This window comes from Arthrobacter sp. P1_D4, from assembly GCF_056406115.1.
On the sequence record NZ_JBFUAU010000008.1, the window covers coordinates 170,872 to 226,476 of the forward strand.

The following is a 55,605-nucleotide window of genomic DNA, read 5'->3' on the forward strand; positions in this document are numbered from 1 at the left end:
GCGACGAGGTCCAGGGCGTGGTGGAACGGGCCGACGAGGTGGTGGAGATCGCCCTGCACGCCCTGCGCAGCGGCCGCTGGTATGTCGGGATCGGGGTGGGGGAGGTGGACCTGCCGCTGCCGGCCAGCCCGCGCGAAGGCTCCGGTCCCGCCTTCGTGGCGGCCCGGTCCGCCGTCGACCGGGCCAAGGGGGCGGCCGCCCATGTTCCCCTCGCCGTGGTTGCCGGCCGCGACCGCCGTCGGGCAAATGCAAATGCAGCAAACACGGCCGCGGACGGCGCCAGCGGGTCCCAGGGGGCCAGGGCCTGCGCCAATGCGGAGGCGGTGCTCCGACTGATTGGCCGCCTGGTCCAGGACCGGACCGCGGCGCAATGGAAGGTGGTGGACGTGCTGCGCTCGGTGCGGAACGACACCCACGGAACCCACGGCAGCCAAAAAATAGCGGCACAGAAACTCGGAATCACGGAGCAGTCGGTGAGCCGCGCAGTCCTCCGCTCGGGCTGGCAGGAAGAATGGGCCGCGAGGCCGGCCGCAGAACTGCTGCTGACCCTCGCCCACGACAGCACCGAAGGAGAGAAGTGAACGCGCTCTGGATCACGCTGGCCCTGCTCACCGCAGGATTCGTCGGCTGGCCGGTCACTGCCTGGGTGTTCCGCCTCGCCCGCACCATTGATGACCGGGCCGACGCCGGAAGCGGCGCCGGCGCCGGCGGGGACGCAGCCGAGGACCCCGCCGCCGACTCCACCACGGACTCCGACCTCCAGGCGGCCCCGGAACCGGCCGGCCCGGACGCAGCAGCGCCTACCCCGGCAGCGGCGGCCGCCGCGCCGCCCACCGAGACCGTCAGCAGCGTGCGCATCCTGCGCGGCGGTGCCATTATCGGCATCCTGGAACGGTTCGCCGTGTGCCTGGCGATCCTGGCCGGCCAGCCCGTCGCCATCGCCTACGTCGTGGCCATCAAGGGCCTCGGCCGGTTTGCCGAGTTGAAAGCCACCCCGGTGGCCGCCGAGCGGTTCATCATCGGAACCCTCACCTCCATGCTCTGGGCAGCCGGTGTCGCCGCCCTGGCCAAGGTCCTCTTCCTCGGCTGACCGCGTGCCCCGGAGCCTCCGGATGGGAACCGGGCAAACAGGGCGATAGTGTATCCATATGACTGTTTTTGCTGTGGAGTACGTGTACGACGCCGAATCATCCGAGGTCCGCGATGCCAGCCGCCCGGCGCACCGCGAATGGACCGCGGATCTTGCCCGTGAAGGCGCCCTGCTGGCCAGCGGCCCCTACGGCGACGGCGCAGGCGCGCTGCTCATCTTCAAGGCCGCCGATGAGGCGGCCTTGAATGACCTTCTGCGGCAGGACCCCTTCGCAGCCGCCGGTGCCATCTCGGGCACCCGCACCACCGTGTGGGCGCCGCTGACCGGTCTTCTGGCCGAGCACGCCTAGCCCGTCCAGCCCGCACCTTCGCAACTTCGAATTCTAAAAGGGAGTCCATGTGACCTCGGTCAGCCTGGGAATGCCGTCAGCACCGCCCCCCGTTCTTGCCCCCCGCCGCAAGACGCGCCAGATCAAGGTGGGATCAGTCGGCGTTGGCTCCGATTCGCCCATCAGCGTCCAGTCCATGACCACGACGCCGACGACCGACATCAACGCCACCCTGCAGCAGATCGCGGAACTCACGGCCTCCGGCTGCGACATTGTGCGCGTCGCCTGCCCGTCCGCCGATGACGCCGAGGCGCTGCCGATCATCGCCAAGAAGTCCCAGATCCCGGTGATCGCGGACATCCACTTCCAGCCGAAGTACGTCTTCGCCGCGATCGAGGCAGGCTGTGCCGCCGTGCGCGTGAACCCGGGCAACATCCGCAAGTTCGATGACCAGGTCAAGGAGATCGCCCGCGCCGCCAAGGACCACGGCACCTCCATCCGGATCGGCGTCAACGCCGGATCCCTGGAACCGGGCATCATGAAGAAATACGGCAAGGCCACCCCGGAAGCCCTCGTGGAATCCGCCGTCTGGGAGGCCTCGCTCTTCGAGGAGCACGGTTTCCACGACTTCAAGATCTCCGTGAAGCACAACGACCCGGTCATCATGGTTGCCGCCTACGAGATGCTGGCCGAGAAGGGCGACTGGCCCCTGCACCTCGGCGTCACCGAGGCCGGACCGGCCTTCCAGGGCACCATTAAGTCCGCCACGGCGTTTGGCGCCCTGCTCTCCCGCGGGATCGGCGACACCATCCGCGTCTCCCTCTCGGCCCCGCCGGTCGAGGAAATCAAGGTGGGCAACCAGATCCTGCAGTCCCTCAACCTGCGCCCCCGCAAGCTGGAAATCGTCTCCTGCCCGTCCTGCGGCCGCGCCCAGGTGGACGTCTACACGCTCGCCGAGCAGGTCACCGCTGGCCTGGAAGGCATGGAGGTCCCGCTGCGCGTGGCAGTTATGGGCTGCGTGGTCAATGGTCCCGGCGAGGCCCGAGAGGCCGATCTCGGCGTTGCCTCCGGCAACGGCAAGGGCCAGATCTTTGTCAGGGGCGAGGTCATCAAGACTGTCCCGGAGGATCAGATTGTTGAGACACTGATCGAAGAAGCCATGCGTATCGCAGAAGAGATGGGGGACGCCGATGGCGAAGATGCTGTCAAGGGTAGCCCCGTGGTTAGCGTCTCGTAAGGACGACGCCGCTCCCGGCGTCGTCGTCCGGGTGCATGGCGGCGCGGCCACCGGACAAAGGCAGGCGACCGCCGGTACGGCGTCTCCCACGGCCGGGGGCGCCAGCATTCTTGGCGTGTTCGACGGCGGCACCCTCCTCGGCGCCTGCTGGGCCGGCGCCAACCTGGTGCCGATCGAACTGGCGCCCGAGCTCGCCGGTCTCATTGCGATGGCCGCGCACCGCTCCGGGCGCCGCTACGCCTCGATCTTTGGCCCCGCCGAAACTGTCCTGGCTCTCTACGCGGCGCTGGAGCAGCTCGGCCAGACCGCCCACGAAGTCCGGGACCACCAGCCCCTGCTGACGATCGCGGGGCCGCCCGCCGTCCGGCCCGAGCCCGCACTCGGCTTTGGCCAGCTGGCTGACTTCGACAAGATCCTGCCCGCATGCGCCGCAATGTTTGAGGAAGAAGTGGGCTATTCGCCCTACCTCGGCGGCAGGGAGTATTACAGCCGGCGCGTCAAGAGCCTCATCCGTCAGGGGCATTCCCTCGTGCACGTGAACGCCGCCGGCGATGTGGTCTTCAAGGCCGAACTCGGCGCCGTCACGCCGGAAGTGACCCAGGTCCAGGGTGTCTGGATGAATCCCGACTTCCGCGGACTGGGACTGAGCGCGGGCTACATGGCCGCCGTCGTCGTCCTCGCCCAGACCCTCGCGCCGGTGACCAGCCTGTACGTCAACGGGTTCAACGCCAAGGCGCGCGCCACCTACGATCGGGTGGGCTTTCGCCAGGTGGGCACGTTCGCTACAGTGCTCTTCTAGCGGGCAAATGCCGGCTGGCCGGTCTAGTTTTTTGGGGGAAACATGAAGACATCAGTGCTGCGCATTTTCGGGGCCTCGGCGCTCCTCGCCTGGGGCGCCGTGGGATTGGCCGCATGTGGCACCCCCACTGGCTCGCCGGATACAGCCCAGAGTGCGCAAGCCCAGGCCGCAACGACGGTTCCCAGCGCGGCCGCGACGCCTACTCCCACCCAGACGCAAGTCAAGGCTTACACGAGCGATGAACTGACGGCCCTCGTGGCACAGTTGAAGGATGCGCACGGCAAGCCGCTCACCGTGATGCCGCTTGCCGATCTCAAGAAGTCGGTCGAACAGGCAAAGTCCTTGCTGGCGTCGATCTCGGTAGAACCCGCGGAGTGCGCGGCTCTGGCCCTTGGCGGCCAGGCAGCCTCGACCGAGGGCACGGCGGTCGCGGCGGGGGTGGCCCAAGATGCCGGGACGGGCGCTTCCACGGGTGTCTCCCTGGCGTTCCGGGCTGACGCCAAGCTGCTCGAGAAGGGACTCGCCCAGGGCGAGGACTTCAATAAGTGCTCAGCCCTTTCATTCACGACCAATGGCACCAAAGTGGACCTCAAACTGACCAAGCTGGCCGGATTCGGCTCAACCGCGGGCACCGTCGCGTACCGGACAGACAGCACACTGCCGGGCGGCCGGAAGCAATCGGCGATTACCGGACAGGTGATCCAGGACGGCGTTCTCATCACCGTCAGCGCGGCAGGTGGCGGCAGCGAGGCCGACGCCATCTTCCGGGCCGGAAAATTACTGGATCAGGCCGCCGTGCTCGTCGGGAAGTAGCCCGATTACCGCCCCGCATGGACCCGCATGGACCCGCAACGACATGCCGAAAATATCCGGTTGCAGACTATTGCTTCCCGGCCGCATGTCACATAGGTTCTACCTAGCCGTGTCGCATAGGCGCACACACTCCCCAACGCATTTTCCGGGGAAGACAACGCCTGGAGAGGACACCAAGTAGCTCGCAGCCTGAGATCTGGGGGGTGCTGGGGCCACGGAGCCACGCCATGACGGGATGACCAGCCGGAAACGGCCAGGGGCTTCCACCAGTTATGGCGTGGCTCTTCCATGCGCCCGGCCCCGCAGAAGCGGGCGAGAAGCGGGGCAGTAGCGGGGGCGCAGCGGGGCCGGCGCGGCAAAGCGGTGCGCTCTGGACGGTAGATTAGTACCTAGATGCTTTTCTTAGGCTTTGCCCGCACTTCCCCAGAAACGGATACCCCACCTGTGGTCCTTCGACTCTCCAAGCTGTTCCTGCGCACCCTGCGCGAAGATCCCGCCGACGCCGAGGTGGCCAGCCACCGGCTCCTGGTCCGCGCCGGCTACATCCGGCGGGCCGCGCCCGGCATTTACACCTGGCTCCCGCTGGGGCTGAGTGTGCTGCGCAAGGTGGAGCAGGTCATCCGCGAGGAAATGACCGCCATCGGAGCCCAGGAAGTCCACTTCCCGGCGCTGCTGCCCAAGGAACCCTACGAGGCCACGAACCGCTGGACCGAATACGGCGAGGGCATCTTCCGGCTCAAGGACCGCAAGGGTAACGACTACCTTCTGGCCCCCACGCACGAGGAGATGTTCACCCTGCTGGTCAAGGACCTGTACTCCTCGTACAAGGACCTGCCGCTGAGCATCTACCAGATCCAGAACAAGTACCGCGATGAGGCACGTCCCCGCGCAGGCCTGCTGCGCGGCCGCGAATTCATCATGAAGGACTCCTACTCCTTCGACGTCGACGACGCCGGCCTGGACGACAGCTACGCCGCCCACCGCGGCGCGTACCTGAAGATCTTCGAGCGCCTCGGCCTCGAAGTGATTCCGGTTGCTGCCACTGCCGGTGCCATGGGCGGGTCCAAGAGCGAGGAATTCCTGCACCCCACCGAGATCGGTGAGGACACCTTCGTGCGCTCGGCCGGCGGCTACGCGGCCAACGTCGAGGCCGTCACCACCGTGGTCCCCGCGGACATCGACTTCAGCAACGCCCCGGCCGCCGAAGTCCGCGACACCCCGGACACCCCCACCATCGAAACCCTCGTCGACGCCGCCAACGTCCTGGTTCCGCGCACAGAGGCCGACGGCAGTCCCTGGACCGCCGCCGACACGCTCAAGAACGTCGTCCTCGCCGTGACGCTGCCCACCGGCGAACGCCAGATCGTCGTCATCGGCCTCCCCGGAGACCGCGGCGTTGACCTCAAGCGCGTCGAGGCGAACATCGGGTCCTTCCTGCCGATTGCCGGCGAGATCACGCTCGAGGCCGCCAACGAAGACGATCTCAAGAAGCAGCCCCTGATCGTCAAGGGCTACCTCGGCCCCGGCATGTCCCTGGATGCGCCGCTGCTGGGCAGCGAGGGCGCCGCAAAGCTGCTCTACCTTGTGGATCCCCGCGTCGTCAGCGGCTCTGCCTGGGTCACCGGCGCCAACGAGGCCGGCAAGCACGTCTTTGGCCTCGTCGCCGGACGCGACTTCGGCTGGGACGGAGTCATCGAGTGCACCGAGGTGCGCGCCGGCGACGAGGCGCCCGACGGTTCCGGTCCCCTCGAAACCGCCCGCGGCATCGAAATGGGCCACATCTTCCAACTCGGCCGGAAGTACGCCGCCGCCCTGGACCTGAAAGTCCTGGACCAGAACGGCAAGCAGGTGGTGGTGACCATGGGCTCCTACGGCGTCGGCGTCACCCGCGCCGTGGCGGCCCTGGCAGAGTCCAACCACGATGACCGGGGCCTGGTCTGGCCGCGCGCCGTCGCCCCCGCCGACGTCCACGTTGTGGCCGTGGGCCGCGGTGAGGAAATCTTCGCCGCCGCCGAAAAACTGTCCCTGGAGCTCGAGGCTGCCGGCCTGGACGTCATCTATGACGACCGCCCCAAAGTTTCCCCCGGCGTGAAGTTCGGCGATGCCGAACTCGTCGGCGTCCCCACCATCCTCGCCGTCGGGCGCGGACTCGTGGACGGCGTCGTGGAGATCAAGGACCGCCGCAGCGGCAATGCCGAGAATGTAGCCGTTGACAAGGCTGTTGACTACGTGGTCAACGCCGTGCGCAACAGCTGATGCCGCGCCGTCCCGGGCCGCACTAGGCAATGGTCTCCGGACTCGAATCGATCCAGCTCGGAACTGTCATCCTGATCGTCGTGGCCGGCCTGGCGGCCGGATGGGTCGACGCCGTCGTCGGTGGCGGCGGGCTCATCCAGCTCCCGGCGATGCTCCTGGTGCCGGGCATCAGCCCGGTCCAGGCGCTGGCGACCAACAAGATGGGCTCCATCTTCGGCACCAGCACCAGCGCGGCCACGTACTACCGCCGCGTCCGGCCCGACCTGCGCACCGCCCTGCCCATGGCAGCGATCGCGCTGGCAGGCAGCTACGGCGGTGCGGCGCTTGCTGCCAACCTGCCGGCCAGCGTGTTCAAGCCGATCATCGTGCTGGCGCTGATCGCCGTCGCGCTCTTCACCGCCTTCCAGCCCGGCATCGGTGAGCTGACCAAGCTGCGCCACGAGGGGCACCGGCACTACGTGGTGGCCTGCCTGATCGGCGGCGTGATCGGCTTCTACGACGGCCTGATCGGTCCCGGCACCGGATCGTTCCTGATCATCGCCCTCGTCTCGGCCATGGGCTACGCCTTCCTGGAGGCCAGCGCCAAGGCCAAGATCGTGAACGTGGCCACTAACGCCGGCGCCCTGCTGTTCTTTGTTCCGCACGGCGCCGTGCTGTGGGGGCTCGGGCTGCTGCTGGGCATGGCGAACATGGCCGGCGGCTACCTCGGTGCCCGGACTGCGGTCCGGCAGGGGAGCAAGTTCATCCGGATCGTGTTCCTGGTGGTGGTGGGCGCGCTGATCATCAAGCTCGGTTCCGACGTCTGGCAGGACAACCGGTCCTAGAATGGCGCGGCCCAAACATGGCCCTTCACGGACAACCGAAGCGGCCTCTGGTAAACCGCGACCCTATTAGGCATCGAGGCGGTAGCGCGCTTCGTACACCGGGTTCAGCTCGATCCATCGGCTGCGCCACTCGCTGGATTCCAGGCCCGCCTCGTAGCTGATCAGATCCTCGATGTGCACCTGCCAGCCCGCTCCATAGGCCGCGATTTCGCCGAGCGGGAGACCGCGTTCCTCAACAATCAGCCGCGTGCCAGGTGCCTCGGGAGTCAGTACCGCCTCAATGACCGTTTCCTCCTCGCTGCCGGGCGACATCGTCACGGTCAGCCGGCGCGGTGCCTCGCACAACTCGACCCGTCCGGCGCCTTCCCATCCGCTCGTAAAGACTGCCGTGAACGCCCCACCGGGATGTAGGTCGCCATCGACCCGGGCGACCCACCGGGCGAGGCGCGTCGGGTCGGTCAGCGCCGTCCACAGATCTGTGGCCGGCGTCCCGAAAAGCGAGTCCATCCGTACAGCGCCCTTCCCGTCACCGAGCGAGCGAATGCTTCCTATCACGCTGTTTGGCTGTGCCATTGTGTCGTGCTCCTCTCCTCGCGGTGACCCCGCGAGATCTCGGTATGCAAAGCGTTTAAGCGGCCTTCCCACAATGTGCGGTACGGGCCGAGCCAAGTATCCAACTCTGCGAGTGGCTCCGGCCGAAGGCTGTAGATGCGCTGCTGTGCCTGTGAGTGCACTTCAACGAGCCCGGCCTCGCGCAACACGCGGAGGTGGCGTGAGACCCCCGGGCGAGCGATCGGCAGTGCGGCCGCGAGTTCGGAGACCGACGCCGGCTGTCGGCGCAGGTGCTCGAGAATTTTGCGGCGATTCTCGTCTGACAAGGCGTGCATAACGGCTTCCACGCCTTGAAGGTACCCGTCCGGTTACGTACCCGTCAAGGTACATTGAGGAAATTGCGGCCTCCATCGCGGGTGGCACCCGAGCTGCATTCTCTTTCATCACTCGTTCCACCATCCCCTTAAAAAGCCCAGGGCCGCACTGGTGCACGCGCCAACTAGGTCCGCGGCACCCGCATGGGACTCCCGGTCCGTTGGCGCCGGGCGTAGCATGCAGCTATGTCGGCAAGTGAGGAACGCTACCGGGATGCCCTCGACGCCGCGGCCGGGCACGCACGCCGGTGGCTTGAGAGCCAGGAGACACGCCGGATCGGACCGAAGGCGACGGCGGCCGAGCTCGCGGCCGACTTCGGCGGCCCGTTGCCCCCACACGGGATGCCGGCCGCGGATGTGGTGGACTATCTCGCGGCCAAGGCCGAACCCGGGCTGATGGCCATGCCGTCCGGGCGGTTCTTCGGTTGGGTCATCGGCGGCACACTGCCGGCCGCCCTGGCCGCGGACTGGTTGCTCAGCGCCTGGGACCAAAATACGGGGCTGCGTTTCGCCACGCCCGCCACCGCCGCCATCGAGGAAGCCGCCGGCAAATGGATCCTCGAGCTGCTGGGTCTTCCCGAGGAGTCCGACGTCGGCTTTGCCACCGGTGCCACCATGGCCAACTTCACCGGGCTCGCCGCCGCCCGCTGGCGGCTCATGGCCGATGCCGGCTGGGACCTTGACGGCGACGGCCTCGCCGGTGCGCCCCGGATCCGCTGCTTCGCGGGCCAGGAGCGCCACGAAACGATCGACCTCGGCCTGCGCTATCTGGGCCTCGGGCACCCCACCGTGGTGCCCTCCGACCATCAGGGGCGCATCATCCCGGCCGAGCTGGACTGCGCCCTGGACCTTGCGCTCAGCACCGGGGAGGGCGGCCGCCCCGGCCCGGCCCTCGTGTGCCTGCAGGCCGGCAACCTGCATTCGGGTGCCTTCGACCCCTTCGCCGAGGCCATCGCCGTCGCGAAGGCGCACGGCGCCTGGGTCCACGTGGACGGGGCGTTCGGGCTCTGGGCGGCCGCCGTGCCCGAACTGTCCGCCCTGACCGCGGGACTCGGCCTGGCCGATTCGTGGGGCACAGATGCGCACAAGACCCTCAATGTCCCCTACGACTGCGGGATCGTGATCGTGCGCGACGCCCAGGCGCTGCGGTCGGCGATGGGGCTGCACGCCAGCTACCTGATCCAGGCCGCCGACGGGGCCGGAGACCCGTCCCAAAGAGTGCCCGAGCTCTCCCGCCGGGCCCGCGGCGTGCCGGTGTGGGCAGCGCTCAAATCCCTGGGCCGTGACGGTGTCGCCAGCCAGGTCCGCACGCTCGTGCACCGGGCCGCGCAGCTGGCCGAACAGCTCGGGGCGTTGGACGGCGTGGAGGTGCTCAACGACGTCGACTACACCCAGGTGTCCCTGGCGTTTGGCGACGACGCCGTGACCCGGTCCGTGACGGAGAGGGTCATGGCTGATGGCCGGGTCTGGATGTCCGGGTCACGCTGGCAGGACCGCGATATCCTGCGGATTTCGGTGAGCAACTGGAGCACGGACGACGCCGATGTCAGAGTCGCCGTCGACGCCGTCCGCGACGCGCTGGCGGCCGTGCGGGGCTAGCCGCCAGCTATCCCGCCAGCTTCCCCGGGCGTCGGGAGTGACTGCGGGGCGGGCAGGCCGGGAAGCGTCCGGCCGGCCAGCGTGCTCGCCACCCACAGCGATCGGGCCAGATCGCCTTCGTGATGGCGCTGCGAGGCATACCAGAGGGCGTTCTCCGCCTCGCGCGCCAGACTCCACTGCCGGGCGGCCTCGGCGTCCAGACCGGCGGCCGCACTGAAATCCGCGCACCGCGCGAGCAGCGCCCGCCCGGGATCCTGCTGGGGCAACTCCCGGATCCTGTTCCACAGCACCGGGGCCACGGCGAACTCCGCCTCGCCGACCATTGGCTGGGGATCGATCGCAGCGTACTGTTCCGGCCCCGCCGGTGGGTTCCGGGTTGCCGGCTCCGGGACGCCGGGCCGGGCCAGGACGTTCAAATAGTGCAGGTCCGCATGGACCAGGACGTCCTTGCCGGACCGCCGGCCGACGGCGCCACGGGTCTGGCAGACCTCCAGCGCCGCCTCGAGCAGCCAGCGTGGGAACGGCCGCCCGAGGTGTTCCCACGCCTCCGGGAATTCATCGCTCCACTGCTCGGCCCGTGCCGCCACGTGGTCGATTTCCCGCCACTCCGGCCGGCTGTCCGGGACCACGCTGAGCTGGCGGACCACGCCGCCCCACACCGTCACCGCTGTGTCCAACGGGACATCCAGGAGGGAGCGGCAGGCGTCCAGGCGCTCCAGGAGCAGGGCGCAGGAACCGGCGTCGGCGGCCAGCAGCCTGACGGCGCCGTGGCCTCCCCACAGGGCGAGGGCGTGGTGTTCGCGAGTGGCCTCCTCGTGCGGAAAAGCCAGCTTCAGCACGGCTGCCTCGCCCTTGCCTTGGGACCCCTGCCCGTCCCGGCGCCGCACAGGAATGACGACGCCGCCGTGCCCGTTCCAGGGAAGGGCCCCCGGTTCCAGATCCGGCTCCAGGTCCCACTGGTCGAGGAATCGCCCGATCAGGTCAGGAAGTGTCGCCAGCCAGGTGCGTCCCGCAGGGGTACGGGCGTACCGGCGGGAAAGATCAGGCGGGATGGGGACATCTGGGATCGCGTTCACGGGACCTATCGTAGGGCCGGAGGGGTCGCCGCCGCGTTGGCCTGCCCCAGGCGGACCTCGGATGGTTCCTCTGGGACCGGGGGCCTTTAGACGATGCCGCTCGCGCCGAGCGCGTTGCCGATCGCGAACGTTGCCACCAGGGCAACGGCGCCGCCAATCACCACGCGGATCGCTGCTTTGAGCTTTGAGCCACCGCCAATCCACGCGCCCACGGCGCCGGTGGCGGCCAACGCCACGAGCACGGCCACGAAGGTCAGCGGAATCCTGATGCTTTCCGGCGGCAGCAGGATGGCCATCATGGGCAGGATTGCACCGGCGAGGAACGCGATGGCAGAAGCGAACGCCGCGTGCCACGGGCTCACGATGTCGGTTTCGTCAATATGGAGTTCGGCTGAGAGGTGCGCGCCGAGCGCATCGTGCGCCGTCAGTTCCTTGGCCACGGTCCGTGCGGTCGCGGGGCTGAGGCCCTTGCCCTGGTAGATCGCCGCGAGCTCCTCGAGCTCTTCCTCCGGCTGTTCCTCCAGCTCCCGGCGCTCCTTTTCGATCAAGGCGTGCTGGCTGTCCTTCTGGCTGCTGACGGAGACATATTCCCCGAGCGCCATCGAGATAGCGCCGCCCACCACGCCCGCGGCGCCCGCGAGCAGGATTGCTCCGGTATCGGTGGTGGCGCCGGCGACGCCGACGACGATCGCTGCGACGGAGACGATGCCGTCATTGGCCCCCAGGACGCCCGCGCGGAGCCAATTGAGGCGGTGTGCGATGTCATTGTGGTGCGGCTCGTTCTCGTGCTGGGTTGCGGCGCCGGTCGTTTCCATGCCTACAGCAAATCACCCGGGGCCGGGGCATGCCAGTATTCCAAGGCTTACCAAAATAAGCCGAGGCTTGCTCCGGCGTTCAGCCCGCGGGCTGCGACGGCGTTTCGCCCGCCGGCCGCGTCGGCATCGACGCCCTGTCCAGGCCCGGCAGGGCGCCGGAATCCGCACCCCACTGCACCGCCCGCTTCGCAGACCCGAACAGTGCAGCGATGGCCCACTGCCGGGTCCCGCCCTCACTCAGCGCCACGAGGTCGCCATAGACCGGCAGGGTGGCGGCTTCCAGGTCGCCGAGGCCGGCGGCGGGGGAGGCCAGGAAGGACGGCGCCAGCGCGTAGCCCGCCTCGCGTGCTGGCACCGCGGAACAGTGCAGCCGGCTCAGGGATTCCACGGCGCCAAGGAGCGCGTCATGATGGGCCAATTCCTCGGCCGCGGATTTCGCCGCGTCGCCGCCGAGCCGGGTCAGCGCCACCTGGTAACCGTAGATGGTCTGCGCCTCGGTCCGCGCAGCCGACGCCAGGGCGCCGCCGAGGCTGGACGCGGCCGCGGTTGGCTCTCCTTCGGGTTGCGCTGCTGTGGACGGTTCTGTTGCGGCCTGACCCTCTGTGGTTGGGGCCGTTGCTGACTGCGACGGGCAGGTGCCGGACACCTGCGGCGGGGTTACGTCGGCTGCCGGCGCCGCCATTCCGGTGCCGGCGGCGAGGGCGGACGCCTGCAGCAGCTGAGCGGTGCCGACGGCGGCCAACAGCCGTGCCATGCCGCCGTCGGCCTTGGCCGCGTCCGCGAGGCGCTGGCGGCCGCTGCCTGCCAAGGCCGCCACCAGCCCGGCGGCGGTCGCCGGAAGAGGTGCGGCGGACGCTGCCGGGGGCGTTGCCCGGCCGGAGGCGGAAGCCGCGCCGGCCGGGTCCGCAGGACTTTCTCCCGGTGCCAGCAGAGCTTGCGCCTGGAGTGTCAGCAAGGTCACAGTCCGGTCGATGGCGGGATCCCCGGCATCGGCCGGACGGCCATCAGCGCCCTCGGCCGGGCCGTCTTTTGAGTCGGCCCGGGCCGCGGTGCCAAGCTGGCTGCCGGCGTCCAGCAGTTGCCGGGTTTCGGCCAGTGCGGCGGCGCGCGCCTGCTCAGAAAAGGGTGGGATCGCAGGCTCCGGCGGACTGGCCGGCGTCAGGACCACGCCAAGGCTCACCACCACCAGGGCGAGGCACACCAAAAGCACATAGCGGGGGAGCGACCGGGGAAAGTGATCCTGCCATCGCTTTTCCCTGGTGTCGTCTTTCACAACAGACCATGTTGTCATGCCGGCCCGGAACTGCGTGCACCACGCCGCCCGGAAAATCGCTAGGCTAGTACACACAACATCATCTAGCGGGAGGCGGCCGGCATCATGACCAACGCAGAAGCCACGACTTCAACAGACCGGACCGGGACGGGAAAGGCTGAAGCCGCAACCGTTCAAAATGTCGAGGCCGAGCGCCTTCACGCACTCCTGGAACCCGCAGTACTGGCGAACCGGCTGTACCTGGAGGACGTATCCATCCATGTCGCCGGCGCCAACCGGGTGGTCCACGTAGTGGTGGACCTGCCGCAGGAGGAGACCGGGGGCGTCGGGCTCGACGTCATCGCCGAGATCTCCAAGACCCTTTCGGACACCCTGGACAACGACCCCAGCATGGACGCGCGCCCCTATGAGCTCGAAGTCTCTTCACCCGGCGTCGGCCGTCCACTGACAGAGGAGCGGCACTGGCACCGTGCCCGCGGGCGGATGGTCAACGTGAACGTGATCCAAGGCGACAACGTCACCGGCAGGGTCCAGTCCGTAGACGATGGGGGAGTCACCCTCGTTCCGGAAATCGCCGTCAAGAAGGGCATGAAGCCCAAACAAGGTGAACCCGTCAAGCTTCCTTTCGACAGGATCCGCAGCGGAAAAGTCGAGATAGAGTTCAGCCACCTCGAAGAGGCCGGCTTGGAAAAAGCAAACAATGGACCTTCTGAGGAGGCCTGATGGATATTGACATGAGCGCACTGAGACTCCTGGAGCGTGAGCGTGAAATCCCGCTGGATCTCCTGATTCCAACAATCGAGCAGGCACTGCTCGTGGCCTATCACAAGACCCCCGGCGCCTTCGAAAAGGCCCGGGCCGAGCTCGACCGCAAGAGCGGCCACGTGACCATCTGGGCCACCGAGATCGACGACGACGGCGCCCCGATCGGCGAGTTCGAGGACACCCCCGCGGGCTTCGGACGCATCGCGGCGAGCACCGCACGGCAGATCATCCTGCAGCGCCTCCGGGACGCTGAGGACGACAACGTGCTGGGCCAGTTCAAGGGCCGTGAAGGTGAGCTTGTCGCCGGCACCATCCAGCAGGGCAACAACCCGCACATGATCCAGGTGAACCTGGGCACGGTGGAGGCACTGCTGCCGCCGCCCGAGCAGGTTCCCGGCGAGAAGTACATCCACGGCAACCGGCTGCGCGCTTTCGTGATCGACGTCCACCGCGGCACCAAGGGCCCGTCCATCACGCTGTCCCGCTCCCACCCCGGGCTCGTCCGGAAGCTCTTCGAACTCGAAGTTCCCGAGATCGCGGACCGTTCGGTCGAAATCGTGGCGCTTGCCCGCGAAGCCGGCCACCGCACCAAGATCGCCGTCAAGGCAAACACGCCCGGCGTGAACGCCAAGGGTGCCTGCATCGGTGAAATGGGGTCGCGTGTCCGGGCGGTCATGACTGAACTGAACGACGAGAAGATCGACATCGTTGACTACAACGACGATCCGGCGACCTTCATCGCCAGCGCCCTCTCGCCGTCGCGCGTGAATTCGGTCACAATCACCGACGAAGCCACGCGTTCGGCCCGGGTGGTCGTTCCCGACTACCAGCTCTCCCTCGCCATCGGCAAAGAGGGGCAGAACGCCCGTCTCGCCGCCAAGCTCACGGGATGGCGAATCGACATCGTCTCCGACGCCGCCGTCAACACCGGCAAATAGCGCGGGCACGCAAGCGCACGAACACGGGCACCAACAGGCGCTGCGGGCCGCCATCGCGGCCCACAGCCTGTGTGCGCTCTCACGGGTTAGCCGTGATTTCCAAGCTGACCGGCATGCCTGGGTTCGGGACCCGGGCGCCGGAGGGGCTAGAATAGACATGACCGCGCCTCACGGCCGGTATCCGTGTGTCTTTGGCGCGTCTGGGTTTTTCCCGGATTCCCGGGACGCGGTGATTCACCAAGCAGTTGTACTGGCAGGAAGATACTCGAACGTGGCACATGTGCAACACCTCGGGAATCAGCCGCAGCGCACCTGTATCGGATGCCGACAAAAAGGATCGCGGTCGGAGTTACTCCGGCTCGTCGCCGGCGCCGGTGGTTCGTCCGCCGTCGTGGTGGATGAACGACGCCGGATGGCTGGCCGGGGAGCATGGCTGCACCCCAGCGAAAAGTGCCTGGCACTGGCGGTCAAACGTCGAGCGTTCGGCCGCGCCCTCAACGGCGCAGCCGGTACAGCCGATGTTGAACGCCGGATCACTGCCGGCACGGAAGCCGTGGGCACCCCGGTGGCCGCAGCAACAACCGTCCAACCTGAAAGCGGGTCAGAAAACTGATGGAAACCCGATGAGTTCCCAGCGATGAGTGCGCAACGATGACAACTTTGTTGCGCTCTGCAATGGGCCTTTCAGCTGCATTCGCGGCGGAGGCCCGCAGTAAGAAGTAGACGGTTCGTGCCTGGCTCGGTGCGGACCGAGACAGGAGAAATGTGGCCAAGGTCCGCGTACATGAGCTTGCTAAAGAGCTCGGTATTACTTCCAAAGATGCAGTAACCAAACTGCAGGAACTGGGCGAATTCGTTCGCTCCGCCTCGTCAACAATCGAGGCTCCCGTTGTGCGGAAACTGCGCAACGCTTACCCCGACGCCCCCGCAGCTTCGAAGTCAGAAGCTCCGGCGTCCGCCCCCCAGGCATCTGCCAGCCCGGCAGCGACCCGTCCGGCGCCTGCGCCTGGCCCCGCTGCGCCCACAGCGCCGGCGGCTGCAGTACCCAAGGCTGAAGCTCCGGCTCCGGCCGCTGCGGCACCTGCCGCCGCGCCCGCCGCTCCGGCAGCCCCCGCCGCCCAGGCCCCGGCAGCCCCCGCCGCCCAGGCCCCGGCCGCTCCGTCGACGGGCGTCAAGCCCGGCGCGCGTCCGGCCCCTAAGGCTGAAACCCCGGCTGCTCCGGCACGCCAGGGTGGTTCTGCACCGCGTCCGGGCGGTCCCCGTCCCGGCAACAACCCGTTCGCCACGTCCCAGGGCATGCCCCGCGGCCGCGGCGGCGACAACGAACGTCCCTCGCGTCCGGGCAACAACCCGTTCGCTCCTTCCCAGGGCATGCCCCGTCCGGGCGGAAGCCGCACCGAGGGTGAACGCCCCGGTGGTCCGCGCCCCGCAGCAGGCGCAGGCGGCCCCCGTCCGGGTGGTCCCCGTCCGGCAGCAGGCGCAGGCGGCCCCCGCCCCGGCGCCCCGCGTCCGGCCGGCGCTCCCGGCGCCGGTCGTCCGGCAGGAGCCGGCGGCAACCGCCCGACTCCCGGCATGATGCCTAACCGCACCGAACGTCCCGCACCCGCTGGTGCCGGCCGTCCCGGCGGCGGAGGCCGTGGTCCGGGCCGTCCGGGTGGCGCTCCGGGTACCGGTGCTCCCGGTGCCGGTGGCGGCGCTCCGGCCGGTGGTGGCTTTGGTAAGGGCGGTCGCGGTCGCGGCGGCACCCAGGGTGCCTTCGGTAAGGGCGGCGCAGGCCGTGGCAAGCAGCGCAAGTCGAAGCGTGCCAAGCGTCAGGAACTGGAGCAGATGAGTGCTCCGTCGCTGGGTGGCGTGAGCGTACCCCGCGGCGACGGCAACACCGTAGTCCGGCTTCGCCGTGGCTCGTCCATCACGGACTTTGCCGACAAGATCGAGGCAAACCCGGCAGCACTGGTGACGGTCCTCTTCCACCTCGGCGAAATGGCCACGGCCACGCAGTCGCTGGATGAAGAGACCTTCGCCCTGCTCGGCGAGGAGCTTGGTTACAAGCTCCAGGTTGTGTCCCCGGAGGACGAGGAGCGCGAGCTGCTCTCCACCTTCGACATCGACTTCGACGCCGAACTGGAAGCCGAAGGCGATGAAGACCTCGAGGCACGTCCTCCGGTTGTCACCGTCATGGGTCACGTTGACCACGGTAAGACCCGACTGCTCGATGCCATCCGCAAGTCCGACGTTATGGCGGGCGAGCACGGCGGTATCACGCAGCACATCGGTGCCTACCAGGTCACCCACGCCCACGAAGGCATCGATCGCAAGATCACCTTCATCGATACTCCGGGCCACGAGGCGTTCACCGCCATGCGTGCCCGTGGTGCGAAGGTTACCGACATCGCCATCCTGGTGGTCGCAGCGGACGACGGCGTCATGCCGCAGACCGTTGAGGCCCTCAACCACGCCCAGGCGGCCAACGTGCCGATCGTCGTGGCCGTGAACAAGATCGACAAGGAAGGCGCCAACCCGGACAAGGTCCGCGGCCAGCTGACCGAGTACGGCCTGGTTCCGGAAGAATACGGTGGCGACACCATGTTCGTGGAGGTCTCTGCCCGCCAGAACCTGAACATCGACGAGCTCCTCGGCGCCGTTCTGCTCACCGCAGACGCTGCCCTGGACATGCGCGCCAACCCGAACAAGGACGCCCGCGGTATCGCGATTGAAGCCAACCTGGATAAGGGCCGCGGTTCCGTGGCCACCGTCCTGGTTCAGTCCGGTACCCTGCACGTCGGCGACACCATCGTGGCAGGCACGGCCCACGGCCGCGTCCGTGCGATGTTCGACGACGACGGCAGCGCCCTGACCGAGGCCGGCCCGTCCCGCCCCGTGCAGGTGCTGGGTCTGTCCAACGTCCCGCGCGCCGGTGACACCTTCTTCGTGACCGCTGACGAGCGTACCGCCCGCCAGATCGCCGAGAAGCGTGAAGCCGCCGACCGCAACGCCGCCCTGGCCAAGCGCCGCAAGCGCATCAGCCTGGAAGACTTCGACCAGGCCGTCGCCGATGGCAAGATCGACACCCTCAACCTCATCCTCAAGGGTGACGTGTCCGGTGCCGTGGAAGCCCTCGAAGACGCGCTGCTCAAGATCGACGTCGGCGAGGGTGTCCAGCTCCGCGTCATCCACCGCGGTGTCGGTGCGATCACGCAGAACGACGTCAACCTGGCAACGGTCGACAGCGCCGTCATCATCGGCTTCAACGTCAAGCCCGCCGAGCGTGTTGCCGAACTGGCAGACCGCGAAGGCGTGGACATGCGCTTCTACTCCGTCATCTACGCAGCAATCGATGACATTGAGGCAGCCCTCAAGGGCATGCTCAAGCCGGAGTACGAAGAGGTCCAGCTTGGCACCGCCGAGGTCCGCGAAGTGTTCCGTTCCTCCAAGTTCGGCAACATTGCAGGCTCGATCGTCCGCTCCGGTGTTATCCGGCGCAACGCCAAGGCCCGCATCAGCCGCGACGGCAAGATCATCGGTGACAACCTCACCGTTGAGACGCTCAAGCGCTTCAAGGACGACGCTACCGAGGTCCGCACGGACTTCGAGTGTGGAATCGGTCTTGGCTCGTTCAACGACATCACCGAAGGTGACATCATCGAGACCTTCGAGATGCGCGAGAAGCCGCGCGTCTAGGTTGGTTTAGCAGTACAGGTGCGGGGCCGTTGGATTTTCCGGCGGCCCTGCACTTTTCCGCCGTAGAGGGGGCCCCGCCCCTACGCTGGGTGGCCGACGTCTTACGACGTCGGCCCGCGTGGCATGAAAACCCAACTGGTGTACGGCAGCCGTTACAGCGCCGTCGTACATCCAAATTTTTAGGAGTGGAAATGGCTGATCCCGCACGGGCCGCCAAGTTGGCGCAGCGGATTAAGGTTGTCGTTGCTGAGGCGCTGGGCCGGAGGGTGAAGGATCCCCGCCTGGAAGGCGTCACCGTGACTGACTCTCGGGTGACCAACGACCTGCAGCACGCAACTGTTTACTACACCGTGTTCGGTGACGAGGTGGCCCAGGCCGATGCCGCCAAGGGGCTTGAGAAGGCCAAGGGCGTGCTGCGGCAGGAAGTCGGGCGGAACATCACCGTGCGGCTGACTCCGACGCTCGAGTTCGTGGCTGACCAGATCCCTGTCAACGCCTCGAACCTTGAGGAGCTGCTCCGGGCGGCGAAGAAGCGGGACGCCGAGGTGGCCGCGCTTGCCGAAAGTGCAAAGCACGCCGGCGACGCCGATCCTTACAAGAGTGACACTCCGCAGGACGTGGAGCTCGACGAGGACGACTTTGACGAAGAGGACTTGGACCTCATTGACAACGACGCAATCGATGAGGACCGCAACAAGTAGGAATGCCTTCCACAGCAGGGGCCGGAACCGGTAACGGATCCGGCCCCTGCTGTTCCGGGTCTTGGTGCTGCTAGGTGCCAGAGGCGCTATTTTGCGATGCGTGCTTGAGGCTCAGGACCGCGACTTGGCCGTTGGGGGGTGTTTTCGAGGGGCCCTCAGGCGGAAGGGCGTTGACGGTGGCGTACAGCGTGGAACCTTGAAGGGCGACGTCGGCCGTGAGCCCAGCGCTCAACAGCGTGCTCTGCCGGCCGGAGTCCCCGTCGATCTTGAGGACTCCCATACCAAACAGGGACGCGACGAACACGTCGCCGTCGTTATCGACCGCCAAGCCGGTGGGGGACAGGATCTTGTCCGCGAACACCTTCACGTAACCGTTGTCCGGATCCACCTTGAAGACGGCGCCCCTGGCCCCAAAGGACGGGTCCTCGGGTCCTCCCGGCAACGACGTGACGTAGAGCCAGCCGTCCGGCCCAACCCCAACATCGGTGGGTACCGGCTCGAAGTCGTAGCTCCGCCCGACCACGCAGGCCGGCAGGTGGTTGGCGGCTGCGGCTTCGGCCGTAATCGTGAACGGCCGAGGCGGCAGTACAGCGACGGTCCGTGTCTTCCCGCTCTCTATATCAACGGACACCACGCTGTTTGCGCCCGCATCCGCCACATAGAGGGTGTGGCCGGAGACGGTAATCCCGTATGGATGGGAATCCACTTCACCGTTGTAGGCCGCCGGCATCTCGGGCGGCAGCAGCGCTGCGCACCCGTTCGGCAGGTTGCGGAAGCCGTAGTGGACTTCTCCGTCGGCGTTATGCCCAGCTTCCAGTGCGGCGAAGTCGCCGTAGGTGCGTTGCCGACCGTCGCCATCGATGGTGTGAACATGACCGGCGAGCGGACGTTGGTCCTCGGGCCCAGCGCCCTGGCTCTCGAGGAAGTAGGTTGTCGATCCGCGCTGGGCATTTCCGGCGACGTCCCAAGCAGGATTCGAGTAGAGGACGCTCTTGGTACCGTGAGCGTCGATCCGGGTCAGCCGGCCCGCGAATTCTTCGCTGACCGTGACGGTTTTGTCATGGCCGGCGCTGACATGAAGCGGGGCCACCAGTCCGCCCGCCAGAGTGGCCGGTGGCTGTCCGTTCGGGGTGGCGGCCGCAGCCGTGAGGGTGGAAAGGAACACCGCGGCGATAGCAGCCGCGGATGGAAATGTCATTAGTTTTCTCATGGTGTGCTCCCGTGGCCGTGATGAAGTATCCACAGTTCGAGACCGATGAGACCGTTTGAAGATCGGGGAAGCACAGCCGGAAACCCACGCCTGCTTCCCAAGCGGATTGTATTCCAGCGGGCCGGCGAAGTCGACAGTTCCCGCGGACGCTCATTTCTCCTGGCTTGTCTCCTGTCCTCGGCGTCGGTGACGTTCGACTCTATGCCCGTCCAAGTGCAGGCGAGTCCCATGGACCCATGAGTGCGTGTATGCGGGAAGGCACCGGCGTGCCGTGGAATCCAGCCTGATCAAGTGCCCGCACTGCGGGAAGACCAACCGGATTCCCGCGGCGGCTGCCGGGCACCCGCGCTGCGGCAATTGTGGCCAGGATCTTCCGTGGATAGTGGCGGCGGGTGACGCAGATTTTCCGATTGTGGCGGAGCAGTCTTCGGTTCCGGTTCTCGTCGATTTCTGGGCGGCCTGGTGCGGGCCGTGCCGGATGGTCAGCCCGGTGCTGGACAAGCTGGCGGTGGAGCGGGCCGGTAAGGTCAAGCTCGTGAAGGTCGACGTCGACACCTCCCCGGGGCTGTCCCGCCGGTTCGATGTCCAGGCCATTCCAACGTTGCTTGTCATCAAGAACGGGGCAGTGGCGGCCCGCCAGGCTGGAGCGCCGCAAGCCGCGGCCCTCCGCAGTTGGCTCGACGCCGCGCTGTCCGCCTAGCGGCGTCTTGAGCGTCCTCGGGCTCCCAGGCCGCCGCCCAGCACGGGAGATCCCATGCCCAGGAGATAGCCGAAGTCGTACCAGTTTCCCGCACGGGCGGAGTTGTAGAACGGGAATTCGCTCCAGAAGCCGAAGACATGGGCGATCAGGACGATCCATGCCGTCAGCCCATTCCAGAAACCCCACAACAGGTCTTGCCACCACACGATGTACTCCCTCGGCCGGAAATCGGCGGCGCCCTGTCGGGCCAGCCCGCCGCCAGTACACCGGGCAGGCCTGGAATCGCCGTGAGCTCAGGCTAGGGCGCCAGCTTCGCCGGCGATAGGGCCGGTTGACCCGTCGGTGCCCGCAGGCTCGCGCGCAGGGATGCGCCCGAGGCCCTCCACCAGATCGGCTTGACTGCCGCAGAGCGCGATCCGGATCCAACCCTCGCCGATCGAGCCGAACGCCGTGCCGGGGGCGAAGGCCACCCCGGAGTCCGCCAGGAAGCGGCGCGTCCATGACCGGACATCCCCGCCACTGGCATGCGAGACGTCCGCCCACAAATAGAACGCGCCTTGGGCCGCGAGGTAGCGGATGCCGCGGGCGCGCAGCACCGCCGAGGCCGCGTCGCGGTTGGCCCGGTAGTGGGCATGGGCGTGGCTGACGTAGTCCTGCGGACCGGTCAGCGCTGCCAGCGCGGCGTACTGCGACGGCGAGGCCACGCACGACACGATCGACTCCATGACGTTGTTCATCTTCTGTTCCAGCCCCGGCGGGCAGATCAGCGCACCGATCCGCAGTCCCGTCAGCCCGTAGGTTTTGGAGAGCGTGAGCGAGGTGAAAACGCGTGCTTCGCCTGGGGCGTCGCTGTCGAAGCGGGCCGGGCTGATGTGCGGGACATCGTAGGTGAACGCCTCGTAGCATTCGTCCGAGATGACCCACAGATCGTGCCGCCTCGCCAGCTCCACGAGCCGGCGGGTCAGATCCTCGCCCAGGACAGCACCGAGCGGGTTGGACGGGGAATTCAGGATCAGCACCTTGGTGCGGGGCGTGATGAGCGCCTCGATGTCCTCGATCCGCGGCTGGAAATCGTGCTCCGGGTACAGCGGGTAGCGGACCGGAACGGCGTGCAGCAGGCTGGACGTCATCGCGAAGGTGGGGTAGCCGGGATTTGGGATGAGGATCTCATCCCCGGGGGAGAGCAACAGGCTCATGGCGAAATGCAGGCCCTGCTGGGCGCCGTCGACCACGTAGACGCGCTCCGCGCCGACCGGCGTCGCATTGTGTTCACGGAAGCGGGCGGCGAAGGCCTCCCGCAGCGCGGGGATTCCGGCGTTCGGTGTGTAGTTGGTCTCGTCCCGGTCGAGGCAGGCCATGCCGGCCTCGAGGACATGGCGGGGGACTGCGAAGCCCGGCTCCCCGATACTCAGCACGATCGCACCGGGCGTTCCCCAGGCGGCTTCGGTGATCTCGCGGATCTGGTTGATCGGGACGTCGCGGACATGTGCGGCAAGCTCGGGCATGTCTGCCATCCTAACGCCCGGCGTCCGCGGTGGCGGCGGGACGGTGGGCGTCGGGGCAGGGCTTGCCCGCATATACTGGGAGGCGTGCTTTCTGGACTGGTGATAGTAGACAAACCGCAAGGTTGGACCAGCCACGATGTGGTTGGACGGATGCGGCGGATTGCCGGTACCCGAAAGGTTGGCCACGCCGGGACACTGGATCCGATGGCCACCGGCGTTCTGGTGGTGGGCATCAACAAGGCCACCCGGCTGCTGACCTACATCGTGGGCACGTCCAAGACCTACACGGCCACCATCAGGCTCGGTGAATCCACCGTGACAGACGATGCCGAAGGCGAGGTCACCGCCACCCGCAGCGCCGCCGGGGTCACCGAAGACGCCGTCCGCGCCGGCGTCGCGGCACTGACCGGGGAAATCGAGCAGGTTCCCAGCAGCGTCAGTGCCATCAAGGTCAACGGCGAACGCGCCTACGCCCGGGTCCGGTCCGGTGAAGAGGTCAAGCTCGCAGCCCGGCCTGTAACGATCCACCGCTTTGAGATCCACGAGACCCGTCCCGTCCACGACGGCGAGGCCCTCGACGTCGACGTCACCGTGGAGTGCTCCTCCGGTACCTACATCCGTGCCCTGGCCCGCGACCTCGGCGGTGCTCTCGGCGTCGGCGGCCACCTGACTGCACTGCGGAGGACTCAAGTGGGTCCATACACCCTTGATCAGGCGCACACCCTCGAACAATTGGCCGAGACGCTGGACGTCCTGGAAATCTCGGACGCCGCACGGGCACTCATGCCGAACCGTGAACTCAGCGAGGCGGAAACCACCGAGATTTCCTTCGGCCGCAGAATCGGAGCCGGAGCAACCGCAGGCACGCCCGAGGCAGCGACCGCGGACAAACCGGCAGCGGCGTTCGCGCCGGATGGTTCGCTCGTGGCCCTCCTGGCCGATGCGGGAAGCTACGCCAAACCTGTGCTCGTCTTCGCGCCGGATAATGAAAAGCCGGGCAACGAAAAGCCCGGCAACGGCAAGCCGACTACAGAAAAGCGGCCAACAGATAAGCAGCCCACCGAAAAGCCGGCCGGCCAGTAGTGGACGCGTATTTCTACATCATTCTGGTGGTTGGCCTGCTCTCCAGCATCATCTGCGTCGTCGCGGGCCTCCTGAAAAAGGCGCCCAACGACACGACGATACTGTCGGTGGCCGCCGTCGAACTTGCCCTCCTGGTCTATCTGGGGGGTTCGATTGTCCGGGTGGCCAGCGGCGAGCGGATCGCGGGAGAGTCCTGGGAGTTCTGGGGCTATCTGGCCACGGCGCTGATCCTTCCGATCGGGGCCGTTTACTGGTCCATCCTGGAGCGGACCCGCTGGAGCAACTTTGTCCTGGCCGCCGTCGGCGTCACCGCCCTGGTGATGGCGGCGCGCATGAACCAGATCTGGTATTGAGATGGAAGAGGCAGAAAACGTGAGCGCAAACTCCCCGCACGACGGCACCGGAAACCCGGCGGCGCCGGCGTCCCGGACCCCTGGGCCGGCGGACGCTGAATCCGCCGACACTGCGCCGGCGGAAACCGCGGCGCCGGGCACTGGGGCGACTGAAACTGCGCCGGCAACGACCGATACCCGCAACACCGGGCCGGGACGGCTGCTGATTGCTGTCTATGCCGTCTTCGCGATTTCGGCGACGGCCCGGGCCGGCTACCAGATTCTCACGAAGTTTTCTGAGGCGCCGCTGGCGTACATGCTGTCCGCGTTCGCCGCCGCCGTCTACGTCGTGGCCACCGTGTCGCTGGCGAAGCCGGGGCGCACCGCGTTCAAGGTCTCGGTGGCGGCAGTCCTGGTGGAGCTTGTGGGCGTCCTGGTGGTGGGAGCACTCAGCGTGTTCGACTCTGTGAACTTCCCGCATGAGACGGTGTGGTCCCTGTTTGGCCGCGGCTACGGATTCATCCCGCTCCTGCTGCCGATCCTGGGACTTATCTGGCTGTACCGCCGCCGCCCTGCGCGCCGGGACCACTAACTCCGGCTGCCTACAAGCGGCCGGCGATGCCCCGGGCCTCCGTGAGCCTGCTGCGCAGCCCCGGCCAGGCCGCGGCGAAGCCCGGGTGCAGTTCCTTGCCGCCGACGCCGTCGACCCCCACCCACTGCAGTTCGATACTTTCCGCATCACTGATCGCGGCCTCAAACGGCTGCAGCGCAAGGGCCACCACGGTGGTGTAGGACCAGTAGCCGACGTCGAACACCGACGTAAACAGGACCTCGAGATTCCCCGGAGGCACGGCCGCTTCCTCGTGTGCTTCCCGCAACGCGCCGTGGATGGCTTCTTCCCCTTGGTGCAGGGCGCCGCCGGGGAGCCCCCAGGTGCCGCCCTGATGGCTCCACAAGGCGCGGTGCTGGAGAAGGACCCCCTTGGCGGGGTCGTGGACCAAAAGCCCGGCGGAACCGAACCGACCCCAGAACCGCCCCCGGTCGCCATCGACCCAGGCATCGCCAGGATCGCGTGGGCCCAACGGGCGGCGCGGATCGCCCGGCAGCAGTGGTGCGAACGGTGATTCCCCGACTTGGGGAGCGGCTGTGCTGTCCATCCCTACAGCTTGCCACGCACCGGTCCGTAGGAGGGCGGGGGTCGTACGCAGTGTTACGTGCCCGGACGTGCCCTATGCGCTCCAGATGCTCTGAGGTGCGCTGCCGGGAGTCACTCTCACTATGAGTCGCGCGCCGGCAAGAATGGCTTCCGCTATTTCTGTCGTACCCCTCTGGCAGAGTTTAGTTATGGAAGCCATTGGAGAGTTCATCCCGGACCGGGCCCCGTGGGCCGGCCCGGCTGTGTCCTCCCGGCATCCCCGCCTGGCCGCCGTTCCCGGCGCGGCTGACGCAGCCGGCGGCGCTCTGGGCGCCGCGGTGGAGACGGCGCTGGCGGCGCTGCGGGCTTCGAGCCCGACTGCGGATGTCGACGCCGCCTGGTTTGGCTTGCGGGAGGCTGCGGACTTTGCCGGCCACGTCGAGGACCTGTCCCGCACGGTCGAATACTTCCAGCTCGTTGCCGCGGCCGCGGTAGAACGGACGCGCCAACAAGCCGTGTTCACCGCGCCGGCCGCACACGGCTGGGGTGAGGAAGCGGCCCAGGCGGGCTGGCTCACGGGCTGGAAACAGGAATCCGACGGCGGGACGGATGCAGGGGCCGGCGGGGGAGCTGATGCCGTTTCCGACGCCGGGGCTCACGGCGTACCTGTCGGCGGGACGCTTGCCGGGGCCGGACCTGGCCCCCGCGGTGACTTGGCCGGGCAAATGGGGATGTCCGCTGCTGCGGATGACGGCTACCGGAACGCCACGGAGTTCTTGCGGGCGCGGCTGCGGATCAGCGCCGCCGAGGCAAAGCGCCGGCTGACGCTGGCCGCCGAGCTGCTGCCCCGCGCCGGCAGCGGCGGCCATACCGGGCCACCGGTCCGGAAGGAGCTCGCCGCTGCCGTCGCGGCCGGCGAGGTCGCGTCCCGCGCCGCAACCGTCATCACGCTCGCCCTGGACCGGGTCCGGCACAGCTGCCTCCCCGAGGCCGCCGCCACCATGGAACATGCCCTGACAGTGACGGCCATCGAAAACGACGCCGACTTCCTGGCTCGGATCGCCCGCCGGTGGACCGAGGCGCTGGACCAGGACGGCGCCGAGCCCTCCGAGGAACTGCTCCGCCAGCTCCAGGGCGCCTTTCTCCGCAAACCCCGGCACGGCCTGCAGCACCTGGAAATCTTCGCGACCGCGGACCAGTTCGAACACCTTGTGACAGTGATGAACACCGCCACCAACCCCCGCAGCGGCCCCGACACCGGCGAAGGCACCGCCACCGGCCACACGGCGCAGGCCGGACCGGGTGACGGGTCCGAAGCGGCCGACGAGCCCGGCCCGTCTGACGAGCCCGCCACGGCCGAACAGCACGCCGCGCTGCCGTCCCTGGACCTCCGCTCCCGGCCCCAACGGCTGCTCGACGGCCTGGTCGGTGCCTGCAAGGCGGCGCTCGCCACCGGAGGGCTGCCCGCCGCGGGCGGGCTCCGGCCCCAGGTCATGGCCACCATTGACTACCGCGACCTGCTCACCCGGCTCGGGACGACCGGCTCCGAAAACGGGGCCACGGGATCTCTGGCGTTCACCGGCCCCGTCACCGCGTTCACGGTGCGCAAGATCGCCTGCGACGCCGACATCATCCCCGTCGTCCTCGGCGGCGAGGGCCAGGTCCTGGACATCGGCCGGGCCTCCCGCGTCTTCCCGCCCCACATCCGCAAGGCCATCACGGCCCGGGACCGGGGCTGCGCCTTCCCGCAATGCACCATTCCGGCCCCCTGGTGCGAGGCCCACCACATCGCCTACTGGTCCCGCGGCGGAACCACCGGAGCCGAGAACGGAACCCTGCTCTGCTCCCATCACCACCACGTGATCCATAAGGAACACTGGAGCATCCAGATGCGCACCGGAATCCCTTGGTTCATCCCGCCACCCCACCTTAATCCAGCCCGGACGCCCCGACGGAACAGCTACTTCCGCCTGGCGTGACCCCGCGCCTGGACTGAAGCTCGCCTCGACTGACTCGGTGGGACCCCCGAAATCAGCGCCCTACGTCGCTGGGCTCCCTGCACCGGGCCGAAAGTCCCAAGCATGCGCGCCCGGTCGGGCCTAGGGTGGAGGCATGGACCAGCGCAGTCTGATGCTGCGGGCAGTAAAGACGCTCCACACCCTTGCCTGGCTCGTGATCGAGGCCTGTATGGCTTACGTCCTGTACGCCGGCATCACGGGCCGAAATGACCGGAAAACGAGGGCTGCCGCCGTCGTGGTTGCCAGCGAATCGCTGATTTTTGCGGGCACCGGCTTCCAATGCCCGCTGACCGTCGTCGCGAAAAATCTTGGCGACGGCTCTGGCTCCGTCACGGACATCTACCTGCCGCGGTGGTTAGCGAATATCCTGCCCGGGCTCCACGTCCCCCTCATCCTCGTCGCCGTCCTGCTGCATTGGCGGAATTGGCGGAAACAGACGGTGCGCGACAGCGAGCGGCGGCTTTTGCTCGGGCGCTAGTGCGCGCCCGCCTCACACCTTCTCCCTGCCGCCCATTAACCGTGGTTCCTCCGGCGGGGCCTCTACGCGGATGCCCCGGGAGCCCGGCGGACCGTCCGGGAGTTGCCCGGATTGCGGGTAATCTAAGAGAGTTCCGGAGCCGGCACGGTCGCTCCGGAGCAGTTCATGGCAGGCAGCAAAAGGCGAGGTTGATGGTCCACATCTGGAACGATCTGTCCGAGGTCCCGGCGGACTTTGGTCCTTCGGTTGTCACGTTCGGCAATTTCGACGGCGTGCACCGCGGCCACCAGCAGGTGCTGTCGCAGCTCATCCGTACCGCCCGGTTGAACCACGCACGCGCCGTTGCCATCACCTTCGACCCGCACCCCGCACAGGTACACCGCCCGGAATCGGCTCCCGAACTGATCATGGGGCTGGAGGACAAGCTCGTGGCTCTCGGAGAGCTCGGCCTCGACGCCGTGCTGGTGATGAAGTACTCGATGGAGCTCGCCAGTCTCACTCCCGAGGAATTCGTCGCGACAGTGCTGGTCGACAGCCTCAAGGCCAGCCACGTGGTGGTCGGCCACGACGCCCGGTTTGGCCGCGGCAATTCCGGCGACCTCGCCACCATGCAGGAGCTGGGCAAGAAGCTCGGGTTCGAGGTGCTGGTCATCAGCGAATTCGGCTCAGAGGGCTTTCCCATCCACGACGACGACGGCACGGACCGCCGCTGTTCGTCCACGTGGGTGCGCGAGGCCCTGCGCGCGGGCGACGTCGCCACCGCCGCTGCCGTCCTCGGCAGGCCGCACCGGATGCGCGGCGAGGTGGTGCACGGTGCCGCACGCGGCCGCGACCTCGGGTTCCCCACCGCGAACCTCTCCTCGACGGCCACCGGGTACATCCCCGCGGACGGCATCTACGCCGGCTGGCTCGTGGACCAGGCAGGCACGCGCTGGCCCGCCGCCATCTCCGTGGGCTCGAACCCGACGTTCGACGGCGTGAGCCGTCAGGTCGAGGCCCACGTGATCGACCGCCCGGAAGAGTCTCCCGACGACTTCGATCTGTACGACCAGACAGTTGTGGTGGAATTTGTCGCCAGGCTCCGCGGCATGGTGGCGTACCGTGGGGCTGAAGCTTTGGTGGAGCAGATGCGCCTGGACGTCGTCCAGGCCCACGACCTCCTGTTCGCCCACTAAGAACCGGGCCGGATCGGCGTCGGCCCCCGCGCGGACAATGTTCTGATTCACTGGAGCGCGCTGATTCACAGCCACTTGGCAAGGAAGGCAAGACACGTGACCATCGAGAAAAACACGAGGGAACTGGACCAGGACATTGTCCGGGATTTCAGTGCGCGGATGAGCTACGCGTCGTACCTGCAGTTGCCCACCCTGCTCAGCGCCCAGCAGCCGGTCAGCACCCCGGAACACCACGACGAGATGCTGTTCATCATCCAGCACCAGACCACGGAGCTGTGGCTGAAGCTGGTATTGCACGAGCTTCGCAGCGCCGCCGCGTGGCTGCGGTCGGACGACCTCGGGTCCGCCCTGAAGGCGATCGCCCGCGTCAAGCACATTCAGAAGACGCTCACCGAGCAATGGTCCGTGCTGGCCACCCTGACGCCCACCGAGTACTCCCAGTTCCGCGGCTTCCTCGGCAATTCGTCCGGATTCCAGTCCAGCCAGTACCGTGCGGTGGAGTTCCTCCTCGGCAACAAGAACGCCAAGATGCTTCCGGTGTTCGAATCGGACCCCGAGGCCCACGAGATGCTGCGCGAACTGCTCGAAGCCCCCAGCATCTACGACGATTTCCTCGCCTATCTCAAGCGCCAGGGCTTTGACGTCCCTGACTCCCTGCTGGAGCGCGACGTCACCAAGGCCCACGAGTTCTGCCCGGAACTGGTCCCGGTGTTCAAGTACATCTACGAGAACGCCGCCGACAACTGGGGCGCATACGAGGCCTGCGAGGAACTTGTGGACCTTGAGGACAACTTCCAGCTGTGGCGTTTCCGCCACCTGCGCACCGTCCAGCGGACCATCGGCATGAAGGCCGGCACCGGCGGATCCAGCGGCGCCGCGTTCCTGCAGAAGGCCCTCGAACTGACCTTCTTCCCCGAGCTCTTCGCCGTGCGGACGGAGATCGGCCAGTGAGCATCTCCGCCAACACCGAATCGACGGACAGCCTGTGGCAGCGCGCCCTTGAGCTCGACGCCGCAGATCCGCTGGCCGGCTACCGCGACCACTTCGTCGGCACGGACACGGACCTGTCCTACCTTGACGGCAACTCCCTGGGCCGTCCGCTCAAGCGGACCGTCACCGACATCAGCAGCTTCATCCAGGACAGCTGGGGCGGCCGCCTGATCCGGGGCTGGGACGAGGAATGGCTCGAACTGCCCGAGAAGATCGGCGACCAGCTCGGCCGCGCCGTGCTCGGCGCGGCGCCGGGGCAGACGATCATTGCCGATTCCACCACCGTGGTGCTGTACAAGCTCATCCGCGCCGCGCTGGCAGCCGTCACTGATCCGGCCCGGACCGAGATCGTCCTGGACACGGATAATTTCCCCACGGACCGCTACCTGGTGGAGGGAATCGCACGTGAAGAAGGCCTGACCCTTCGCTGGATCGACGCCGATCCCGCCTCCGGCGTCACCGTCGAGCAGGTGCGGGACGCCACCGGCCCGGCCACCGCCGTCGTGGTCCTGAGCCAGATCGCCTACCGCTCCGGCTTCCTCGCGGACCTGCCGGGCATCACCGCGGCAATCCACGACGCCGGCGCCCTGGTGGTGTGGGACCTGTGCCACTCCGCCGGGTCTGTAGAGATCGCTTTGGACGACGCCGACGTCGACTTCGCGGCAGGCTGCACCTACAAATATCTGAACGGGGGACCGGGCTCGCCCGCATTCGCCTACATCAACGCACGGCACCTGGCCGGGCTGCAGCAGCCCATCTGGGGCTGGATGGGGCGCAAGGACGCGTTCGAGATGGGTCCTGGCTACGAGGCCGCCCCCGGCATCCGCGGCTTCCTTAGCGGCACTCCGGCGATCTTCGGGATGCTCGCCATGCGTGGCACCCTGGACCTGATCGAGGAAGCGGGGATGGCTGCGCTCCGGGAGAAGTCGCGGCTGCTGACCGCTTATGCCCTCGAACTTTACGACGCGTGGCTGGCGCCGGCCGGCGTGCAGCTGTCCACCCCGCGGGCGGCGGAACGGCGCGGCAGCCACGTGACGATCGACCACCCGGCCTTCCGTGAAATGACCGCCACATTGTGGGACCAGGACGTGATTCCCGATTTCCGCGCCCCGCAGGGCCTCCGGATCGGGCTCTCGCCGCTCAGCACATCCTTCGCGGAGCTTTACCGGGGCGTCGCCGCTATTCGCGAACTGCTCCCAGCCCAGGAAAGTGGAAAACCGCAACCGCCGCAGGCAGCTGGCGCGCCGGCAGAGTCGGCGGCCGCGCCCGGCGGTTTCGACAAGACCGCGGACGTGCCACTAAACTGAACGTTGGATCCGGCTGCAGTCCGTGGCGGCTGGCTCCTGTTGTGTACGGAATACCCGGCTTCGGCGGGGGATTCCGGGACGGCACCCCCGGCAGTGAATTACTGATTCGGGCCTCACGGCACATCTCTAGGAGTTATTGTGGCACTTGAAGCCGCTGTAAAGCAGTCCATCATCAAGGATTTCGCAACGTCCGAGGGCGACACCGGTTCGCCGGAGGTCCAGGTTGCAGTCCTGACTCAGCGGATCAAGGATCTCACTGAGCACATGAAGGAGCACAAGCACGATTACCACACCCAGCGCGGTCTGCTGGCCATGGTTGGTCGTCGCAAGCGCATGCTCACCTACCTCAAGAACACTGACATCACCCGCTACCGTAAGCTCATCGAGCGCCTCGGCCTGCGTCGCTAGTCAGCTTTAAGGGGCGGCCCCTTCCGGACCGGAAAGGGCCGCCTTCTTCAGGAAAAAACTAAACAGGAGGATCAACCGCATCACGCATTCGCGGTCCTCGGTAGTGATCCCCGGGAACGGCCTCAAGGAATGAGGCCCGGCCCGTGGGTCTCGATCGATGACCGGGTGCAGTGCAGGCCAGTAGACAGATGCTGGACTGGGTTGATGCGGCTGGGCTCCGTGAACCAAGAAACGGAGGTGACTCTCTATGGAGGGTCCCGAAATCCAGTTCTCAGAAGCAATCATTGACAATGGCCGCTTCGGCAAGCGTGTAATCCGCTTTGAAACCGGCCGCCTTGCCAAGCAGGCAGCCGGCGCAGCGATGGTCTACATCGATGAAGAGACCGCGCTGCTGTCCGCAACCACCGCCGGCAAGCACCCGCGTGAAGGTTTCGACTTCTTCCCGCTGACCGTCGACGTCGAAGAGCGTATGTACGCCGCCGGCCGCATCCCGGGCTCGTTCTTCCGCCGCGAAGGCCGTCCCTCCACGGAAGCCATCCTGGCCTGCCGCCTCATGGACCGCCCGCTGCGCCCCGCGTTCGTCAAGGGCCTGCGCAACGAAGTCCAGATCGTCGTCACCGTGCTGTCCATCAACCCGGACGAGCTCTACGACGTCGTCGCGATCAACGCGTCCTCGATGTCCACCCAGCTTTCCGGCCTGCCCTTCTCCGGCCCGATCGGCGGCGTCCGCGTTGCCCTCGTTGCGGACGAGAACGGCTCGCAGTGGGTTGCGTTCCCGAAGCACTCCCAGCTCGAGAACGCCGTCTTCAACATGGTCGTCGCCGGCCGCATCGCCGGTGACGACGTCGCCATCATGATGGTTGAAGCCGAAGCCACCGACAACTCCTGGAACCTCATCAAGGAACAGGGCGCCACCGCCCCGACCGAAGAGGTTGTCTCCGAGGGCCTCGAGGCTGCCAAGCCGTTCATCAAGGCGCTCTGCGAAGCACAGTCCGACCTGGCAGCCCGCGCCGCCAAGCCGACCGTCGAGTTCCCGGTCTTCCTGGACTACCAGGACGACGTCTACGCCGCCGTGGAGTCCGCTGCCGCCGAGAAGCTGGCCGCTGTCTTCCAGATCGCCGACAAGCAGGAACGCGACACCGCGTCCGACGAGCTCAAGGACGAGGTCACCTCTTCCCTGGCCGGCCAGTTCGAAGGCCGCGAGAAGGAGCTGTCCGCAGCCTTCCGCTCCGTCACCAAGCAGGTTGTGCGCCAGCGCATCCTCAAGGACCAGATCCGCATCGACGGCCGCGGCCTGACGGACATCCGCCAGCTCACCGCCGAGGTTGAGGTTCTGCCCCGCGTCCACGGCTCGGCCATCTTCGAACGCGGCGAGACCCAGATCATGGGTGTCACCACGCTGAACATGCTCAAGATGGAACAGCAGATCGACTCGCTGTCTCCCGTGACGCGCAAGCGCTACATGCACAACTACAACTTCCCGCCGTACTCCACCGGCGAGACCGGCCGCGTCGGTTCCCCGAAGCGCCGCGAAATCGGCCACGGTGCCCTCGCAGAGCGCGCCATCATGCCGGTGCTGCCGTCCCGCGAGGAATTCCCCTACGCCATCCGCCAGGTGTCTGAGGCTCTCAGCTCCAACGGTTCGACGTCGATGGGTTCCGTCTGCGCCTCCACGCTGTCCCTGCTGAACGCAGGCGTGCCGCTGAAGGCTGCTGTTGCCGGTATCGCCATGGGCCTGGTCTCCGACCAGGTCGACGGCCAGACCCGTTACGCCGCCCTGACCGATATCCTCGGCGCCGAAGATGCCTTCGGTGACATGGACTTCAAGGTTGCCGGTACTTCCGAGTTCGTCACGGCCATCCAGCTGGACACGAAGCTCGACGGCATCCCGGCCTCGGTTCTGGCCGCCGCCCTGAAGCAGGCCCGCGAAGCCCGCCTGCACATCCTGGACGTCCTGAACTCCGCGATCGACACCCCGGACGAGCTCTCCGAGTTCGCGCCGCGCGTCATCGCGGTCAAGATCCCGGTTGACAAGATCGGCGAGGTCATCGGCCCGAAGGGCAAGATGATCAACCAGATCCAGGAAGACACCGGAGCCGACATCTCGATCGAGGACGACGGAACTGTCTACATTGGCGCCACCAACGGCCCGTCTGCCGACGCAGCACGGTCCGCGATCAACGCCATCGCCAACCCGCAGATCCCGGAAATCGGTGAGCGCTACCTGGGCACGGTCGTCAAGACCACCACCTTCGGCGCCTTCGTTTCCCTGACCCCGGGCAAGGACGGCCTCCTGCACATCTCCGAGCTGCGCAAGATCGCCGGCGGCAAGCGCGTGGACAACGTCGACGACGTCGTCTCCGTGGGCCAGAAGATCCAGGTGGAAATCACCAAGATCGACGATCGCGGAAAGCTGTCCCTCTCGCCCGTAGTGGCTGAGGAGGCTGGCGCGGAAAACGCTGACGACGCCGAGGTCTCCGCGGACGCCGCAGAGTAGTCTCTCCTGAGTCAAAAAGCGGGGCCGGTGGATCAACCACCGGCCCCGCTGCTGTTAAAGGTAGGATGGCAGGCAGATTTGGCATGTGTTCAATGAAAGGCCTTGATGACTGTCGTCCCCCTGCCGCTAGAGCAGAACCAGCACGCTGACACCCTGATCCACGGCGCCGACGGCGGCTCCGAGGTGCGACGCTCGGTCCTGCCCGGCGGCGTCCGCGTCCTCACCGAAGCGATGCCGGGCCAGCGCTCTGCCACGATCGGTTTCTGGGTCGGCGTCGGCTCCCGCGACGAGGCTCCCGGCCAACACGGCTCAACGCACTTCCTGGAGCACCTGCTCTTCAAGGGCACCAAGCGCCGCACCGCGCTGGAGATCGCCTCGGCCTTCGACGAGGTCGGCGGGGAATCCAATGCGGCCACCGCGAAGGAGAGCACCTGCTACTTCGCCCGCGTGCTGGACACGGACCTTCCCATGGCGATCGACGTCATCGCGGACATGATCACCGGCGCGGTCCTGGACCCGCAGGAGATGGAGCAGGAGCGGGACGTCATCCTCGAGGAAATCGCCATGGACAGCGACGATCCCACCGACGTCGTGCACGAGAACTTCGTGGCCGCCGTGCTGGGAACGCACCCGCTGGGCCGCCCCATCGGCGGCACGCCGGCAGCCATCCGTGCCGTGGCGCGCGACTCGGTGTGGGACCACTACCGCCGCTACTACCGTCCCGACGAGCTCGTGGTCACCGCAGCCGGCGGCCTGGACCACGACGTCGTCTGCGGGCTCGTGGTGGATGCCCTGCACTCCGCCGGCTGGAACCTTGAGGCCGCGGCCGCCCCCGTGCAGCGCCGCTCCACCGAACGTGCATCGATCACCGGCACGGCCGGCCTGCATGTGGTCAAGAGGCAGGTGGAGCAGGCCAACATCATTATGGGTTGCCCGTCGCTGGTCGCCACCGACGGCCGCCGCTTTGTGATGAGTGTGCTCAACGCCGTCCTCGGCGGCGGCATGTCCTCCCGCCTCTTCCAGGAGGTCCGGGAAAAGCGCGGACTCGTCTACTCGACCTACTCTTTCGCCTCCTCCTACGCCGATGCCGGCTATTTCGGCATGTACGCCGGATGCACCCCGTCGAAGGTCCGTCAGGTCATTGATCTGCTGGGCGGTGAACTGGACAAGCTGGCTGCCGACGGCATCTCAGACGAGGAGCTCCGCAAGGCGGAGGGGCAGCTGTGCGGCGGAATCGTGCTGGCGCTGGAGGACACCGGTTCCCGGATGTCCCGGCTGGGCCGCGCGGAACTGGTGTCCGGCGAGTACCAGGACATCGATGAGACCCTCCGCCAGATCAAGGCCGTCACAGCCGCGGAGGTCCAGGAGCTCGCCCGTGAGCTCGCGGCAGCCCCGCGGACCGTCACGGTGGTCGGCCCGTTCGAGGAAACCGAGACGTTCGGGCTCCTGGCCTAGACATTCCAACTGGCACGGCGCCATGATAGTGGCGGGGTCACTCGGGAGGAACTCCGTATGGGAGAAACTGTGGACCGGCCGCTGCCAGGCAGTGCATGCGAGGCGCTTGAGGCTTTCCTGGGTCATTGGACGGGAACCACGCACTGGGAGGCAACCGCGTGGGGTCCGGCGCGCACCGCGGACACCGAGATTATCTTTTCCCGGGCAGCCGCCGGGCTTGCGGTCACCCAGAGCTACCGGCACACGGATGCGGACGGGACCCGGTCCGAGGGCCACGGTGTCTTCACGACGGACCCGGACCATCCCGAGGCCTTCTGGTACCACGTCAACAGCTTGGGGTTGCCGCCCGAGGGACCCGCGCGCGCCAGCATGGAAGACGGCACCTTGACCGTGGAACGGCGAAGTGACCGCGGCACCGCACGGCACACCTTCCGGGTGGACCACGGCGAACTGACTCACACCGCCGGTCTCCGCCTGGGCAGGGCGAGTGACTTCACGCCCTTCATGACCACCGTGTGCCGCCGCGTCGCTGAGAGCGCCTCCGTCCCGGTGTGAGGTCTCAGGATGCGGCTTCGAGGATCCGGGTCTTTGGAGCCCCTTGTAGGGCCGGGGCGGCGTCGGCGGAGTTCCAGACCTTCGCCTGAAGATTGGCCAACAAGGCTTCCGCTTGCTCGCGTTGGTCGAAGTCCAACTCGACCACCACATAGTGCGGGTCGTCCACCGGGCGGCTGATCCGGTACGCAGTGACACCAGACGCCGCCCGGTTCACCGGATCACGGTCGAAGGCGGTCTTCCACATGCCAAAATCCTTGATCCTGTGCTCAATCTGCAGTGTGAACATGGCGCTCTCCTGATTGTTTGTCGCCTGCCGCGGGGTAGTCCACACTCTAGGACCGGTCCGGTCCACGCGATACCCCGCCAGTGCCGGGCCCAGCTGTGCTGTGCCTACCCGCCGGCGAACGGCGGCAGCACGTCGACGACGTCGGCCGGCTTGAGCGCCGCGGCATGGTCCCGCACGGCAACTTCGTTGAGCAGGAAGCTGGAGCGGGACAGGATGCGGGCCAGCGGCGGCGTACCGGCCGGCGGTTCGGGGCGCTCGACGGCGAGGATCGCCTCGAGCAGCGAGGCGAGGGTGTCGCCGTCGGCGAGGTCGTAGCGTTCTTCATCCACGCCGGCGGCAGCGCGTGCGGCAGCGAAGTAGCGTACATTCACGAAAAAATCAGCCTCCGATGGCGCTCATGCTGCGGTCCGGCTGGACGAAGTCGGGCGCGTCGAGGCCCACATGGTCCATGCCGTGGGCCTTGGGCTTGATCCACATGGCATCCTGCCAGCGTTCGGCGAGCTGTTCGTCGCTGGCACCCTCGCGCAGCAGCCCCAGCAGATCCACTTCCTCGCGTGAGAACAGGCAGCTCATGATCTTGCCCTCGGCGGTGATGCGCGTCCGGCGGCAGTCCGAGCAGAACGGCTCCGTGACAGAGGCGATGATGCCCACAGTGCCGAGCAGAGGGCCGGTGGCGCGGTCGGTGCCGGGAACCCGGGCCCGGACTTCGAACCGTTCCGCCGGGGCGCCGTCGCGGTCCCGCGGGTCGGAACTGAGCACGTAGTCGACCGAGAGCAGTTCGCGGATCTCCGCGGCGGTGATCATGTTCCGACGGGTCCAGCCGTGGTCCGCGTCGAGCGGCATCTGTTCGATGAAGCGCAGTTCATAGCCGCGGTCCAGCGCCCAGGCCAGGAGGGCCGGTGACTCGGCGTCGTTGATCCCGCGCATGAGTACAGCGTTGAGCTTGACCGGGCCCAGGCCTGCGGCCCAGGCGGCGTCGACGCCGGCGAGGACCCTGTCCAGGAAGGGCCGGCGGGTCAGCTTGGCAAAGGTTTCTTCATGCAGGGAGTCCAGCGAGACGTTGATTCTGGTCAGTCCCGCGGCTTTGAGTCCGGCGGCCTTCTTGTCCAGGCCGACGGCGTTGGTGGTCATCGAGATTGGCAGGTCGGGGTGGGCCTGGCGGAGCGCGGCGATGATCTGCAGCAGGTCCGCCCGCACCAGGGGCTCGCCGCCGGTCAGCCGCAGTTCACGCACGCCGAGCATATCGACGCCGATCCGCACGATCCGGACGATTTCCTCCGCGGACATCACCGCCTGTTTGGACAGCCATTCCAAGCCCTCGGCCGGCATGCAATAGGTGCAACGCAGATTGCACTTGTCCGTCAGTGAGAGGCGCATGTCCGTGGCACGGCGGCCGTAGCGATCCACGAGCCCGGCAGGCAGGCCCTCCGGACGCCCGGGCAGCGCGGCTGCAGCAGGCATTCCCGCTCCGGGACTGCCTGCCGCGCGGGGCTGGGGCATACCCAGTTGAACTGTCATAGAGTCAGGCTACGCCACCTCGCTGCCCACGTCACAGCCGCATGACGGCACGGATATTACAGATTCGGGAACGATGTCCCGCGGGGGTCCGGAGCCCTGCCCGGACCGTGGCGGCGAACCTATGCTGGAAGCGTGAACAAGACCCAGCCGGCCCCGGACGCAACGGAGTACCGGCGCATCCTTCTCGTCGAGGACGAACCGACCATCGCCGGAGTGGTCCGGGACTACCTCGTCCAGGCGGGATACCAGGTGGTCCTCGCCGTTGACGGGTTCACGGCCCTGCGCCTTGCGGCCGAACGCCGCCCGGACCTCGTCCTGCTGGACCGGATGCTGCCGGGCCTGGACGGTGTGGAAGTCTGCCGCCGGCTCCGTGCCGCACACAGTGTCCCGGTCATCATGCTCACTGCCCTCGGAACGGAAGACGACCGGATCCTCGGCCTGGAAGCCGGCGCGGACGACTACGTCACCAAGCCGTTCTCGCCCCGCGAGCTGGTGCTGCGGGTCCGGTCGGTCCTGCGCAGGAGCATTCCCGAATTCAGCCCGGAGCCCTCCGTCGAAGTAGGCGGTTTCGACCTCAACCCGGCCGCCCGCACCGTCTCACGCCACGGCACGCCCCTGGCGCTGACGGCCCGGGAGTTCGACCTGCTGGCCTTCATGCTCCGCCGTCCCCGGCAGGTCTTCAGCCGCGAGGAACTCATGAAGGCGGTCTGGGGCTGGGACTACGGGGACCTGTCCACTGTCACGGTGCACGTCCGGAGGCTGCGGGAGAAGATCGAGGACGACCCCACCCGCCCCTCCGTCCTGAAAACGGTCTGGGGCGTGGGGTACCGGCTGGACCCCAGCGATGAGGAGTCCGCCGATGCAGACCTCTGAACTCCTGACCATCATCGGCTGGGCCGTGGCCTGGGGAGCCTTGATCGGGGCCGCGTCGCTGCTCATCCTGAAATCCCTGCGCCGGGCCTCGTTCGCGGTCCAGATCTGTGTGGTGGTGCTCGCCGCCGTGGCGGTCCTGACGGCCGGAATGGTCAGCGCCTTCAACGCCATGTTCATCTCGGCCCGGGACCTCGAAGTGATGTGGTACGTCCTGGCCGTGGCGTCCGCCGTGGCTGTTTCGATCGCGCTCGTGCTCGGAGCGAGGGTCTCGCGGAACGCCAAGGCGCTGGTCGAGGCTGCCCGGAGCATCGGCCGCGGCGAGAGCCCCGGGATCCAGTCCCCGGTGATGAGCCACGAACTTGCCGCCCTCGCCGCCGAGCTCGAATCCAGCAGCCGGATGCTGGAGGCCTCCCGGCAGCGTGAGGCTGCGGTAGAGAACGCCCGCCGCGAACTGGTCAGCTGGATCTCCCACGACCTGCGGACGCCGCTGGCGAGCATGCGCGCCATGACCGAGGCCCTGGAAGACGGGATGGCCGCGGATGTTCCCGGCTATTACCGCAAACTCATCGCGCAGACCGACCTCATGGCCGGCATGGTCAACGACCTCCTGGAATTGTCGAAGATCCATGCCGGAACGATGCGGCTCAAGGCCGAGCCGTTGGACCTGTACGACCTCGCCAGCGACGCCATTGCCGACCTCGCCGCGCTGGCGGAGCAGCACGGCATTACGCTCGACGGCGGCGGCCAACGGGAAAGCCTGGCCCTCGCCGACGGCCCCTCGATGGGACGTGCCATCCGGAACGTCGTGCTCAACGCGATCGTCCACAGCAGACCCGGCTCCAGGGTCACCGTGGAAGTCGGCCGGGACGGTGACCGGGCCGTCGTCGCGGTCACCGACGGCTGCGGCGGAATCCCGGAAGCGGACCTCCCGCATGTGTTCGAAACCGGCTGGCAGAAGGACCCGGCGCGGCGGCAGGCCGGCCGTTGGGCCGCCCCGGACGACGGACTGGACGGTATGGCTCCTGATGGCGCGGCCCCGGGCGACGGCTTCCGGGTGCCCGGGCCGGATGAGCCGGCGGGCGTCATGCGCTACAGCGGCGCCGGCCTTGGCCTGAGCATTGTCGCCGGAATCGTCAGCGCCCATCAAGGCACCGTCACCGTGGAGAACGTCGACGGCGGATGCCGGTTCTCGCTGCTGCTCCCCGGCCAGGGAGCAGCCGGCCAGGAGCCGGGCGGCAGCCACGGCACTTCTGCCGCGGAGCCTGCTGCCGGGGCAGCATCAGCCCCGGCAGCAGCAGCCCAGGGCACACGCAACAGGATTCCGCGCGACGCGGTAGAGGAAAAACTCCGGACGGGACGGGCACAGTGAGCAGCGGCGCCGGCTTTGACGGGCAGCGGAAGGAAACCGGCGGCACACTCGCCGGCAGGGAACAGCAGCATACGGAACCGGGAGTCCGGCAGCGGCAGTCCCGGGACCTGTGGGCCGCCGGGGCCGGACTGGTGGCCGTGGGGGCGGCGGTGGTCCTCGGTGAACTCACGGCCAGCCTGGTGAGCCCCACGGTGTCTCCGGTGACGGCCGTCGGCGGGGTCGTGATCGACACCGTCCCGCCGGGCGTCAAGGAGTGGGCCATTTCCTTGTTCGGCACGGCGGACAAGGTGGCGCTGCTAGGCGGCATGGCACTGGTCATCGCCGCGCTCGCGGCGCTCTCCGGAGTCCTCGAAGTGCGGCGCCGTTTCGCCGGGGTGATTCTCATCGCGGTGTTCGGCGCGGTAGGGCTCGTGGCCGTGCTGAGCCGGGCCGACCTGACCGCCAACGCCATCCCCGTCCCGGTGCTGGTGGCACTGGTGGGGATCGCGCTGTTGCGGTGGCTCATCCGGAAACTGTTGGAGTGGCAACCCGATGCCGGCCGGCGGCCGGCGGTGGCGTCCGGCCCGTCGGAAACACCACCGGTTGAGCCGGCCCCGCAGGACGCCCCTGCCGCGGCGCGTGCAGATGCCACAGCCAACGACGCCGGGCCCGCCCGGCGCCGGTTCCTGTTGGCGCTGGGCGGGACAGCCGCGGTTGCCGCCGTCGCCGGTGTGCTCGCCTCCACCCTCAGGGGAGCTGCCGCCGTCGTCAGCGAAGTGCGCAGCAAGCTGGTCCTCCCCGTGCCCGCCGCTCCCGCGCCGCCCATCCCGGCCGGCGCCGAGATCCGGCTGGACGGGCTGGGCCCGCTCGTAACGCCGAACAGGGATTTCTACCGGATCGACACCGCCCTGCGCGTTCCCCTGGTGGACCCGGCGGAATGGACGCTGAAAGTCACGGGCCTGGTGGAACGGGAGATTGAGCTCGACTACGCCACCCTCCTGGCCAAACCCCTGACGGAACGGCACGTGACCATCGCCTGCGTCTCCAACGAGGTCGGCGGGGACCTGATCGGCAATGCCCGCTGGCTCGGCTGGCCGGTGCGCGAACTGCTCGCCATGGCCGGCCCCAAGCCCGGGGCGGACATGGTGCTCTCCCGCAGCACGGACGGCTGGACGGCAGGGACCCCGCTGGAGGCCCTCACGGACAACCGCGACGCGCTGCTGGCCGTCGCCATGAACGGGGAACCGCTCCCGCTCGAACATGGATTCCCCGTCCGGATGATCGTGCCCGGGCTGTACGGCTACGTCTCCGCCACGAAGTGGGTCACCGAACTCAAAGTGACCCGGTACGCGGACGACGTCGCCTACTGGACGCCCCGCGGCTGGAGCGAGCGCGGCCCCATCAAGACATCGTCCCGCATTGACGTGCCGCGCGACGGGGCCAACGTGAAGGGCGGGACGGTTGTCTTCGGCGGCGTCGCGTGGGCCCAGCACACGGGCATCGGCAAGGTGGAGCTGCGGGTCAACCGCGGCGACTGGCATCAGGCCGAGCTGGCCCCCGGCATCTCCAAGGACACCTGGTACCAGTGGAAGCTGGCCCTGCCGCTGGAGCCGGGGCAATATGAGGTCCAGGTCCGGGCCACAGCCCTCGACGGCGTGCCGCAGGCCGAGGAATCCGCCCCGGTCGCGCCGAACGGAGCCACGGGTTACCACACGGTTAGAGTTGACGTGAAGTCCTAGCGAGCCGAGCAGAGGTCAGGAAACGCATGCACCGCACCGAGACAAGGCATGTCAGCGTTCAAGCGCACCGGGACAAGGTGCGGGCCCTGCTGGCCCCCCTGCGCACCGAGGGGCGGGTGGAACGGCTCCCGCTGCTCGAAGCCCTGGGCCGGGGGCTCGCCGCCGACATCCTGGCACCGCTGGACCTTCCCCCCTTCGCCAACTCGCAGATGGACGGCTTCGCGGTCCGCAGCGCCGACGTGCCCGACGGCGGCAGGGAACTTCGCGTCGTCGCGCCCGTCCCGGCCGGTGCCGCACCGGCGAAACTGGCCGCCGGCACGGCCGCCCCGATCATGACCGGCGCGATGATGCCGGCCGGGGCCGACGCCGTCGTTCCCATCGAGCAGGCCGTGCCCGATTCCTTCCCGGTGCCGGGGGAGCCCGCCACGGTCCACCTGCCGGCCACCGCCGCCGGAACGTTCGTGCGCGACGCCGGCAGCGACATCCGCTCCGGCGAGCCCGCCCTCGGCGCGGGGACCTTCCTCGGCCCCGGCCAGCTGGGACTGCTGGCGGCGATGGGCTACACGGAGGTGCCCGTCCATCCCTCCCTCCGGGTCCTCCTGGTCACCACCGGCGACGAGGTGGTGGAACCGGGCAGCCCGCTGGGACCGGGCAAGATCTTCGACTCCAACGGCACGCTGCTCGAGTCCTCCATGCGCCAGGCCGGGCTCCAGGTCACACGGACCGGCGTCTCCATGGACCAGCCGGATGAGCTCGCCGCCTTGCTGCGCCGACATGCCCCCGCCGTGGACCTGATCGTCACCACCGGCGGCGTCAGCAAAGGTGCCTACGAGGTGGTCCGGCAGGCAATGGCCGGACACGACGTCGAATTCGGCGCCGTGGCGATGCAGCCGGGCGGCCCGCAGGGGATCGGCAGCTTCGACGGCGTCCCGGTGCTGGGGTTCCCGGGTAATCCGGTGAGCTGCCTCGTGTCCTTTGAAATGTTCCTGCGCCCGGTCCTCACAGAGCTGTTCGGCGCCCCGGCGCCCCGGCCCGCCGTCCGCGCGCGCCTCGCCGAACCGCTGACCTCACCGGCGGGCAAGCACCAGGTGCGGCGCGGCACGCTGGCTCCGGACGGCACGGTCAGGCTGGAGGGCGGCGCGGGATCCCACCTGGTCCATGCCCTGGCCCGTTCCAACGCCCTGGTCCACGTGCCAGAGGGAACAGCGGCGCTCGCAGCGGGCGACGAAGTGGAAGTATGGATCCTGTGAATGATGTAGAAAACCCTGAAGCGGATGCCACACCAGCGGACAACGGCGAAGCGGACAAAAGAGCAGTGGGCAACACCCGCCTGACCCACCTCCGTCACGACGGCACGGCCCAAATGGTGGATGTGTCCAACAAGGCGCAGTCCACCCGGGAAGCCACGGCCACCGCGACCGTCCGCAGCACGGCCGAGGTTCTGTCCCTCCTCGGCGGCGGTGAGCTCCCGAAGGGCGACGCCCTGGCCGTAGCCCGCATCGCCGGGATCATGGCGGCCAAGAAGACGCCGGACCTGATCCCGTTGTGCCACCCGCTGCCGATCGCCAAGGTCACCATCGACTTTGAGCTCGACACCGACGCCGTGACAATTTTCGCCACGGTCAAGACACGCGGCGTCACCGGGGTCGAGATGGAAGCCCTGACTGCGGCGACGGTCGCGGCACTGAGCGTGTACGACATGATCAAGGCCGTGGACAAGCACGCGGTCCTGACCGATATCAAGGTGCTCGCCAAAAGCGGCGGCAAGAGCGGGGACTGGACCCTATGAACATGCCCGAACCCCACCGCCACGGCGAAGCCACGGGCCGGAAGGCCGGTGTCGTGATCGCCTCCACCCGGGCGGCCTCCGGTGTCTATGAGGACCTCACGGGCCCTGTCATCATCGATTGGCTCACCGAGCACGGCTTCGAGCCGTTCCCCGCCATGGTGGTGCCGGACGGGGCGCCGGTCGGGGCCGCGCTGAGGGCCCTGCTGAGCCAGCAGCCGGCCGTCATCATCACCAGCGGCGGCACCGGGCTGAGCCCCACGGACGCAACGCCGGAGCAGACGCTGCCCCTGCTGGATCGGGAAATCCCGGGCATCATGGAGGGCATCCGGACCGCCGGAACGGCCAAGACTCCGATGGCCATGCTCAGCCGGGGCCACGCGGGCGCAGCCGGACAGACGTTCATCGTGAACCTGCCCGGATCCCCGAAAGGCGTGATGGACGGCCTGGCCGTGCTGGATCCCATCCTTGGACACCTTTGCGACCAACTGGAAGGCAGCCATGGGCACTGATACCGGATTTGAAATCGTGCAGGCCGTGCTGAGCGCCGAACCCATCTCGGTGGAGCAGGCCATCGCGGCGGTGGAGTCGGACACGGCAGGAGCGGTGGTCAGCTTCAGCGGCGTCGTCCGCAACCACGACGGCGGCAAGCAGGTCTCCCGGCTCAGCTACAGCGCCCACCCGACGGCGCACCAGGTGATGGCCGACGTCGTCGCCGGGCTTGTGGCGGAGCACTCGGGCCCGGCCGGGGATGCCGCGCCCGGCGGATCTCCGGAAGACGCCGCCGGCGGCGCCGGCGCCACCCAGGACGGGCGGCAGCCGGTGCGGATCTGGGCGGCCCACAGGATCGGCATGCTGGAGATCGGCGATCCGGCCCTGGTGTGCGCCGTCTCGGCGGCCCACCGCGGCCAGGCCTTCGCCGTATGTGCAGAACTCGTCGACCGGATCAAGGCCCAGGTGCCGATCTGGAAGGAACAGTTTTTCGCCGACGGCACTGTGGAGTGGGTCGGCGCCGGCGAGTAGAGGCAGTGGTGACCGGCAGGAAGAAGGCTCCGGATCAGGAGGAAAGAACCCTGCGCCGGACCACCGCCCGGTCGACCCCCAGTTGCTTGAGCAGCACGGCTGCCGGATCGTGTTCCTCGCGGTCCAGCAGCGACAGCAGCAGATTCGCGGTGGTGATCTGTCGTGACTTCTGGTCCATGGCGTACCGAAGCATGCCTTCCATTACCGACCGGGCGCCCGAACTGAAGGGCGGCTTCTTCCCCCGGCTGGGCATGGGGACGCGCTCAAAGCCGTGGGCATCTATACCGATTGACGCGAGTGCCGTGCGGTCAAGCCTCGCCGCCGCGGCCCGAGCCTGATCGAGCGTGACACCCAGAAGGCCGGCGGGACCAGGATCGTGGAGCGCCCCCAGCAGCAAATGATCCGTGCCCAGCCGCTTGTCGCCGCTGCAGCGGGCCTCGTCCATGGCGAAGCCAACGATTTTTCGGGTGTCGTCGGCAAATCGTTCAAACATGGCTTGATCTCACTCTCGGTATTTTGCGTGGACGGACTGCCGTGAGACGCCCAGGGCGTCACCGATCTGCTCCCACGTCCATCCCTGCTGTCGGGCCGCTCTGACCTGCGCTGCCTCGACCTGTTCTGCCAGGCGATGGAGGGCGCCGACCGCCCGCAGGCCGACGGCGGGGTCGAGTGAATGAATATGCGCGGACAGGTCGTCAGTCTCCATGTCTGTCAGTTTAGATTGACAGGCTCAGGGCGTCAATCCAGCCTGACAGGCCTGGGTCGGCGTGTGACCCATCGAGCCGGCGGGCCGGGCCCTGCGGAACGTTGCTCACGCCGCGTGGCGGGCAGGCTGTCGCCCCCGACGGCGGCCCTGTAACCAAGCGCCGCCGGTTCCGGAACGCAGCGGCCCCGGCGGTAGGGTTGATAGCATGACCGAACAACTCTCCGTCGCCGTGCTGGGCGCCAGCGGGCGCATGGGCGCAGAGGCCGTGAAGGCCATCGACGCCGCCGCGGACCTGACGCTCGTCGCGGCCCTTGGCCGCAACGACCCCCTCGACTCTCTTGTCAGCTCCGGCGCGCAGATCGTGGTGGACCTGACCGTCCCCGAAAGCACCGAGGCGAACGTTCGCTTCGCCGTCGAGCACGGCATGCACGCCGTGGTCGGCACCACCGGCTGGGATGCCGGCCGGCTCGCGGGCCTGGAAGAACTCCTCGCCAACCGGCCCGGCGTCGGCGTCCTGATCGCCCCGAACTTCGCCCTCGGCTCCGTCCTGGCCTCCGCCTTCGCCGCCAAGGCGTCCAAATACTTCGAATCCGTAGAAATTATTGAGCTGCACCACCCGGACAAGGTCGACGCGCCCTCCGGCACGGCCGTGCGCACGGCACAGCTGATCTCGGCCGAGCGCTCCGAGGCTGGCGTGCCGTCCAGCCCGGACGCCACCACTTCGGAACTCGCCGGTGCCCGCGGCACCGACGTCGACGGCATCCGGGTCCACAGTGTCCGGCTGGCTGGTCTTGTCGCGCACCAGGAGGTCCTGCTGGGCGGGCCGGGGGAGCAGCTGACCATCCGCCACGACTCCTTTGACCGTGCGTCCTTCATGCCCGGGGTGCTGCTGGGGATCCGCAGCGTCGCCGCTCACCCCGGTCTCACCGTGGGACTCGACGGCTACCTGGACCTGGGACTCTGAGTCCGATGTCCGCTGCCTTGACTGCCCTGAAAGCGAACCGCACCAAGATCTGGGTGGGGGCCGTCACCCTGCTGCTCGTGTTTTATCTGGTGGTGTCCCTGCAACGGTCCGTGCTCCTGATGTCCGATCCCAGCCTCGTGGCGAAGGCGATCGGCGTCGCCTACCTGGTGCTGCCGGTCATCGGGGCCTGGGCCCTGATCCGGGAACTGCTGTTTGGTGCCCGCACTGAGCGGTTGGCAAAGATCCTCGAAGCCGAGGGAGGCCTGCCGGAGGACACTCTGCCGCGCACGCCCGCCGGCCGGATCATCCGCGAAGCCGCCGACGCCGAATTTGAGAAGTACCGCGCCGAGGCGGAAGCTGCCCCCGAGGACTGGCGTTCCTGGTTCCGGCTCAGCTGTGCGTACGATGCTGCCGGAGACCGCAAGCGCGCCCGCGCCTCAATGCGCGACGCCGTGCGGATGTTCCGCGCCGGGGTGCAGAAGAACTAGCCGGACACCGTTTGCCGGGCCGCGCAGGGCCCGGCTGCGGAACTCAGCGTCAGATCCGGCGGCGGAACTTAGCGCACGCGTCGAGGCCGGCGGACTTGGGCCGGCTGGTGGCGGCCGGCCTGGCTGGCCGCATGGGTCGCCCACTCCAGCGGCCCGCGCCACGCCATGGCCGCGAAGACTCCGCCGGCCACCAGCATCCCGACAGCCTGCGCGAAGTACACACCCTCCACGGTCCAGCCCGGCATCAACGGCTGGTCGTGCAGGGCGGCCATGATGCACAGGTGAGCCGTGTAGAGGCTCAACGTCATGGCCCCGGCTCCGCGCAGCGGCAGCAGCAGATCCAGTTCCAGCCAGTCGCCCAGCCGGCCCAGCAGCAGGCACAGGCCGATCACGGCGGCAGCGGCCCCCGAGGTGTGCAACAGATCCAGCGTGGTGCCGGAGTGCGGTGCACTCGTGGCCAGCCACCACACTGAGCCTGACTGGTCGATGCCGGCCAGGTTGACCTGCAGCAGGCTCTCCAGCGGGTAGGCGGGATCGCCGATGTGCGCCTGAAGGGCCTGCCTGCCGCCCCAGTCCTCCAACATGAGCGTCCCCAGCCACTTGGACATGACGGCCACCACCGTGCCGGCAGCAACGAGCAGGAACGGCACGGCCGCTTTCCAGAGCGCCATCCGGCCGATCACCAGCCCCACGAGGAGATAGGCGATCCACTGCAGGACAGGGTAGTAGCCCGTGAGAAAGAGGTCGCCCAGCAGCCTGGCCGGGGCGGTCAGATCCTCCCAGCTTGGATTGTGCCCCAGCCGCAGGGGCGGATCGGCGGACAGCAGCCACGGCCGCAGGAGGTAGGCCAGGGCGGGGGCAGCCAGTATCCAGAGGACCGCGAGTGCGGCCAGGCGTTTCAGCCCAAGCCCGACAAAGGGCAGCACACACAGGAACAGCAGGGCGTAGTGGACCAGAATTATCGCGATGTTGACTTCCAGCCCGCCCAGGGAGAGCCCGACGGCACCGATCACGAGCGCCCGCAAGGCGATGCCTCTGCGGGCACCCCGCAGTTCGGCGCCCTCAAGCGGCTGCTGTTTCCCCGTGGACAAGGCGAGTCCGACTCCGGCCAACACGGCGAACAGCGCGGCTGCCCGTCCGGAAAACGCCAGGCCGATCCAGGTGGGCGTGAGCTGCGGGTCCGGCTCAAAGGTTGCCAGCACGTGGGTGGCCATCATGGCCAGCAGGGCCAGGCCGCGCGCGGCGTCGATACCGGCCAGCCGGACGCCGGGGGGAGTGCCCCGGACGGTCCGGGAAGCCGTAGTCATTCCGCGCGCCGTCATCATCTGATCGTCTCACGATCGGTCCGGTGACCGTCTCATCTTCGGCCTGCCCGCAGCCCCGATCCTTCTCCGGGCGGGCCTTGTATTCGAATATATGTTCGAATACGATGGGCGCATGAACGACGCCCCAGAGCCAGCTTTCCGGAAGCCCGAATTCACCGGCCGGGAATCCACAAGCCGACAATTTCCAGGCCCGGATCCGTCGGGCCCGCAGCGGACCAGCGCGACGCCTGGCGGACGGACGAACGGTGGCGAGCCGGCGGCCGGCGTCCTCAAAGCCATGAGCCCGGGCGTCGTGGACTTCCTCTTCCGCCGCTTGGTCGCCGGGGAGCCGGCCGAGGACGTCCAGTGGGGGAAGGAGGGGGCGGCGCTGGCCGCGGTGCCGCCGGGAGCTGAGCTGGCCCGACGGCTGGCCGAGACGGACCTCGACGCCCTCACTCCAACCGAACTGTTCGACTACGTGCGGGCGGCCCAGCGTCTGGCCGCCTGGGCAGGGGCCCTTCGCGAAACCGCCGTCGGGCGTTACTGCTCGGCACCATCGGCTCCCTCCGGCGAAGGGCGGGGTGCATAGGATGGCAGGGTGACCACTGGCTCAATCACCGCGCTGACGCTGTCTGCCGTCCAATACCAGGCCCTGGATGGTGGCGTTGCCGCCAACGTGCCCGAGCACATCCGGCTGATCGAAGACGCCGGGTCGCATGGAGCCCGGCTTGTCATCTTTCCCGAACTCTCGCTGACGGGATACCGGCTGGACCTGCTGGACGGACCCGGGGAGTGGCTGAGCGCGGTTGACCGGCGGCTGGACGGCATCCGGGAAATCTGCCGCCGCACCGGAATTACCGCCGTGGTCGGTGCCGCGTTCAAAGACGCGGACGGTACGCCGCGGCTGGCCGCCCTCGCGGTCCATCCAACAGGCTCCATCGAGACCAGCTTCAAAACGCACCTGCACGGACCGGAGCAGGATCTCTTCGTGGCCGGCAGCAATCCCGCGGTCCTGGAGATCGACGGCTGGAAGGTCGCCCTGGCGATCTGCTTCGACGCAGCCCGCCCGGGCCATGCGGAATGGGCCGCGGACGCCGGGGCGGACATCTATGCCGTCTCGGCCCTCTACACGGCCGGCGAAGACCACCGGCTGGCACTGCATCTCGGCGCCCGGGCCATGGACAACCGGATGTTCTCCGTCCTGGCGAACCTGGCGGGCGCCACGCCGCTCGGCCCTTCGTGTGGCCTGAGCGGGTTCTGGGGTCCTGACGGGCTCCCGCTCCGGCAGGCGGCCGGCACCGGCACCGAGGTGCTGACCGCGAGTCTCCAATACAGTGTGCTGGCGCGGTTTCGGCGGCCCTGAGTCCGGCCGGACCGCCGAAACGTGACGCACGGCCGCCGAGTTTGACGTTCGTCACACCGCCGCCATTGTCCTAACATGCCGCAGACAAGGTAACGTTTTTCATATGGCTGACTCTGATATTCGCTCTTACACGTTCGGGACCCTCGTGACTGCCATGGTCACGCCTTTCACATCGGACGGTGAGGTCGACTACCGGCAGTCGGCGGAACTGGCGAGCAAGCTCGTCGACGACGGCAATGACGCCCTCGTGATCTCCGGCACGACGGGTGAGACCTCCACGCTCGAGGACGACGAAAAAGAGAAGCTCTTCCGCGTCATCGTCGAGGCCGTGGGCGACCGCGCCAAGGTCATCGCCGGAACCGGGACCAACCACACCTCGCACTCGATCGAGATGGCCAAGCGCGCCGCCAAGGCCGGAGCGCACGGCCAGCTGATCGTCACGCCGTATTACAACAAGCCCAGCCAGGCCGGTATCCAGGCGCACGTCGAGGCCGTGGCCGACGCCGCCGACCTCCCCGTCATGGTCTACGACATCCCCGGCCGCGCCGGCGTGCCCATCCTGCCCGAGACCATGATCCGGCTCGCCGACCACCCCAGGATCGTCGCCCTCAAGGATGCCAAGGCCGACTTCAACGCCGTCACGCGCGTCCTGGCGAACACCGATCTTGATGTCTACTCCGGCGACGACGGCCTCACGCTGCCGTGGATGGCCGCCGGCGCCGTCGGGCTGGTCAGCGTCTCCGCACACGTCGCGACGCGGCAATTCCGTGCGCTGATCGATGCCGCACTTGCAGGCGATTTTGCTACCGCCCGCACCCTACATTTCGAACTGGACCCCGTGGTCCGCGCAGTGATGACCCACATTCAGGGTGCTGTCGCTGCCAAGCAGGTTCTTAAGTGGCAGGGAGTCCTGCCCAACTCGGTTGTCCGTTTGCCCCTCGTGGAGCCGGGCGAGGCCGAGATCGCAACCATCCGCGAGGATTTGGCGGAAGCGGGTATGGTCTTTTCCTGATCGGGAGCCAATCCTGACGGTTAAGAACCAGCCCGGCTTCAGCCTGGAAAGTAGTGCACTATGACCCAAACCGCCCTTCCCGGCCTTGTCACGCCGCCCCGCCTCCCGAAGAACACCCTGCGGATCGTACCGCTCGGCGGAATCGGGGAAATCGGTCGAAACATGACCGTTTTCGAGATCGATGGCAAGCTCCTCATCGTTGACTGCGGCGTCCTCTTCCCCGAAGAGACCCAGCCCGGCGTCGACCTCATCCTGCCGGATTTCTCCTACATCGAGAACCGTCTCCAGGACATCGTCGCGGTAGTCCTGACCCACGGTCACGAGGACCACATCGGCGCCGTCCCCTACCTCCTGCGCCTGCGCGCCGACATCCCCATCGTCGGTTCACAGCTGACACTGGCCCTCATCGAGGCCAAGCTGCAGGAACACCGGATCAAGCCGAACACGAAGATCGTCGTCGAGGGCCAGGTCGAGAAGTACGGGCCCTTCGAATGCGAGTTCATCGCCGTCAACCACTCTATCCCGGACGCCCTGGCCGTGTTCCTCCGCACCTCGGGCGGCACCGTCCTGCACACCGGTGACTTCAAGATGGACCAGCTGCCGCTGGATGGCCGCATCACCGACCTCCGGCACTTCGCCAAGCTGGGCGAAGAAGGCGTGGACCTGTTCATGTCGGATTCGACCAACGCCGACGTCCCGGGGTTCACCACCGCCGAGAAGGAAATCGGACCCACCCTGGACCGGCTGTTCGGGCAGGCCTCCAAGCGCATCATCGTCGCCTCCTTCTCCTCCCACGTGCACCGCGTCCAGCAGGTTCTCGATGCCGCCGCCAACCACAACCGCAAGGTTGCCTTCGTGGGCCGCTCCATGGTCCGGAACATGGCCATCGCCGCGAAACTGGGCTACCTGGAGGTCCCGGCCGGGATCCTGGTCGACATCAAGAACATCGACAACCTGCCGGACAACCGGGTTGTGCTGATGTCCACCGGCTCCCAGGGCGAGCCCATGGCCGCCCTGTCCCGCATGGCCAACGGCGACCACCGCGTCGTCGTCGGCGAGGGCGATACCGTCATCCTTGCGTCCAGCCTGATCCCGGGCAACGAAAACGCCGTCTTCCGCATCATCAACGGACTGCTGAAGCTCGGCGCCGACGTCATCCACAAGGGCAACGCCAAGGTGCACGTCTCCGGCCACGCTGCCGCCGGCGAACTGCTGTTCTGCTACAACATCCTTGAGCCGCTCAACGCCATGCCGGTGCACGGCGAAACCCGCCACCTCATCGCCAACGGCAAGATCGCCCTCGAATCCGGCGTGCCGGAGGAAAGCATCCTGCTCGCGGACAACGGCAGCGTGATCGACCTGCGCGACCACCAGGCCGACATCGTGGGCCAGGTCGAGGTCGGATTCGTCTACGTCGACGGCTCCAGCGTCGGCGAGGTCACCGAAGCAGACCTCAAGGACCGCCAGACCCTCGGCGATGAAGGCTTCATCTCCATCATCACGGTCATCCACCGTGCCACCGGCAAGGTGGTGTCCGGGCCGGAAATCCACGCCCGCGGCGTGGCGGAGGACGATTCCGTCTTCGACGAGATCATCCCCAAGATCAATGAGGCCCTCGAAGAAGCCGTGCTGAACCGCACGGACCACACGACGCACCAGCTGCAGCAGGTCGTCCGCCGGGTCGTCGGCACGTGGGTCAACCGCAAGCTCCGCCGCAAGCCCATGATCATCCCGGTGGTCCTTGAGGCGTAAGCCTCAGGTGGTTCACCGGGCGTAAGCCTCAGGTGGTTCACCGGGCGTAAGCCTCAGGTGGTTCACCGGGCGTAAGCCTCAGGTGGTTCACCGGGCGTAAGCCCTTCACACCGCCCGGCGCAAGCCTGGTCAACGGCCTTCCCGGCCAACCCGCAGCCTCAGAGCCGCGGGAGGCGGGGGAGGCCGTTCCCGTTGGCGTTGGCGGCAACATGATCCCGGACGCCCGGAAATTCGGGGTTTTCGGCCCGGCATCCGGTACCGTGGCGGGTATGGCGACTCGTACTTCTTCCGCGCCTAGAGGAAACTCAAGCGGCAAATCAGGCAGTTCTCCCGGCCGGGGGTCCCGTCCCGCCGCATCCAAATCCGCCCGGCCGCGGGGAGCCGCAGGTGGCACCGCAGGTAGAACCACAGCCACCGCGCGGACCCGGCAGTTGGCCGTTGTTGAGCCGCACCAGCCCTGGGTGGTGAGGGTGCTGGCCGGTGCCTGGCTGGGCATCGCCCATGTGATCGGCGCCGGCATCCGGCGGGTCGGCCACGACGTCAGCGACCTCGCCCCCGAGGACCGCCGCGACGGCGCCGCCCTGTTCAACCTGGCCCTGGGAGTCTTCGTTGCCACTTTCGCGTGGTGGGGGTTCCAGGGCTGGCTCCCTGACCTCGTGTTTGCGATCGTCAACGGCACGTTCGGCTGGATGGCCCTGCTGCTGCCGCTCATGCTGTTCGTGTGCGCCTTCCGCCTGTTCCGCCAGCCCGACGACGGCCGCGGCAACAACCGGGTCGGCATCGGTTTCCTCATCATGACGTTCGCCGGTTCCGGGCTGGCCCACATCATTGGCGGCCAGCCGACCGTCGCCGACGGCTTCGATGGACTGCGCCGGGCCGGCGGCATGCTCGGCTACCTCGCCGCCGCCCCGCTGGCCGCCGTGCACACCGCCGTCCCCGTCGCGGTCTACGGCCTGCTGGCCTTCACCTCCCTGCTGATCGTCACCGCCACGCCCTTCGGCGCGATCCCTGGCCGCCTGCGCGACGCCTACGAGCACCTGATGGGCATCGACCTGCAAGACGACGACGGCGGCGACCGCCACGACCGCAGCTACCTGTACGAGAACGACGCACCGGCCCCGCCCAGGAAGAAGCGCAAGCGCCTCTTCGGCAAGGACCACGACGACGAGTCCGGCCTGGAAGGCTACGTCGGCGACGAGGCCTTCGAACGCGCCCTCATCGCAGATGAGGAAGCGGCCGACGCACCTCCGGCCAAGGGCACGAGGGGCAAGGCGCGCTCTGGCGTGGAAGCCGACGCCGCGCCCGACGTCGCGCCCGGCGTCCGCCGTCCCACCCAGGCCGAGATCGCCGTCGAAAAGATCAAAGCCGCCCAGGGCCTCGGCACGGCAGGATCCGCCGGCGCTACGGCGGAGTCCAGCGGCGACGCCACCGAGGCCATCCCGCTGGTCACTCCGGGGATGGTGGCCGCGGGATCGCTCAATGCCGCCGCTGCGGCCGCCAAGGTCCCCTCCAACCCGGTCGCGCCCGCACCGCTGCCCACCCCCATTCCGCAGCGCACCGAGCAGCTTTCCCTGGCCGGCGACGTCACCTACACCCTGCCGGCGTCGGACGTGCTGACACCCGGTTCCATCCCCAAGGAACGCACCGAGGCCAACGACGCGATTGTCGCCTCGCTCACCGAGACCCTCAACCAGTTCAACGTGGAGGCGCAGGTCACCGGCTTCAGCCGCGGCCCCACCGTGACCCGCTACGAAATCGAACTGTCCCCGGGCACCAAGGTGGAACGGGTCACCGCCCTGTCCAAGAACATCTCCTATGCCGTGGCCAGCTCGGATGTGCGCATCCTGAGCCCCATCCCGGGCAAGTCGGCCATCGGCATCGAAATCCCCAACACGGACCGCGAAACCGTGTCCCTGGGCGACGTGCTCCGCAGCCAGAACGCCCGTCGCACCGACCACCCCATGGTCATGGGGGTCGGCAAGGACGTGGAGGGCGGGTACGTCGTGGCCAACCTGGCCAAGATGCCGCACCTGCTCGTGGCCGGCGCCACCGGTGCCGGCAAGTCCTCGTTCGTGAACTCGATGATCACCTCGATCCTGATGCGGGCCACCCCGGACGAGGTCCGGATGGTCATGGTGGACCCCAAACGCGTGGAACTCACGGCCTACGAGGGGGTCCCGCACCTCATCACCCCGATCATCACCAACCCGAAGAAGGCGGCCGAGGCCCTGCAGTGGGTGGTCCGGGAAATGGATGCCCGCTATGACGACCTCGCCAATTACGGCTTCAAGCACATCGATGACTTCAACAAGGCTGTCCGGGCCGGCAAGGTCCACCCGCCGGTGGATTCCAAGCGCGTCATCAAGCCGTACCCGTACCTGCTGGTCATCGTGGACGAACTCGCCGACCTCATGATGGTTGCCCCGCGCGACGTTGAAGACTCGATTGTCCGCATCACGCAGCTTGCCCGTGCGGCCGGCATCCACTTGGTCCTGGCCACCCAGCGCCCGTCGGTCGACGTCGTGACCGGCCTGATCAAGGCCAACGTGCCCTCCCGCATGGCCTTCGCCACCTCCTCTGTCACCGACTCCCGGGTGGTCCTGGACCAGCCGGGCGCCGAGAAACTCATCGGCCAGGGCGATGCCTTGTTCCTGCCGATGGGGGCCTCCAAGGCCATGCGTGTCCAGGGTGCCTGGGTCACCGAGTCCGAGATCCACAAGGTCGTCGAGCACGTCAAGGGCCAGCTCAAGGCCGTTTATCGCGATGACGTCGCGCCCGAGGCGCAGAAGAAGCAGATCGATGACGACATCGGGGACGATCTCGAGGTCCTGCTCCAGGCAACCGAGCTCGTGGTCACCACCCAGTTCGGCTCTACCTCGATGCTCCAGCGCAAGCTCCGCGTCGGCTTCGCGAAGGCCGGCCGCCTCATGGACCTGCTCGAGTCCAGGGGTGTGGTGGGGCCCTCCGAAGGTTCCAAGGCGCGCGACGTGCTGGTCAAGCCCGATGACCTCGCCGCCGTGCTGGCCGCGATGAAGGGCCAGGACGGTCCGGTGTCCGCCGACTCGCAGACCGCGGCGCTGAGCGATAACGCCAACGCGAACATCGCCCAGGGCGGTTACGCCGAGGACCTCGTGGCGGCGGACCTGGAGAACCGCACCCAGGCGATCGACTACCATGACGGCGCCGACGGCGGTTCCGGCGACGAGGACGGCTCAGAGGACGCCTGGTCGCTCACCGGCCGGTAGCGCAGAAGGTAGCCTAGGAAGGTGAATAGCGCCGAAGCCAACGCCGGATCCGCCTCGCGGATCTGGAACCTGCCGAATGTCCTCACGATGCTGCGGATAGTGCTGGTGCCGTTCTTCGTCTGGTTCCTGCTCCTCGACGCGCCGGGGCTGCAGGCCCAGAACGGCGTCTGGCGCTGGGCGGCCGCCTTCGTTTTCGCGGTCGCCATCTACACGGACAAGCTCGACGGCGACA

At 67.8% G+C, this 55,605-nt stretch carries 57 protein-coding genes (2 of these 57 cut by a window edge); 42 read left to right on the forward strand and 15 right to left on the reverse strand.

Annotated elements, in window-relative coordinates:
* The 8 genes from AC1D0A_RS09465 to AC1D0A_RS09500 all read left to right on the forward strand — a co-directional run.
* Nucleotides 1-581: the 3' portion of a hypothetical protein gene (locus tag AC1D0A_RS09465; RefSeq protein WP_028277107.1), read on the forward strand. The gene continues 115 nt to the left of window position 1, outside the view; only the last 581 of its 696 coding nucleotides appear in the window; the start codon falls outside the window, past its left edge; the stop codon is at nucleotides 579-581.
* Entirely contained in the window at nucleotides 578-1,090 is a 513-nt protein-coding gene (locus AC1D0A_RS09470; protein ID WP_476945668.1) for a hypothetical protein, read from the forward strand. Before AC1D0A_RS09465 ends, AC1D0A_RS09470 begins: the two co-directional genes overlap by 4 nt.
* A gap of 58 nt (nucleotides 1,091-1,148) precedes the next feature.
* Nucleotides 1,149-1,439 carry a YciI family protein gene (locus tag AC1D0A_RS09475; protein ID WP_079551403.1) on the forward strand — a complete coding sequence of 97 codons (291 nt, stop codon included), beginning with the start codon at nucleotides 1,149-1,151 and terminating at the stop codon, nucleotides 1,437-1,439.
* A 49-nt stretch (nucleotides 1,440-1,488) separates the two neighbouring features.
* A complete protein-coding gene (gene ispG, locus AC1D0A_RS09480) occupies nucleotides 1,489-2,655 on the forward strand; it encodes a flavodoxin-dependent (E)-4-hydroxy-3-methylbut-2-enyl-diphosphate synthase (RefSeq protein WP_028277109.1) in 1,167 nt (388 codons plus the stop codon).
* Complete coding sequence (locus AC1D0A_RS09485) at nucleotides 2,618-3,454, forward strand: GNAT family N-acetyltransferase (protein WP_476945717.1); 837 nt, start codon at nucleotides 2,618-2,620, stop codon at nucleotides 3,452-3,454. Before ispG ends, AC1D0A_RS09485 begins: the two co-directional genes overlap by 38 nt.
* A gap of 42 nt (nucleotides 3,455-3,496) precedes the next feature.
* Nucleotides 3,497-4,267, forward strand: a complete 771-nt coding sequence (locus AC1D0A_RS09490) for a hypothetical protein (protein WP_243179605.1) — start codon at nucleotides 3,497-3,499, stop codon at nucleotides 4,265-4,267.
* Between the two features lie 444 nt (nucleotides 4,268-4,711).
* Complete coding sequence (locus tag AC1D0A_RS09495) at nucleotides 4,712-6,523, forward strand: proline--tRNA ligase (protein ID WP_243179604.1); 1,812 nt, start codon at nucleotides 4,712-4,714, stop codon at nucleotides 6,521-6,523.
* Between the two features lie 29 nt (nucleotides 6,524-6,552).
* A complete protein-coding gene (locus AC1D0A_RS09500; protein WP_476945669.1) occupies nucleotides 6,553-7,347 on the forward strand; it encodes a sulfite exporter TauE/SafE family protein in 795 nt (264 codons plus the stop codon).
* Between the two features lie 66 nt (nucleotides 7,348-7,413).
* On the opposite strand, the gene AC1D0A_RS09505 is transcribed toward AC1D0A_RS09500, so the two are convergent.
* Both AC1D0A_RS09505 and AC1D0A_RS09510 read right to left on the reverse strand, forming a co-directional pair.
* Complete coding sequence (locus AC1D0A_RS09505) at nucleotides 7,414-7,854, reverse strand: SRPBCC domain-containing protein (RefSeq protein ID WP_476945670.1); 441 nt, start codon at nucleotides 7,852-7,854, stop codon at nucleotides 7,414-7,416.
* A 44-nt stretch (nucleotides 7,855-7,898) separates the two neighbouring features.
* Nucleotides 7,899-8,234 carry an ArsR/SmtB family transcription factor gene (locus tag AC1D0A_RS09510; protein ID WP_476943031.1) on the reverse strand — a complete coding sequence of 112 codons (336 nt, stop codon included), beginning with the start codon at nucleotides 8,232-8,234 and terminating at the stop codon, nucleotides 7,899-7,901.
* 225 nt (nucleotides 8,235-8,459) lie between these two features.
* Between AC1D0A_RS09510 and AC1D0A_RS09515 the strand changes: the two genes are divergently transcribed.
* On the forward strand, nucleotides 8,460-9,872 hold the full coding sequence (locus AC1D0A_RS09515) for a pyridoxal phosphate-dependent decarboxylase family protein (protein ID WP_476945671.1): 1,413 nt from the start codon (nucleotides 8,460-8,462) through the stop codon (nucleotides 9,870-9,872).
* Here the strand turns inward: AC1D0A_RS09515 and AC1D0A_RS09520 are convergent.
* The 3 genes from AC1D0A_RS09520 to AC1D0A_RS09530 all read right to left on the reverse strand — a co-directional run bounded on the left by AC1D0A_RS09520 (nucleotide 9,869) and on the right by AC1D0A_RS09530 (nucleotide 13,036).
* Complete coding sequence (locus tag AC1D0A_RS09520) at nucleotides 9,869-10,948, reverse strand: aminoglycoside phosphotransferase family protein (protein WP_476945672.1); 1,080 nt, start codon at nucleotides 10,946-10,948, stop codon at nucleotides 9,869-9,871. The two genes, AC1D0A_RS09515 and AC1D0A_RS09520, sit on opposite strands and share 4 nt — an antisense overlap.
* Nucleotides 10,949-11,034: 86 nt before the next feature.
* Nucleotides 11,035-11,763 carry a VIT1/CCC1 transporter family protein gene (locus AC1D0A_RS09525; RefSeq protein WP_028277118.1) on the reverse strand — a complete coding sequence of 243 codons (729 nt, stop codon included), beginning with the start codon at nucleotides 11,761-11,763 and terminating at the stop codon, nucleotides 11,035-11,037.
* A gap of 79 nt (nucleotides 11,764-11,842) precedes the next feature.
* Nucleotides 11,843-13,036: a ferritin-like domain-containing protein gene (locus AC1D0A_RS09530; protein ID WP_476945673.1), complete on the reverse strand. Its 1,194-nt coding sequence runs from the start codon at nucleotides 13,034-13,036 to the stop codon at nucleotides 11,843-11,845.
* Between the two features lie 105 nt (nucleotides 13,037-13,141).
* Between AC1D0A_RS09530 and AC1D0A_RS09535 the strand changes: the two genes are divergently transcribed.
* From AC1D0A_RS09535 to rbfA, 5 genes are all read left to right on the forward strand, one after another.
* The gene (locus AC1D0A_RS09535) at nucleotides 13,142-13,759 is read left to right on the forward strand and encodes a ribosome maturation factor RimP (protein WP_028277119.1); all 618 of its coding nucleotides are present in this window, start codon (nucleotides 13,142-13,144) and stop codon (nucleotides 13,757-13,759) included.
* Nucleotides 13,759-14,739, forward strand: a complete 981-nt coding sequence (gene nusA / locus AC1D0A_RS09540; RefSeq protein WP_018774503.1) for a transcription termination factor NusA — start codon at nucleotides 13,759-13,761, stop codon at nucleotides 14,737-14,739. Before AC1D0A_RS09535 ends, nusA begins: the two co-directional genes overlap by 1 nt.
* 157 nt (nucleotides 14,740-14,896) lie before the next feature.
* Nucleotides 14,897-15,352 (forward strand): YlxR family protein, encoded by a 456-nt coding sequence (locus tag AC1D0A_RS09545; RefSeq protein ID WP_308197235.1) that lies wholly within the window; start codon nucleotides 14,897-14,899, stop codon nucleotides 15,350-15,352.
* 152 nt (nucleotides 15,353-15,504) lie between these two features.
* Complete coding sequence (gene infB / locus AC1D0A_RS09550) at nucleotides 15,505-18,417, forward strand: translation initiation factor IF-2 (RefSeq protein ID WP_476945674.1); 2,913 nt, start codon at nucleotides 15,505-15,507, stop codon at nucleotides 18,415-18,417.
* A 191-nt stretch (nucleotides 18,418-18,608) separates the two neighbouring features.
* The gene (rbfA, locus tag AC1D0A_RS09555; protein WP_018774499.1) at nucleotides 18,609-19,118 is read left to right on the forward strand and encodes a 30S ribosome-binding factor RbfA; all 510 of its coding nucleotides are present in this window, start codon (nucleotides 18,609-18,611) and stop codon (nucleotides 19,116-19,118) included.
* A gap of 70 nt (nucleotides 19,119-19,188) precedes the next feature.
* Here the strand turns inward: rbfA and AC1D0A_RS09560 are convergent, their stop codons facing one another.
* Entirely contained in the window at nucleotides 19,189-20,316 is a 1,128-nt protein-coding gene (locus AC1D0A_RS09560; protein ID WP_476945675.1) for a ScyD/ScyE family protein, read from the reverse strand.
* 283 nt (nucleotides 20,317-20,599) lie between these two features.
* Between AC1D0A_RS09560 and trxA the strand changes: the two genes are divergently transcribed.
* The gene (gene trxA, locus AC1D0A_RS09565; protein ID WP_476945676.1) at nucleotides 20,600-21,028 is read left to right on the forward strand and encodes a thioredoxin; all 429 of its coding nucleotides are present in this window, start codon (nucleotides 20,600-20,602) and stop codon (nucleotides 21,026-21,028) included.
* Here trxA and AC1D0A_RS09570 read toward each other — a convergent pair.
* Both AC1D0A_RS09570 and AC1D0A_RS09575 read right to left on the reverse strand, forming a co-directional pair.
* Complete coding sequence (locus tag AC1D0A_RS09570) at nucleotides 21,025-21,234, reverse strand: hypothetical protein (protein ID WP_028278246.1); 210 nt, start codon at nucleotides 21,232-21,234, stop codon at nucleotides 21,025-21,027. The genes trxA and AC1D0A_RS09570 overlap by 4 nt on opposite strands.
* Before the next feature lie 87 nt (nucleotides 21,235-21,321).
* Nucleotides 21,322-22,533, reverse strand: coding sequence for a pyridoxal phosphate-dependent aminotransferase (locus tag AC1D0A_RS09575; RefSeq protein WP_243181742.1), 1,212 nt, complete (start codon nucleotides 22,531-22,533; stop codon nucleotides 21,322-21,324).
* A gap of 84 nt (nucleotides 22,534-22,617) precedes the next feature.
* On the opposite strand from AC1D0A_RS09575, the gene truB reads away from it, so the two are divergent.
* The 3 genes from truB to AC1D0A_RS09590 are packed head-to-tail and all read left to right on the forward strand — an operon-like array spanning nucleotide 22,618 to nucleotide 24,540.
* A complete protein-coding gene (gene truB, locus AC1D0A_RS09580) occupies nucleotides 22,618-23,616 on the forward strand; it encodes a tRNA pseudouridine(55) synthase TruB (RefSeq protein WP_476945677.1) in 999 nt (332 codons plus the stop codon).
* Nucleotides 23,616-23,969: a hypothetical protein gene (locus AC1D0A_RS09585; RefSeq protein ID WP_028278244.1), complete on the forward strand. Its 354-nt coding sequence runs from the start codon at nucleotides 23,616-23,618 to the stop codon at nucleotides 23,967-23,969. Before truB ends, AC1D0A_RS09585 begins: the two co-directional genes overlap by 1 nt.
* A gap of 19 nt (nucleotides 23,970-23,988) precedes the next feature.
* The gene (locus AC1D0A_RS09590; protein ID WP_476945678.1) at nucleotides 23,989-24,540 is read left to right on the forward strand and encodes a hypothetical protein; all 552 of its coding nucleotides are present in this window, start codon (nucleotides 23,989-23,991) and stop codon (nucleotides 24,538-24,540) included.
* A gap of 10 nt (nucleotides 24,541-24,550) precedes the next feature.
* On the opposite strand, the gene AC1D0A_RS09595 is transcribed toward AC1D0A_RS09590, so the two are convergent.
* Nucleotides 24,551-25,105, reverse strand: a complete 555-nt coding sequence (locus tag AC1D0A_RS09595) for an NUDIX domain-containing protein (RefSeq protein ID WP_243181745.1) — start codon at nucleotides 25,103-25,105, stop codon at nucleotides 24,551-24,553.
* Nucleotides 25,106-25,292: 187 nt separating this feature from the next.
* Between AC1D0A_RS09595 and AC1D0A_RS09600 the strand changes: the two genes are divergently transcribed.
* The 9 genes from AC1D0A_RS09600 (at nucleotide 25,293) to AC1D0A_RS09640 (ending at nucleotide 35,966) form a co-directional block, all read left to right on the forward strand.
* Complete coding sequence (locus AC1D0A_RS09600) at nucleotides 25,293-27,062, forward strand: HNH endonuclease (RefSeq protein WP_476945679.1); 1,770 nt, start codon at nucleotides 25,293-25,295, stop codon at nucleotides 27,060-27,062.
* 133 nt (nucleotides 27,063-27,195) lie between these two features.
* Nucleotides 27,196-27,579, forward strand: coding sequence for a hypothetical protein (locus AC1D0A_RS09605; protein ID WP_028277198.1), 384 nt, complete (start codon nucleotides 27,196-27,198; stop codon nucleotides 27,577-27,579).
* A gap of 191 nt (nucleotides 27,580-27,770) precedes the next feature.
* Nucleotides 27,771-28,754, forward strand: a complete 984-nt coding sequence (locus tag AC1D0A_RS09610; RefSeq protein WP_243181747.1) for a bifunctional riboflavin kinase/FAD synthetase — start codon at nucleotides 27,771-27,773, stop codon at nucleotides 28,752-28,754.
* Nucleotides 28,755-28,850: 96 nt separating this feature from the next.
* Nucleotides 28,851-29,705, forward strand: a complete 855-nt coding sequence (gene kynA / locus AC1D0A_RS09615) for a tryptophan 2,3-dioxygenase (RefSeq protein WP_028277200.1) — start codon at nucleotides 28,851-28,853, stop codon at nucleotides 29,703-29,705.
* A complete protein-coding gene (gene kynU, locus AC1D0A_RS09620) occupies nucleotides 29,702-31,051 on the forward strand; it encodes a kynureninase (RefSeq protein WP_476945680.1) in 1,350 nt (449 codons plus the stop codon). Before kynA ends, kynU begins: the two co-directional genes overlap by 4 nt.
* A 138-nt stretch (nucleotides 31,052-31,189) precedes the next feature.
* Nucleotides 31,190-31,459, forward strand: a complete 270-nt coding sequence (gene rpsO, locus AC1D0A_RS09625) for a 30S ribosomal protein S15 (RefSeq protein ID WP_018774485.1) — start codon at nucleotides 31,190-31,192, stop codon at nucleotides 31,457-31,459.
* Between the two features lie 247 nt (nucleotides 31,460-31,706).
* Nucleotides 31,707-33,956: a polyribonucleotide nucleotidyltransferase gene (locus AC1D0A_RS09630; protein WP_243181749.1), complete on the forward strand. Its 2,250-nt coding sequence runs from the start codon at nucleotides 31,707-31,709 to the stop codon at nucleotides 33,954-33,956.
* 105 nt (nucleotides 33,957-34,061) lie between these two features.
* Nucleotides 34,062-35,411, forward strand: a complete 1,350-nt coding sequence (locus tag AC1D0A_RS09635) for a M16 family metallopeptidase (protein WP_476945681.1) — start codon at nucleotides 34,062-34,064, stop codon at nucleotides 35,409-35,411.
* Between the two features lie 57 nt (nucleotides 35,412-35,468).
* On the forward strand, nucleotides 35,469-35,966 hold the full coding sequence (locus AC1D0A_RS09640) for a DUF1579 domain-containing protein (RefSeq protein WP_476945682.1): 498 nt from the start codon (nucleotides 35,469-35,471) through the stop codon (nucleotides 35,964-35,966).
* Nucleotides 35,967-35,970: 4 nt separating this feature from the next.
* Here the strand turns inward: AC1D0A_RS09640 and AC1D0A_RS09645 are convergent, their stop codons facing one another.
* The 3 genes from AC1D0A_RS09645 to moaA all read right to left on the reverse strand — a co-directional run bounded on the left by AC1D0A_RS09645 (nucleotide 35,971) and on the right by moaA (nucleotide 37,770).
* Nucleotides 35,971-36,252 carry a hypothetical protein gene (locus AC1D0A_RS09645; RefSeq protein WP_028277204.1) on the reverse strand — a complete coding sequence of 94 codons (282 nt, stop codon included), beginning with the start codon at nucleotides 36,250-36,252 and terminating at the stop codon, nucleotides 35,971-35,973.
* A 104-nt stretch (nucleotides 36,253-36,356) separates the two neighbouring features.
* Nucleotides 36,357-36,623 carry a MoaD/ThiS family protein gene (locus AC1D0A_RS09650; RefSeq protein WP_229992995.1) on the reverse strand — a complete coding sequence of 89 codons (267 nt, stop codon included), beginning with the start codon at nucleotides 36,621-36,623 and terminating at the stop codon, nucleotides 36,357-36,359.
* A 7-nt stretch (nucleotides 36,624-36,630) separates the two neighbouring features.
* Complete coding sequence (gene moaA / locus AC1D0A_RS09655) at nucleotides 36,631-37,770, reverse strand: GTP 3',8-cyclase MoaA (protein ID WP_476945683.1); 1,140 nt, start codon at nucleotides 37,768-37,770, stop codon at nucleotides 36,631-36,633.
* Between the two features lie 132 nt (nucleotides 37,771-37,902).
* On the opposite strand from moaA, the gene AC1D0A_RS09660 reads away from it, so the two are divergent.
* From AC1D0A_RS09660 to AC1D0A_RS09690, 7 genes are all read left to right on the forward strand, one after another.
* On the forward strand, nucleotides 37,903-38,643 hold the full coding sequence (locus tag AC1D0A_RS09660; protein ID WP_476945684.1) for a response regulator transcription factor: 741 nt from the start codon (nucleotides 37,903-37,905) through the stop codon (nucleotides 38,641-38,643).
* Nucleotides 38,630-40,012 (forward strand): sensor histidine kinase, encoded by a 1,383-nt coding sequence (locus tag AC1D0A_RS09665; protein ID WP_476945685.1) that lies wholly within the window; start codon nucleotides 38,630-38,632, stop codon nucleotides 40,010-40,012. Before AC1D0A_RS09660 ends, AC1D0A_RS09665 begins: the two co-directional genes overlap by 14 nt.
* Before the next feature lie 149 nt (nucleotides 40,013-40,161).
* Nucleotides 40,162-41,730, forward strand: a complete 1,569-nt coding sequence (locus AC1D0A_RS09670) for a molybdopterin-dependent oxidoreductase (RefSeq protein ID WP_476945718.1) — start codon at nucleotides 40,162-40,164, stop codon at nucleotides 41,728-41,730.
* Between the two features lie 26 nt (nucleotides 41,731-41,756).
* Entirely contained in the window at nucleotides 41,757-42,980 is a 1,224-nt protein-coding gene (locus AC1D0A_RS09675) for a molybdopterin molybdotransferase MoeA (RefSeq protein WP_243181755.1), read from the forward strand.
* Complete coding sequence (gene moaC / locus AC1D0A_RS09680) at nucleotides 42,968-43,519, forward strand: cyclic pyranopterin monophosphate synthase MoaC (protein WP_476944014.1); 552 nt, start codon at nucleotides 42,968-42,970, stop codon at nucleotides 43,517-43,519. Before AC1D0A_RS09675 ends, moaC begins: the two co-directional genes overlap by 13 nt.
* Nucleotides 43,516-44,028: a MogA/MoaB family molybdenum cofactor biosynthesis protein gene (locus tag AC1D0A_RS09685; RefSeq protein WP_028277212.1), complete on the forward strand. Its 513-nt coding sequence runs from the start codon at nucleotides 43,516-43,518 to the stop codon at nucleotides 44,026-44,028. Before moaC ends, AC1D0A_RS09685 begins: the two co-directional genes overlap by 4 nt.
* Nucleotides 44,018-44,539: a molybdenum cofactor biosynthesis protein MoaE gene (locus AC1D0A_RS09690; RefSeq protein WP_243181757.1), complete on the forward strand. Its 522-nt coding sequence runs from the start codon at nucleotides 44,018-44,020 to the stop codon at nucleotides 44,537-44,539. The genes AC1D0A_RS09685 and AC1D0A_RS09690 overlap by 11 nt, the downstream gene beginning before the upstream one ends.
* A 34-nt stretch (nucleotides 44,540-44,573) precedes the next feature.
* On the opposite strand, the gene AC1D0A_RS09695 is transcribed toward AC1D0A_RS09690, so the two are convergent.
* Both AC1D0A_RS09695 and AC1D0A_RS09700 read right to left on the reverse strand, forming a co-directional pair.
* Nucleotides 44,574-45,032 carry a Clp protease N-terminal domain-containing protein gene (locus tag AC1D0A_RS09695; protein ID WP_476945686.1) on the reverse strand — a complete coding sequence of 153 codons (459 nt, stop codon included), beginning with the start codon at nucleotides 45,030-45,032 and terminating at the stop codon, nucleotides 44,574-44,576.
* Between the two features lie 9 nt (nucleotides 45,033-45,041).
* On the reverse strand, nucleotides 45,042-45,245 hold the full coding sequence (locus tag AC1D0A_RS09700; RefSeq protein ID WP_026266610.1) for a helix-turn-helix domain-containing protein: 204 nt from the start codon (nucleotides 45,243-45,245) through the stop codon (nucleotides 45,042-45,044).
* Between the two features lie 205 nt (nucleotides 45,246-45,450).
* Between AC1D0A_RS09700 and dapB the strand changes: the two genes are divergently transcribed.
* Both dapB and AC1D0A_RS09710 read left to right on the forward strand, forming a co-directional pair.
* A complete protein-coding gene (dapB, locus tag AC1D0A_RS09705) occupies nucleotides 45,451-46,209 on the forward strand; it encodes a 4-hydroxy-tetrahydrodipicolinate reductase (RefSeq protein WP_476945687.1) in 759 nt (252 codons plus the stop codon).
* 5 nt (nucleotides 46,210-46,214) lie between these two features.
* Nucleotides 46,215-46,697 (forward strand): hypothetical protein, encoded by a 483-nt coding sequence (locus AC1D0A_RS09710; RefSeq protein ID WP_028277217.1) that lies wholly within the window; start codon nucleotides 46,215-46,217, stop codon nucleotides 46,695-46,697.
* A 68-nt stretch (nucleotides 46,698-46,765) separates the two neighbouring features.
* On the opposite strand, the gene AC1D0A_RS09715 is transcribed toward AC1D0A_RS09710, so the two are convergent.
* Entirely contained in the window at nucleotides 46,766-48,019 is a 1,254-nt protein-coding gene (locus AC1D0A_RS09715) for a heparan-alpha-glucosaminide N-acetyltransferase domain-containing protein (protein ID WP_476945688.1), read from the reverse strand.
* A gap of 115 nt (nucleotides 48,020-48,134) precedes the next feature.
* Here AC1D0A_RS09715 and AC1D0A_RS09720 point away from each other — a divergent pair, with 115 nt between their 5' ends.
* From AC1D0A_RS09720 to pgsA, 6 genes are all read left to right on the forward strand, one after another.
* Entirely contained in the window at nucleotides 48,135-48,590 is a 456-nt protein-coding gene (locus AC1D0A_RS09720; protein WP_476945689.1) for a hypothetical protein, read from the forward strand.
* Nucleotides 48,591-48,599: 9 nt separating this feature from the next.
* Nucleotides 48,600-49,364 (forward strand): carbon-nitrogen hydrolase family protein, encoded by a 765-nt coding sequence (locus AC1D0A_RS09725; RefSeq protein WP_476945690.1) that lies wholly within the window; start codon nucleotides 48,600-48,602, stop codon nucleotides 49,362-49,364.
* Between the two features lie 103 nt (nucleotides 49,365-49,467).
* The gene (gene dapA / locus AC1D0A_RS09730) at nucleotides 49,468-50,376 is read left to right on the forward strand and encodes a 4-hydroxy-tetrahydrodipicolinate synthase (protein WP_028277221.1); all 909 of its coding nucleotides are present in this window, start codon (nucleotides 49,468-49,470) and stop codon (nucleotides 50,374-50,376) included.
* Nucleotides 50,377-50,436: 60 nt separating this feature from the next.
* Nucleotides 50,437-52,128, forward strand: coding sequence for a ribonuclease J (locus AC1D0A_RS09735; RefSeq protein WP_476945691.1), 1,692 nt, complete (start codon nucleotides 50,437-50,439; stop codon nucleotides 52,126-52,128).
* A gap of 269 nt (nucleotides 52,129-52,397) precedes the next feature.
* Nucleotides 52,398-55,373, forward strand: coding sequence for an FtsK/SpoIIIE family DNA translocase (locus AC1D0A_RS09740; protein ID WP_476945692.1), 2,976 nt, complete (start codon nucleotides 52,398-52,400; stop codon nucleotides 55,371-55,373).
* 21 nt (nucleotides 55,374-55,394) lie between these two features.
* Nucleotides 55,395-55,605: the start of a CDP-diacylglycerol--glycerol-3-phosphate 3-phosphatidyltransferase gene (pgsA, locus tag AC1D0A_RS09745; RefSeq protein ID WP_028277224.1), read on the forward strand. It continues 428 nt past the right edge of the window; 211 of the gene's 639 nt are visible here — the first part of the coding sequence; its start codon is at nucleotides 55,395-55,397; the stop codon falls past the right edge of the window.

Coding starts and splice junctions, on each gene's coding strand:
- AC1D0A_RS09475 (WP_079551403.1), top strand. CDS start 1,149: ATGACTGTTTTTGCTGTGGAGTACGTGTACGACGCCGAATCATCCGAG.
- AC1D0A_RS09485 (WP_476945717.1), top strand. CDS start 2,618: ATGCTGTCAAGGGTAGCCCCGTGGTTAGCGTCTCGTAAGGACGACGCC.
- AC1D0A_RS09490 (WP_243179605.1), top strand. CDS start 3,497: ATGAAGACATCAGTGCTGCGCATTTTCGGGGCCTCGGCGCTCCTCGCC.
- AC1D0A_RS09500 (WP_476945669.1), top strand. CDS start 6,553: ATGGTCTCCGGACTCGAATCGATCCAGCTCGGAACTGTCATCCTGATC.
- AC1D0A_RS09505 (WP_476945670.1), bottom strand. CDS start 7,854: ATGGACTCGCTTTTCGGGACGCCGGCCACAGATCTGTGGACGGCGCTG.
- AC1D0A_RS09510 (WP_476943031.1), bottom strand. CDS start 8,234: ATGCACGCCTTGTCAGACGAGAATCGCCGCAAAATTCTCGAGCACCTG.
- AC1D0A_RS09515 (WP_476945671.1), top strand. CDS start 8,460: ATGTCGGCAAGTGAGGAACGCTACCGGGATGCCCTCGACGCCGCGGCC.
- AC1D0A_RS09525 (WP_028277118.1), bottom strand. CDS start 11,763: ATGGAAACGACCGGCGCCGCAACCCAGCACGAGAACGAGCCGCACCAC.
- AC1D0A_RS09535 (WP_028277119.1), top strand. CDS start 13,142: ATGACCAACGCAGAAGCCACGACTTCAACAGACCGGACCGGGACGGGA.
- nusA (WP_018774503.1), top strand. CDS start 13,759: ATGGATATTGACATGAGCGCACTGAGACTCCTGGAGCGTGAGCGTGAA.
- AC1D0A_RS09545 (WP_308197235.1), top strand. CDS start 14,897: ATGACCGCGCCTCACGGCCGGTATCCGTGTGTCTTTGGCGCGTCTGGG.
- rbfA (WP_018774499.1), top strand. CDS start 18,609: ATGGCTGATCCCGCACGGGCCGCCAAGTTGGCGCAGCGGATTAAGGTT.
- AC1D0A_RS09560 (WP_476945675.1), bottom strand. CDS start 20,316: ATGACATTTCCATCCGCGGCTGCTATCGCCGCGGTGTTCCTTTCCACC.
- AC1D0A_RS09575 (WP_243181742.1), bottom strand. CDS start 22,533: ATGCCCGAGCTTGCCGCACATGTCCGCGACGTCCCGATCAACCAGATC.
- AC1D0A_RS09595 (WP_243181745.1), bottom strand. CDS start 25,105: ATGGACAGCACAGCCGCTCCCCAAGTCGGGGAATCACCGTTCGCACCA.
- AC1D0A_RS09600 (WP_476945679.1), top strand. CDS start 25,293: ATGGAAGCCATTGGAGAGTTCATCCCGGACCGGGCCCCGTGGGCCGGC.
- AC1D0A_RS09605 (WP_028277198.1), top strand. CDS start 27,196: ATGGACCAGCGCAGTCTGATGCTGCGGGCAGTAAAGACGCTCCACACC.
- AC1D0A_RS09610 (WP_243181747.1), top strand. CDS start 27,771: ATGGTCCACATCTGGAACGATCTGTCCGAGGTCCCGGCGGACTTTGGT.
- AC1D0A_RS09630 (WP_243181749.1), top strand. CDS start 31,707: ATGGAGGGTCCCGAAATCCAGTTCTCAGAAGCAATCATTGACAATGGC.
- AC1D0A_RS09635 (WP_476945681.1), top strand. CDS start 34,062: ATGACTGTCGTCCCCCTGCCGCTAGAGCAGAACCAGCACGCTGACACC.
- AC1D0A_RS09640 (WP_476945682.1), top strand. CDS start 35,469: ATGGGAGAAACTGTGGACCGGCCGCTGCCAGGCAGTGCATGCGAGGCG.
- AC1D0A_RS09645 (WP_028277204.1), bottom strand. CDS start 36,252: ATGTTCACACTGCAGATTGAGCACAGGATCAAGGATTTTGGCATGTGG.
- moaA (WP_476945683.1), bottom strand. CDS start 37,770: ATGACAGTTCAACTGGGTATGCCCCAGCCCCGCGCGGCAGGCAGTCCC.
- AC1D0A_RS09665 (WP_476945685.1), top strand. CDS start 38,630: ATGCAGACCTCTGAACTCCTGACCATCATCGGCTGGGCCGTGGCCTGG.
- AC1D0A_RS09675 (WP_243181755.1), top strand. CDS start 41,757: ATGCACCGCACCGAGACAAGGCATGTCAGCGTTCAAGCGCACCGGGAC.
- moaC (WP_476944014.1), top strand. CDS start 42,968: ATGGATCCTGTGAATGATGTAGAAAACCCTGAAGCGGATGCCACACCA.
- AC1D0A_RS09685 (WP_028277212.1), top strand. CDS start 43,516: ATGAACATGCCCGAACCCCACCGCCACGGCGAAGCCACGGGCCGGAAG.
- AC1D0A_RS09690 (WP_243181757.1), top strand. CDS start 44,018: ATGGGCACTGATACCGGATTTGAAATCGTGCAGGCCGTGCTGAGCGCC.
- AC1D0A_RS09695 (WP_476945686.1), bottom strand. CDS start 45,032: ATGTTTGAACGATTTGCCGACGACACCCGAAAAATCGTTGGCTTCGCC.
- AC1D0A_RS09700 (WP_026266610.1), bottom strand. CDS start 45,245: ATGGAGACTGACGACCTGTCCGCGCATATTCATTCACTCGACCCCGCC.
- dapB (WP_476945687.1), top strand. CDS start 45,451: ATGACCGAACAACTCTCCGTCGCCGTGCTGGGCGCCAGCGGGCGCATG.
- AC1D0A_RS09710 (WP_028277217.1), top strand. CDS start 46,215: ATGTCCGCTGCCTTGACTGCCCTGAAAGCGAACCGCACCAAGATCTGG.
- AC1D0A_RS09715 (WP_476945688.1), bottom strand. CDS start 48,019: ATGACGGCGCGCGGAATGACTACGGCTTCCCGGACCGTCCGGGGCACT.
- AC1D0A_RS09720 (WP_476945689.1), top strand. CDS start 48,135: ATGAACGACGCCCCAGAGCCAGCTTTCCGGAAGCCCGAATTCACCGGC.
- dapA (WP_028277221.1), top strand. CDS start 49,468: ATGGCTGACTCTGATATTCGCTCTTACACGTTCGGGACCCTCGTGACT.
- AC1D0A_RS09735 (WP_476945691.1), top strand. CDS start 50,437: ATGACCCAAACCGCCCTTCCCGGCCTTGTCACGCCGCCCCGCCTCCCG.
- AC1D0A_RS09740 (WP_476945692.1), top strand. CDS start 52,398: ATGGCGACTCGTACTTCTTCCGCGCCTAGAGGAAACTCAAGCGGCAAA.